Origin of the sequence: Pseudomonas sp. NPDC089918 (assembly GCF_050280605.1) — a bacterium.
In the GTDB taxonomy this organism is placed as follows: domain Bacteria; phylum Pseudomonadota; class Gammaproteobacteria; order Pseudomonadales; family Pseudomonadaceae; genus Aquipseudomonas.
Window position 1 is genome coordinate 1 of record NZ_JBNNVP010000003.1, and the last position, 55,328, is coordinate 55,328.

The 55,328-nt window shown below is 60.1% G+C and carries 58 protein-coding genes (1 of these 58 running past the window's edge); 30 read left to right on the forward strand and 28 right to left on the reverse strand.

From position 1 onward, the window contains the following. Positions 1-140: 140 nt before the first annotated feature. From ACQKPC_RS02740 to ACQKPC_RS02785, 10 genes are all read right to left on the reverse strand, one after another. Positions 141-722: a DUF1842 domain-containing protein gene (locus ACQKPC_RS02740; RefSeq protein ID WP_427623022.1), complete on the reverse strand. Its 582-nt coding sequence runs from the start codon at positions 720-722 to the stop codon at positions 141-143. A 54-nt stretch (positions 723-776) separates the two neighbouring features. Then, the gene (locus ACQKPC_RS02745; protein ID WP_427623023.1) at positions 777-1,421 is read right to left on the reverse strand and encodes a DUF1842 domain-containing protein; all 645 of its coding nucleotides are present in this window, start codon (positions 1,419-1,421) and stop codon (positions 777-779) included. 41 nt (positions 1,422-1,462) lie between these two features. Beyond that, positions 1,463-1,651 (reverse strand): DUF1843 domain-containing protein, encoded by a 189-nt coding sequence (locus tag ACQKPC_RS02750; protein WP_008012203.1) that lies wholly within the window; start codon positions 1,649-1,651, stop codon positions 1,463-1,465. A 237-nt stretch (positions 1,652-1,888) separates the two neighbouring features. Next, positions 1,889-2,776: a YghX family hydrolase gene (gene yghX, locus ACQKPC_RS02755; RefSeq protein ID WP_427623024.1), complete on the reverse strand. Its 888-nt coding sequence runs from the start codon at positions 2,774-2,776 to the stop codon at positions 1,889-1,891. Between the two features lie 226 nt (positions 2,777-3,002). Next, the gene (locus tag ACQKPC_RS02760) at positions 3,003-4,568 is read right to left on the reverse strand and encodes an amino acid permease (RefSeq protein WP_427623025.1); all 1,566 of its coding nucleotides are present in this window, start codon (positions 4,566-4,568) and stop codon (positions 3,003-3,005) included. A 157-nt stretch (positions 4,569-4,725) separates the two neighbouring features. Then, a complete protein-coding gene (locus tag ACQKPC_RS02765; protein ID WP_427623026.1) occupies positions 4,726-5,886 on the reverse strand; it encodes an iron-containing alcohol dehydrogenase in 1,161 nt (386 codons plus the stop codon). A gap of 3 nt (positions 5,887-5,889) precedes the next feature. Beyond that, entirely contained in the window at positions 5,890-7,281 is a 1,392-nt protein-coding gene (locus ACQKPC_RS02770; RefSeq protein WP_427623027.1) for an aldehyde dehydrogenase family protein, read from the reverse strand. A gap of 9 nt (positions 7,282-7,290) precedes the next feature. Continuing rightward, the gene (locus ACQKPC_RS02775) at positions 7,291-8,664 is read right to left on the reverse strand and encodes a glutamine synthetase family protein (RefSeq protein WP_427623028.1); all 1,374 of its coding nucleotides are present in this window, start codon (positions 8,662-8,664) and stop codon (positions 7,291-7,293) included. Positions 8,665-8,891: 227 nt separating this feature from the next. Continuing rightward, positions 8,892-10,649: an L-lactate permease gene (locus tag ACQKPC_RS02780; RefSeq protein ID WP_427623029.1), complete on the reverse strand. Its 1,758-nt coding sequence runs from the start codon at positions 10,647-10,649 to the stop codon at positions 8,892-8,894. A 101-nt stretch (positions 10,650-10,750) separates the two neighbouring features. Next, on the reverse strand, positions 10,751-11,392 hold the full coding sequence (locus tag ACQKPC_RS02785; RefSeq protein WP_427623030.1) for a TetR/AcrR family transcriptional regulator: 642 nt from the start codon (positions 11,390-11,392) through the stop codon (positions 10,751-10,753). Between the two features lie 100 nt (positions 11,393-11,492). Here ACQKPC_RS02785 and ACQKPC_RS02790 point away from each other — a divergent pair, with 100 nt between their 5' ends. Next, the gene (locus ACQKPC_RS02790; protein ID WP_427623031.1) at positions 11,493-12,146 is read left to right on the forward strand and encodes an NAD(P)H-dependent oxidoreductase; all 654 of its coding nucleotides are present in this window, start codon (positions 11,493-11,495) and stop codon (positions 12,144-12,146) included. Positions 12,147-12,332: 186 nt separating this feature from the next. On the opposite strand, the gene ACQKPC_RS02795 is transcribed toward ACQKPC_RS02790, so the two are convergent. Beyond that, positions 12,333-13,454: a P1 family peptidase gene (locus ACQKPC_RS02795; RefSeq protein WP_427623032.1), complete on the reverse strand. Its 1,122-nt coding sequence runs from the start codon at positions 13,452-13,454 to the stop codon at positions 12,333-12,335. Between the two features lie 161 nt (positions 13,455-13,615). Continuing rightward, positions 13,616-14,719, reverse strand: coding sequence for a polyamine ABC transporter substrate-binding protein (locus ACQKPC_RS02800; protein WP_427623033.1), 1,104 nt, complete (start codon positions 14,717-14,719; stop codon positions 13,616-13,618). 111 nt (positions 14,720-14,830) lie between these two features. Between ACQKPC_RS02800 and ACQKPC_RS02805 the strand changes: the two genes are divergently transcribed. After that, complete coding sequence (locus ACQKPC_RS02805) at positions 14,831-15,604, forward strand: helix-turn-helix transcriptional regulator (protein WP_427623034.1); 774 nt, start codon at positions 14,831-14,833, stop codon at positions 15,602-15,604. A 111-nt stretch (positions 15,605-15,715) separates the two neighbouring features. Here ACQKPC_RS02805 and ACQKPC_RS02810 read toward each other — a convergent pair whose 3' ends face one another. Next, positions 15,716-16,657: a class I SAM-dependent methyltransferase gene (locus ACQKPC_RS02810; RefSeq protein WP_427623035.1), complete on the reverse strand. Its 942-nt coding sequence runs from the start codon at positions 16,655-16,657 to the stop codon at positions 15,716-15,718. A gap of 203 nt (positions 16,658-16,860) precedes the next feature. Here ACQKPC_RS02810 and ACQKPC_RS02815 point away from each other — a divergent pair, with 203 nt between their 5' ends. Next, entirely contained in the window at positions 16,861-17,268 is a 408-nt protein-coding gene (locus ACQKPC_RS02815; RefSeq protein ID WP_427623036.1) for a response regulator, read from the forward strand. A 131-nt stretch (positions 17,269-17,399) separates the two neighbouring features. Then, complete coding sequence (locus ACQKPC_RS02820; RefSeq protein ID WP_427623037.1) at positions 17,400-18,068, forward strand: HAD family hydrolase; 669 nt, start codon at positions 17,400-17,402, stop codon at positions 18,066-18,068. 106 nt (positions 18,069-18,174) lie between these two features. On the opposite strand, the gene ACQKPC_RS02825 is transcribed toward ACQKPC_RS02820, so the two are convergent. Next, positions 18,175-18,834: a methyltransferase family protein gene (locus ACQKPC_RS02825; protein WP_427623038.1), complete on the reverse strand. Its 660-nt coding sequence runs from the start codon at positions 18,832-18,834 to the stop codon at positions 18,175-18,177. Between the two features lie 239 nt (positions 18,835-19,073). Between ACQKPC_RS02825 and ACQKPC_RS02830 the strand changes: the two genes are divergently transcribed. After that, a complete protein-coding gene (locus ACQKPC_RS02830) occupies positions 19,074-20,006 on the forward strand; it encodes a pyridoxal-phosphate dependent enzyme (RefSeq protein WP_427623039.1) in 933 nt (310 codons plus the stop codon). A gap of 65 nt (positions 20,007-20,071) precedes the next feature. On the opposite strand, the gene ACQKPC_RS02835 is transcribed toward ACQKPC_RS02830, so the two are convergent. Further along, the gene (locus ACQKPC_RS02835; RefSeq protein WP_008012177.1) at positions 20,072-20,368 is read right to left on the reverse strand and encodes a DUF2388 domain-containing protein; all 297 of its coding nucleotides are present in this window, start codon (positions 20,366-20,368) and stop codon (positions 20,072-20,074) included. A gap of 277 nt (positions 20,369-20,645) precedes the next feature. On the opposite strand from ACQKPC_RS02835, the gene ACQKPC_RS02840 reads away from it, so the two are divergent. Together ACQKPC_RS02840 and ACQKPC_RS02845 are read left to right on the forward strand one after the other, a co-directional pair. Beyond that, complete coding sequence (locus ACQKPC_RS02840; RefSeq protein ID WP_427623040.1) at positions 20,646-21,764, forward strand: NAD(P)/FAD-dependent oxidoreductase; 1,119 nt, start codon at positions 20,646-20,648, stop codon at positions 21,762-21,764. A 224-nt stretch (positions 21,765-21,988) separates the two neighbouring features. Next, entirely contained in the window at positions 21,989-22,495 is a 507-nt protein-coding gene (locus ACQKPC_RS02845) for a DinB family protein (protein ID WP_008070680.1), read from the forward strand. A gap of 196 nt (positions 22,496-22,691) precedes the next feature. Here the strand turns inward: ACQKPC_RS02845 and ACQKPC_RS02850 are convergent, their stop codons facing one another. Both ACQKPC_RS02850 and ACQKPC_RS02855 read right to left on the reverse strand, forming a co-directional pair. Then, on the reverse strand, positions 22,692-24,086 hold the full coding sequence (locus tag ACQKPC_RS02850; protein WP_427623041.1) for a sensor histidine kinase: 1,395 nt from the start codon (positions 24,084-24,086) through the stop codon (positions 22,692-22,694). After that, entirely contained in the window at positions 24,064-24,747 is a 684-nt protein-coding gene (locus ACQKPC_RS02855) for a response regulator transcription factor (RefSeq protein WP_048397077.1), read from the reverse strand. Before ACQKPC_RS02855 ends, ACQKPC_RS02850 begins: the two co-directional genes overlap by 23 nt. A 161-nt stretch (positions 24,748-24,908) precedes the next feature. Between ACQKPC_RS02855 and ACQKPC_RS02860 the strand changes: the two genes are divergently transcribed. The 3 genes from ACQKPC_RS02860 (at position 24,909) to ACQKPC_RS02870 (ending at position 27,134) form a co-directional block, all read left to right on the forward strand. Next, on the forward strand, positions 24,909-25,232 hold the full coding sequence (locus ACQKPC_RS02860) for a hypothetical protein (RefSeq protein ID WP_123360836.1): 324 nt from the start codon (positions 24,909-24,911) through the stop codon (positions 25,230-25,232). Positions 25,233-25,414: 182 nt separating this feature from the next. Then, positions 25,415-26,362 (forward strand): hypothetical protein, encoded by a 948-nt coding sequence (locus ACQKPC_RS02865; protein ID WP_427623042.1) that lies wholly within the window; start codon positions 25,415-25,417, stop codon positions 26,360-26,362. Between the two features lie 232 nt (positions 26,363-26,594). Continuing rightward, entirely contained in the window at positions 26,595-27,134 is a 540-nt protein-coding gene (locus ACQKPC_RS02870; RefSeq protein WP_427623043.1) for a hypothetical protein, read from the forward strand. A gap of 228 nt (positions 27,135-27,362) precedes the next feature. Here the strand turns inward: ACQKPC_RS02870 and ACQKPC_RS02875 are convergent, their stop codons facing one another. After that, on the reverse strand, positions 27,363-27,974 hold the full coding sequence (locus ACQKPC_RS02875; protein ID WP_427623044.1) for a glutathione S-transferase: 612 nt from the start codon (positions 27,972-27,974) through the stop codon (positions 27,363-27,365). 100 nt (positions 27,975-28,074) lie between these two features. Further along, entirely contained in the window at positions 28,075-28,995 is a 921-nt protein-coding gene (locus tag ACQKPC_RS02880) for a MurR/RpiR family transcriptional regulator (protein WP_007907898.1), read from the reverse strand. A gap of 311 nt (positions 28,996-29,306) precedes the next feature. Between ACQKPC_RS02880 and ACQKPC_RS02885 the strand changes: the two genes are divergently transcribed. The 16 genes from ACQKPC_RS02885 (at position 29,307) to ACQKPC_RS02960 (ending at position 47,924) form a co-directional block, all read left to right on the forward strand. After that, positions 29,307-31,244, forward strand: coding sequence for a bifunctional 5-dehydro-2-deoxygluconokinase/5-dehydro-2-deoxyphosphogluconate aldolase (locus ACQKPC_RS02885; protein ID WP_427623045.1), 1,938 nt, complete (start codon positions 29,307-29,309; stop codon positions 31,242-31,244). Positions 31,245-31,446: 202 nt separating this feature from the next. Beyond that, entirely contained in the window at positions 31,447-32,337 is an 891-nt protein-coding gene (iolE, locus tag ACQKPC_RS02890; RefSeq protein WP_427623046.1) for a myo-inosose-2 dehydratase, read from the forward strand. Beyond that, positions 32,337-33,146, forward strand: a complete 810-nt coding sequence (gene iolB / locus ACQKPC_RS02895; RefSeq protein ID WP_427623047.1) for a 5-deoxy-glucuronate isomerase — start codon at positions 32,337-32,339, stop codon at positions 33,144-33,146. Before iolE ends, iolB begins: the two co-directional genes overlap by 1 nt. 44 nt (positions 33,147-33,190) lie before the next feature. After that, complete coding sequence (locus ACQKPC_RS02900; RefSeq protein WP_427623048.1) at positions 33,191-34,693, forward strand: CoA-acylating methylmalonate-semialdehyde dehydrogenase; 1,503 nt, start codon at positions 33,191-33,193, stop codon at positions 34,691-34,693. 26 nt (positions 34,694-34,719) lie between these two features. Continuing rightward, positions 34,720-35,541, forward strand: coding sequence for a TIM barrel protein (locus ACQKPC_RS02905; protein WP_427623049.1), 822 nt, complete (start codon positions 34,720-34,722; stop codon positions 35,539-35,541). A 151-nt stretch (positions 35,542-35,692) separates the two neighbouring features. Continuing rightward, positions 35,693-37,624, forward strand: coding sequence for a 3D-(3,5/4)-trihydroxycyclohexane-1,2-dione acylhydrolase (decyclizing) (iolD, locus tag ACQKPC_RS02910; RefSeq protein WP_427623050.1), 1,932 nt, complete (start codon positions 35,693-35,695; stop codon positions 37,622-37,624). 31 nt (positions 37,625-37,655) lie between these two features. Continuing rightward, positions 37,656-38,681 carry a Gfo/Idh/MocA family protein gene (locus ACQKPC_RS02915; protein WP_427623051.1) on the forward strand — a complete coding sequence of 342 codons (1,026 nt, stop codon included), beginning with the start codon at positions 37,656-37,658 and terminating at the stop codon, positions 38,679-38,681. A gap of 153 nt (positions 38,682-38,834) precedes the next feature. Then, the gene (locus ACQKPC_RS02920; RefSeq protein WP_007939382.1) at positions 38,835-39,695 is read left to right on the forward strand and encodes a sugar phosphate isomerase/epimerase family protein; all 861 of its coding nucleotides are present in this window, start codon (positions 38,835-38,837) and stop codon (positions 39,693-39,695) included. A 133-nt stretch (positions 39,696-39,828) separates the two neighbouring features. After that, entirely contained in the window at positions 39,829-40,881 is a 1,053-nt protein-coding gene (locus ACQKPC_RS02925) for a Gfo/Idh/MocA family protein (protein WP_427623052.1), read from the forward strand. Between the two features lie 144 nt (positions 40,882-41,025). Further along, on the forward strand, positions 41,026-41,196 hold the full coding sequence (locus ACQKPC_RS02930; RefSeq protein ID WP_427623053.1) for a hypothetical protein: 171 nt from the start codon (positions 41,026-41,028) through the stop codon (positions 41,194-41,196). Between the two features lie 52 nt (positions 41,197-41,248). Further along, the gene (locus ACQKPC_RS02935; RefSeq protein WP_007907891.1) at positions 41,249-42,175 is read left to right on the forward strand and encodes a sugar ABC transporter substrate-binding protein; all 927 of its coding nucleotides are present in this window, start codon (positions 41,249-41,251) and stop codon (positions 42,173-42,175) included. Between the two features lie 69 nt (positions 42,176-42,244). After that, on the forward strand, positions 42,245-43,810 hold the full coding sequence (locus ACQKPC_RS02940) for a sugar ABC transporter ATP-binding protein (protein ID WP_427623054.1): 1,566 nt from the start codon (positions 42,245-42,247) through the stop codon (positions 43,808-43,810). A 179-nt stretch (positions 43,811-43,989) separates the two neighbouring features. Then, positions 43,990-45,012 (forward strand): ABC transporter permease, encoded by a 1,023-nt coding sequence (locus tag ACQKPC_RS02945; RefSeq protein ID WP_007907889.1) that lies wholly within the window; start codon positions 43,990-43,992, stop codon positions 45,010-45,012. Between the two features lie 327 nt (positions 45,013-45,339). Beyond that, positions 45,340-45,744 carry a TraR/DksA family transcriptional regulator gene (locus ACQKPC_RS02950; protein WP_007907888.1) on the forward strand — a complete coding sequence of 135 codons (405 nt, stop codon included), beginning with the start codon at positions 45,340-45,342 and terminating at the stop codon, positions 45,742-45,744. 630 nt (positions 45,745-46,374) lie between these two features. Then, complete coding sequence (locus tag ACQKPC_RS02955) at positions 46,375-47,598, forward strand: methyl-accepting chemotaxis protein (protein WP_427623211.1); 1,224 nt, start codon at positions 46,375-46,377, stop codon at positions 47,596-47,598. Between the two features lie 122 nt (positions 47,599-47,720). Then, positions 47,721-47,924: a hypothetical protein gene (locus tag ACQKPC_RS02960; protein ID WP_008067703.1), complete on the forward strand. Its 204-nt coding sequence runs from the start codon at positions 47,721-47,723 to the stop codon at positions 47,922-47,924. Between the two features lie 7 nt (positions 47,925-47,931). On the opposite strand, the gene ACQKPC_RS02965 is transcribed toward ACQKPC_RS02960, so the two are convergent. From ACQKPC_RS02965 to ACQKPC_RS02975, 3 genes are all read right to left on the reverse strand, one after another. After that, a complete protein-coding gene (locus ACQKPC_RS02965) occupies positions 47,932-48,171 on the reverse strand; it encodes a DUF2789 domain-containing protein (RefSeq protein ID WP_063343278.1) in 240 nt (79 codons plus the stop codon). A 139-nt stretch (positions 48,172-48,310) separates the two neighbouring features. Beyond that, on the reverse strand, positions 48,311-48,541 hold the full coding sequence (locus ACQKPC_RS02970) for a hypothetical protein (protein ID WP_008067701.1): 231 nt from the start codon (positions 48,539-48,541) through the stop codon (positions 48,311-48,313). 157 nt (positions 48,542-48,698) lie between these two features. After that, entirely contained in the window at positions 48,699-48,947 is a 249-nt protein-coding gene (locus tag ACQKPC_RS02975) for a hypothetical protein (protein WP_123494172.1), read from the reverse strand. Between the two features lie 410 nt (positions 48,948-49,357). Here ACQKPC_RS02975 and ACQKPC_RS02980 point away from each other — a divergent pair, with 410 nt between their 5' ends. The 4 genes from ACQKPC_RS02980 to ACQKPC_RS02995 all read left to right on the forward strand — a co-directional run bounded on the left by ACQKPC_RS02980 (position 49,358) and on the right by ACQKPC_RS02995 (position 51,833). Further along, complete coding sequence (locus ACQKPC_RS02980) at positions 49,358-49,828, forward strand: hypothetical protein (RefSeq protein WP_008067697.1); 471 nt, start codon at positions 49,358-49,360, stop codon at positions 49,826-49,828. Continuing rightward, positions 49,828-50,031 carry a hypothetical protein gene (locus ACQKPC_RS02985; protein ID WP_008012114.1) on the forward strand — a complete coding sequence of 68 codons (204 nt, stop codon included), beginning with the start codon at positions 49,828-49,830 and terminating at the stop codon, positions 50,029-50,031. Before ACQKPC_RS02980 ends, ACQKPC_RS02985 begins: the two co-directional genes overlap by 1 nt. Positions 50,032-50,150: 119 nt before the next feature. Continuing rightward, positions 50,151-51,167, forward strand: a complete 1,017-nt coding sequence (locus ACQKPC_RS02990) for an ABC transporter substrate-binding protein (protein WP_123494174.1) — start codon at positions 50,151-50,153, stop codon at positions 51,165-51,167. A gap of 228 nt (positions 51,168-51,395) precedes the next feature. Further along, positions 51,396-51,833 carry a DUF3995 domain-containing protein gene (locus tag ACQKPC_RS02995; RefSeq protein ID WP_427623212.1) on the forward strand — a complete coding sequence of 146 codons (438 nt, stop codon included), beginning with the start codon at positions 51,396-51,398 and terminating at the stop codon, positions 51,831-51,833. 149 nt (positions 51,834-51,982) lie between these two features. On the opposite strand, the gene ACQKPC_RS03000 is transcribed toward ACQKPC_RS02995, so the two are convergent. The 6 genes in view from ACQKPC_RS03000 to ACQKPC_RS03025 are tightly spaced (each overlapping or abutting the next) and all read right to left on the reverse strand, a layout consistent with a single transcriptional unit that may run on beyond the window. Continuing rightward, the gene (locus ACQKPC_RS03000) at positions 51,983-52,345 is read right to left on the reverse strand and encodes a Na+/H+ antiporter subunit G (protein WP_123360814.1); all 363 of its coding nucleotides are present in this window, start codon (positions 52,343-52,345) and stop codon (positions 51,983-51,985) included. Continuing rightward, positions 52,342-52,620: a K+/H+ antiporter subunit F gene (locus ACQKPC_RS03005; protein ID WP_123494180.1), complete on the reverse strand. Its 279-nt coding sequence runs from the start codon at positions 52,618-52,620 to the stop codon at positions 52,342-52,344. The genes ACQKPC_RS03000 and ACQKPC_RS03005 overlap by 4 nt, the downstream gene beginning before the upstream one ends. Beyond that, positions 52,617-53,105 carry a Na+/H+ antiporter subunit E gene (locus ACQKPC_RS03010; RefSeq protein ID WP_123722258.1) on the reverse strand — a complete coding sequence of 163 codons (489 nt, stop codon included), beginning with the start codon at positions 53,103-53,105 and terminating at the stop codon, positions 52,617-52,619. Before ACQKPC_RS03010 ends, ACQKPC_RS03005 begins: the two co-directional genes overlap by 4 nt. Continuing rightward, positions 53,102-54,787 (reverse strand): monovalent cation/H+ antiporter subunit D, encoded by a 1,686-nt coding sequence (locus ACQKPC_RS03015; protein ID WP_427623055.1) that lies wholly within the window; start codon positions 54,785-54,787, stop codon positions 53,102-53,104. Before ACQKPC_RS03015 ends, ACQKPC_RS03010 begins: the two co-directional genes overlap by 4 nt. Beyond that, positions 54,784-55,128 carry a Na+/H+ antiporter subunit C gene (locus ACQKPC_RS03020; RefSeq protein WP_008029186.1) on the reverse strand — a complete coding sequence of 115 codons (345 nt, stop codon included), beginning with the start codon at positions 55,126-55,128 and terminating at the stop codon, positions 54,784-54,786. Before ACQKPC_RS03020 ends, ACQKPC_RS03015 begins: the two co-directional genes overlap by 4 nt. Further along, on the reverse strand, positions 55,128-55,328 hold the 3' portion of the coding sequence (locus ACQKPC_RS03025) for a monovalent cation/H+ antiporter subunit A (protein WP_427623056.1). It continues 2,730 nt past the right edge of the window; only the last 201 of its 2,931 coding nucleotides appear in the window; its start codon lies beyond the right edge, outside the window; its stop codon occupies positions 55,128-55,130. Before ACQKPC_RS03025 ends, ACQKPC_RS03020 begins: the two co-directional genes overlap by 1 nt.

Consider the following 55,328-nt stretch of genomic DNA (forward strand, 5'->3'; position numbering starts at 1 on the left):
GCAATTGAATGTGTTGCTGGGCGAACGGCTTGACCCGATGAAGCGGTGTGTCAGGCGACATCAATATTGACTGTGCTGGCGCCTTCGCGAGCAAGCCCGCTCCCACATGGATGCTTGCCTGACGGCATTACCGGTGCGGGTTAGCGAGCCTCCAGCCGGGCGATTTCAACGTTCAACTGGTCCAGCGCGTTGCGCAGCGCACCGCTGTGGGCGAGTTGCTGTTCACCCTGGCTGACCACGGCCTTCAGTTGCGCCAGGTCACCGCTGGTTTGCGCTTGCTGGACCGCGACGGCGTAGAGCGGCACCGCATGGTGCGGATGCTCCGGGTGCACAATAACGGGAGCCTGGCTGACCGCCGCGTGTTTCACGTAATGCCAGTGACCCTGTTCCTGATATTTGTAGTCGACATAACCACTCGCCCAATCGCTGCCTAAAATGCCCTTCAAACCGAAGGTCTGGGCGATCTGGCTGAGAGGGCCGCTCGGGCTGCCCGCCAGGGTGAGGATGATGTGGTTCTCCGCCGTCGGCACCAGTTTGGCCTCGGAATACTCACCCCATACACGGGCACGGAAGTTGAGGGTCGGGTAGGTGCTTTGGAAAATACTCGCAATCCCGCTGACTTTTTTCTTTGTGGTATCCACCAGCAGATCGAGGGTTAAAACCGGTGCGCCCAGCAGGTGATTACTGACGTTCAGGCGGGTATGAAAAAGTCCGATTGACATGGTGCTACTCCCTTAATTGTATTGAAGACAAGTCGGGCATATTTCGTGGTCGAGTCAGCGGCGTTCCTGTCGGCTGATTTCTTCCTTGGCCGTTTCAAGCGCACTCTGCAGTTGGGGTTGCTGATCGAGTTGCTGCTGGGCCAGGCGCGACAGGTTTTTCATCTGGGCCAGGTCACCGCTGGCCATTGCACTTTGAATCGGTGCGGCGTACAGCGGCATGATTGGCGGATACGGTGATTCCGGCGGAATCACCGGGCCGGGTTCCAACGGCAGCGGGGAGACGTGGGACGGTACTGCCTCAATGAGATGGGCGGGAGCATTGTTGACCTCGACCCACTGCTGACCATTCAAGTACGAATAGTTGGCGACGCCTTCTTTCCAGTCGGTGCCCACCACCAGTTGCAACTTGAAATTCACGATGGAGTTCGAGCCTGAGCCGCCGTGATTGCCTTGTGCGGTGATCAGGATTTTGCTGACGCCGGGTGACATGACCGTCAGGTAGGTGTATTCGCCCCAGACATCGGAATGCACATCCAGAGGCGGGTTGGTCGCCTGAGTGATTGCGGCGGTGCCGTTGACAGTCTCGTCAGGGGTAAAGACCAGGAGATTGAGTGCCAGACTTTGTGCACCCGGTGCCGAAGTACCAATTCGGTAACCGAGCGGGAACAAACCGACAAGTTGTTGATTAGAACCAGACATGGTTATTGCCTCCATTGCAATAAGGGGAGCGGAAATAGCTGTTAGTGCTTTTCCAGGCGTGCGACTTCCTTTGCCAATTGCTCGTAAGCGGTAGTTAGCTCTTTGTTTTCTGGTGTGGATGCATCGCGTTGTTTCAATAGCGTCTTCATTTCCGGCAGGCTGCCGGCCTTGATCGCGCTTTGGATGGCCACCCCATAGGGGGGCATGCTATGGCGAGTTGAACTGCTCATAACGATTCCTTCCGTGGTGTTTTGCGGGCACTGCCGTGATCAGCAGTTTTTGCAGTTAAGCAGGCGCGGATAAATATGCAATGGGCAATGGAAGAGTAATTTTTAATATTATTTTATTAATCGCGATGGGTTAGGAGGCGGTATGTTCAATATTAAGTTTGGCGATGAAGGAAGTGCTGTTCAGTTACTTCTTCATAAGCGTCAAGTTCCTTATCGCCATTATTCGTATTTGAAAAATCAAGCCAGGTAGCGCCGAAACCAGGCCAGTGTTCGATCCCAGGCAAGCCTGGCGGCGGCATCATCGTATCGAGGTGTGGAGTCGTTGTGGAAACCGTGGTTAACGCCCGGATAGATATAGGCCTCATACGTTTTGCCGGCTGCTTTCAACGCCTGTTCGTAGGCGGGCCATCCTTCATTGATGCGCGTATCCAGTTCGCCATAGTGGAGCAGCAGCGGGGCTTTGATTCCGGGGACATCTTCAGCCTTTGGCTGACGGCCATAAAAGGGCACGGCGGCCCCTAATTCCGGATAGGCCACGGCTGCGGCATTGGCGACTCCACCGCCATAACAGAAGCCGGTGATGCCGACTTTCCCGCTGGTGGCGTCATGTTTCATCAGCCACTCGATGGCGGCGAAAAAGTCATTCATGAGTTTTTCCGGGTCGACGGTTTGCTGCAATTCCCGGCCTTTGTCATCGTTGCCGGGATAGCCGCCCACCGACGTCAAACCGTCTGGGGCGAGTGCGATGAACCCCGCTTTGGCAAGGCGTCGGGCGACATCCTCGATGTAAGGATTAAGCCCACGATTTTCATGCACGACCACCACCGCCGGCACCTTGCCGGTGGCTTTGGCAGGGCGCACCCAATAAGCACGAACCTGCCCGTGACCCTTGGGCGAGGGGTAAGTGATGTACTCGGCGATGATGTCCGGGTCGGTAAATTGCACCTGTTCGGCCAGTGCATAATTCGGGCTCAGGGCGGCGAGGAGGGCTGTGGCCGTCAAACCGCCCAAGGTGAACAACGCCGCACGATCAAGAAACGCTCGCCGGTTGATTTTGCCGTGGGCGTAGTAGTCGTAGAGTTCGAGCAGTTCAGGGGCAAAGTCTTTCGCCGTGAGACGGTCCATCTGCGTGCTTCCTGTTGGTTGATTCATAAAAAGCGGAGGGGCAGCGCCTAATGCCAGTCAGTTAAGCATGCGAAACCTGTGGGAGCGGGCTTGCTCGCGAAAGCGGTGTGCCAGGCGACATTAATGTCGACTGACACGCCCTCTTCGCGAGCAAGCCCGCTCCCACAGGGATTGCTTAACTGACTGGCATTAGCGCTCAGCCCCTCGCTGTTCATGGCTATGGCAATCAGCTCCCAGCCTGTTTATTCAACGCCTCTTCAGCCGCTGCGATTTCTGCCTGACGCTTGATGATCATGTCGCCTACGGGTGGGCCCTGGAAGCGCCGGGCTTCAAAGGCGAACCAGATGATTGCCGTCAGAATCAGAAAACCGAGCGTGATGTACAACGCCCAATCGTTCGGTGGCTGGATGCCGATGACAAAGATCAGCACCATCGAAAGGATCGAGAGGATGGCGAACAACGAGTAAAACCCGCGCCCCATGTTCCACGGCCCCATGGTCGGCCACTTCGCAGTCCCGTAGGTAAACAGGCCCAGCACGATGGGAATGATGAAAGAGAAGAACAGGAAGATCACCGTGCAGGAGACCACGATCGTGTAAACCGGCGTTTCGCCGATCGATACCAGGGACGATCCCCACACGAACAACACCGCGAGCGTGGCACCGGTCCAGATCGCCGCCACCGGGCTGCGATGGGTCGGTGAGACTGAGGCCAATGCTTTGGAGAAGGGCAGGCCGCCGTCACGGGAAAACGCGAAGATCATGCGTGAGACCGAGGTCACGGTCGCCAGCCCGCAGAGAACCTGCGAGATGAAAATGGCCAGGTAAAGCGCCATCTTGATCGCCGGGTTCACCTGAGTGTCCATCGCCCAAAAGAACACATTCCAACCCTGCTTCGCCGCTTCGTCCATGCTCGGCAGCATCAGTACAAACGAACAGAGCATCACCCAGCCGAACAGCAGCGACCAGGCCACCGAGCTGACCATCCCGACCGGTACCGACACGGATGCCTGATGGGTTTCTTCGGAGGTATGCGCCGAGGCGTCATAGCCGGTAATGGTGTAGATCGGCAAGAGCAGGCCGAGCATGAAAATCCAGCCGTTCGACACCTGTGGCCAGACGTTGCCGCCGGCTTCGCCGGAGTAGTTGCCGAAGGTCACCAACCGGGCGAACTCAAAGCTGGGGGCGGCGATCAGGCAGACGATGGTCAGCGCGAGCGCCGTGGCGAAGATCAGGTAGCCCGAGAAGTCAGTGAGCTTTGCGGTCAGGCCGATGCCAAAGTGGTTACACAAGGCCTGGAGGCCGGTCAGGATCGCCAGAAAAGTGATCCGTGTGGTGATGGTGTCTTCCATTCCCAGGGCCGGTCCGAAGGCGCCGAAAAAGAAGTAATAGGTACCGACGTTGATCGCGCCGAGCACCGTGATCAACCCCAACAGGTTGAACCAGGCCGTCAGCCAGCCGGTGAAGCGGTTTCCGAGAATTGAGCCCCAGTGATAGAGGCCGCCAGCCGTTGGGTAGGCCGAGGAAATCTGTGCCATGGCCATGGCGAAAACCCCGGAGATCAGGCAGCCCAGTGGCCAGCCGATGCCGATGGCTGCACCGCCTGCACCCGAAGTGCCCTGTGCCAGCGAGTTGATGCCACCCGAGAGGATGCAAATGATCGAAAAGGAAATGGCAAAGTTGGAGAAAACGCCCATGCGTCGCGAGAGTTGCTGGGCATAGCCCATGTTGTGCAACACCTTGAGGTCGTCGTCTTGTGGCGCGGTGGCGCCGGGTTGGCTTACTGGACTCATAACGTGTGCTCTTGTTCAGGTTTTGATCCACATCCATCCGCGTGGTGCGTTGCCGAATGGGTTTGTCTTCAACCCCCTGTTGTACTGCTCCTGCCTCTAACGGTTGAAATCCATCCAGGTTGCGTGCTCACACGTTGGCCATGGACAGACGATTGCTCTAGAGACGGCCGTGAAACGCCGCGTCGAAAATTTCTGCCGCGCCAGTTCGTGTCAACGGCAACGGGTTGCCGCCGGCGCAGGGGTCGACAATCGCCATGTCCGCGATCAAATCGGCCTGCTTGTCATCCACCCCCAGTTCAAACAGCGTATGTGGCACGCCGATGTCTTTGCGCAGCTTGAGAACGAAGGCCTGAAAGCTGTCGAACCCCGGGGAGGGCAGACGCAAATAGGCCGCCAGGCGGGTGATGCGTTCTTCGATGGCCGGGCGATTGAACTTGAGTACATAGGGCATGAACGTGGCATTGGTCATGCCGTGGTGGGTGTCGTACAGAGCGCCCACCGGATGGGCGAGTGCGTGCATGCCACCCAGGCCTTTCTGGAAAGCGGTAGCGCCCATCGCCGCAGCCGCCAGCATTTGCGCGCGCGCGTCGAGGTCGGAGGGGGTGTGTACGGCGCGTACCAGGGCATTGGCCACCAGGCGCATGCCTTCGACCGCAATACCTTCGGCCATGGGGTGAAAACCGGGAGCGCAGTACGATTCCAGGCAATGGGCAAACGCATCCATGCCGGTGCCAGCGGTGACTTTTGCCGGCATGCCGACGGTGAGGGCCGGGTCGCTGATGACTACGCGCGGCATCATTTTCGGGTGAAAGATGATGCGTTTGGTGTGTGTACGCTCGTCGATGATCACCGCCGCACGGCCCACCTCGGAACCGGTGCCGGCGGTGGTCGGCACCGCAATGACCGGGGCGATGCTGCTTTCGTCGGCGCGTGTCCAGTAGTCGCCGATGTCTTCGAAATCCCAAACCGGTCGGGTCTGGCCGCTCATGAACGCGATGAGCTTGCCCATGTCCAGGCCGCTGCCACCGCCGAAGGCGACCACGCCATCGTGGTTGCCGGCGCGCCAGGCGTCGAGTCCTCCCGCCAGATTCGCTTCAATCGGATTCGGCTTGAGGTCGCAAAACAGCGCGACGCCAAGGCCGGCGGCGCGCAAGGATTCCACCGCCGCCGTGGTGATCGGGGCACGCGCCAGGCCGCTGTCGGTGACCAGCAACGGTCGCTGGATCCCTTGGCTGCGGCAGACTTCGGCCAATTCGGCGATGCGGCCAACGCCGAAGCGGATGCTCGTGGGGTAGTTCCAGTTCGCGGTCAGGCTCATGGCTCAGATCTCATGGCGCAGATGGAAGGATTTCGCGCGGGTCAGGTGTTCATAGCCAAGGCGCGACAGCGTGACGCCGCGCCCGCTGTTTTTCACCCCGGTCCAGGCCAGTGCCGGGTCCAGATAATCGCAGCGGTTCATGAACACGGTGCCGGTGGCGATCTCGTCGCCGATGCGTTCGGCGGCAGCGAGGTCTTGCGTCCAGATAGAAGCGCTGAGCCCGAACTCACTGTCGTTCATCAAGGCGATGGCTTCGTTGTCGCTGGCCACCGGCATGATGCCGACCACCGGGCCAAAGCTTTCCTCGCGCATCACCGACATTTTATGAGTGACGTCCACCAGTACCTGCGGCGCTAGATAGGCGCTGCCCGGTGCATCGGCGGGAAAGTCCTTTGGATCGATCAATGCCCTGGCCCCTTGTGCCAGCGCATCGACGATCTGCCCGCGAACGAATTCAGCGGCGCTCGGCGTAATCAGCGGGCCGAGGGTGGTGGCTTCGTCCAGCGGGTTGCCCAGCACGTATTGGCGGGTCAAGGCGACGAAGCGCTCGACAAAGGCCGGGTAAATTTTTTCATCGACATAAATACGCTCGACGGCGCAGCAGCTTTGGCCGGAGTTGAAGAAACTGCCGTCCACCAGGTTTTCCACCGCATGCTCAAGGTTGGCGTCTGCCCGAACGTAGGCCGGGTCTTTGCCGCCGAGCTCCAGGCCCACGCCAAGGAAGCATCCAGTGGCGGCGCTTTCCATGGCCTTGCCGGCATCGACTGAACCGGTGAAGTTCACCTGCTGCACGCGTCCTGAAGCGATGATCGCGGCGGTCTGCTGATGATCGAGCAGCACGTTGTGGAACAGGCCTTCGGGCAGATGGGCGCGGCGAAAGGCCTCGGCGAAACGCTCGCCCACCAGCAGCGTTTGTGTGGCGTGCTTGAGGATCACGCTGTTGCCCGCCATCAGCGCCGGGATGATCGTATTCACCGCCGTCAGATAGGGGTAATTCCACGGTGCAACGACCAGCACCGTACCCAACGGTTCACGTTTGATACAGCGCCGAAAACCGGCGACAGGGACAGGTTCAACCGCTGCCAATGCCTCAGGCGCAATGGCGATCATGTACCGCGCACGTTCTTCGAAGCCGCGCAGTTCGCCGGCGCCGAAGCGTACCGGGCGGCCCATCTGCCAGGCCAGCTCCGGCACGATCTCGGCCTTCATCGCCAGCATCGCGTCCACGGCGGCGCTGCAAAACGCGGCGCGTTCGCTCAGTGGTCGGCGCTGCCATTGCAACTGGGCGGCTGCGGCCGCCGTCAGAGCCTGGTCGAGCTGCGCCGCATCGGCACGGCGGCGTTCGGCGTAGACCCGGCCATCGACCGGTGAGATGAGTTGAACGATCTCAGTCATGGTGTGTGCTCAATAGCGCTCGAAGCCGCGCTGCAGTTCCCAGTCGGTGATGCGCCGGTCGTACTCTTTCTGTTCCCACTCAGCGGTATGCACGTAGTGGTCGATCACTTCATCACCGAATGCCTCGCGCAACATGCTCGACGCCTTGAGCGCGGCGCAGGCATCGCGCAAGGTTTTCGACACTTCGGGCAAGTGCTCGTCGACGTAGGCATCGCCCTCGAAGGGCGGCGTCAGGTTGAGTTTCTCGTCGATACCGGCCAGGCCCGCGGCGATCAAGGCGGCGAAGGCCAGATAGGGGTTGAGGTCGGCACCGCCGATGCGGCATTCGATGCGGATGGCCTTGCTGCCTTCCGCGCACAAACGAAAGCCTGCGGTGCGATTGTCCCGACTCCATACGGCCCGCGTAGGCGCGAAAGTGCCGGCCTGGAAGCGCTTGTACGAATTGATGTAGGGCGCCAGAAAACAGGTGATGTCGTTGGCGTATTTGAGCTGCCCGGCCACCCAGGAGCGCATCAGTTTCGACATGCCAAACTCAGCCTTGGGGTCGAAGAACAGCGATTTTTTGCCATTCTTGTCCCACAGCGAGTTGTGCACATGGCTGCTGGAACCGGCGGCGTCATAGCGCCACTTGGCCATGAACGTGATCGCCTTGCCCTGCAGTTGCGCAATCTCCTTGCAGGCGTGCTTGATGATCACGTGATGATCGGCCATGGTCAGGGCGTCGGCATAACGGATGTTGATCTCTTCCTGCCCCGGCCCCCATTCACCCTTGGAGTTTTCCACCGGAATGCCGCAGGCCTGCAGATGCTTGCGAATCGCCCGCAATACCGGCTCTTCGCGGGTGGTCTGCAGGATGTTGTAATCCTCGATGTAATGGCCGGCGGTCTTCGGCTTGTGGTAGTTGCGCTCGTGGATGGCTTCATAGCTCTCGTCGAACAGATAGAACTCTAGCTCCGAGGCGAACATGCCGGTATAGCCGCGTTCGCGCAGGCGCTCGACCTGTTTTTTCAGGATCGCCCGAGGGCTATGGGGCAGGTCGCGCCGATGGTGGTGATCGAGCACGTCGCAGAGCACCAGCGCCGTGCATTCCAGCCAGGGCACGCGACGCAAGGTGGCCATGTCGGGTTTCAGGACAAAGTCGCCATAGCCTTTGCTCCAGCTGGCCGCCGCGTAACCCGGCACCGGTTCCATGTCGATGTCGTCAGCCAGCAGGTAATTGCAGCAGTGGGTTTCTTCATGGCCGCTGTCGATGAAAAACTCGACCTGGAATCGCTTGCCGACCAGTCGTCCTTGCATGTCGACCATGCAGACCAACACGGTATCGATCTCGCCGGAGGCAGCGGCGCGCTTGAGTGCATCAAAGCTGAGGAGGGGCTCGGTCATCACGTCAGTCCTGCGTGAAAGGTTTGGGCCTGTCTGAAGTAGCTGTTGCAGACGCTCTCCAGAAAAAACCAAAACCTGCAGAATCGAGCATCGTGAGCAATGAGCTGCTGAAAGCTTAGCCTACTGTTGCCATGCGCAAGTTTCGGCCTGATGTGAACGGCGGTTATCTGGCGTGAGGCATGGCCCGGGTTGCGATGCCGGGCCATGGTTAACAGCGGTCGCCTCGGTTAATTCCCACTCACCACCATATGACTGAACGGCGCCACATAGGCCTGCAACGTCACCAGCCCGCCGACCAGAATCGCCAGCACCACGGAGTGGAAAAACACGTAGCGCAGGATTTCCCCTTCATGGCCGTACCAGCGGGTGGCGGTGGACGCGACCACGATCGACTGGGCGTCGACCATCTTGCCCATGACCCCGCCGGAGCTGTTGGCCGCCGCCATCAAGACCGGGCTCAGGCCCAACTGCTCGGCCGTTACCCGTTGCAAGCCGCCGAACAGCACGTTGGAGGCTGTGTCCGAGCCGGTCAGGGCAACGCCGAGCCAGCCGAGCAACGTGCCGAACATGGGGTAGAAAATGCCCGTTGCGGCGAAGGCCAGGCCCATCGTGGCGTCGAGGCCCGAGTAGCGGGTCAGGAAGCCCAGGGCAAGCATGGCCACAATGGTGATGAGCGAGTAGCGCACCACCCACAGTGTTCGCAGGTAATGGTGCAGCAGCTGCGGGATGGAATAACCCATCAGCAGCCCGCCGAGGATCGCCGCCAGCAAGATGCCGCTGCCGGTGCTGGTGAGCCAGGTGAACTTGTAGACCGCGTCCTCTTTTTTAGGTGTAGGCACCACGGGCGGCACCTTCTCGATCTGTTGGTGAATGGTGGTGAAGGTCAAGGTCGGGGCAAAGATCGGGTTGGCCTCGCGCATCGGCTTGCCTTGGGGATCGAGCTTGGCCGAGTGGGTTTGCGGATCCATGACCGGGCGGGTGTCGAACAGGTTTTTGAAGCTCTGGGTACCCCAGGCAAACACGAAGACTGTGAGGATGATCCATGGCATCCACGCCCGCATTACGGCAGGTTTGGCGTCGCTGGCAAAGGTCGCGCTGGGTTTCTCGTCCGGGTCCACATCCACACTGGAGTTGTCGGCGCGCCCCGACAAGGCGGCGGAGGTGTGCACAGTGGCTGGCTTCCAGACCTTGAGGAAACCGGTCAGGCAGGCCATGGAAATCAGCGCGGCGATTACATCCACCAGCATCGGCCCGTGGTAGTTGGACACAAGAAACTGCGGTATGGCGAAGCTGACCCCGGCGACCAGGATCGCCGGCCAGATTTCCAGCATCTTGCGCCAGCCGGCGAAGGCCCAGATCAGCCAGAACGGCACGATCACCGAGAAAAATGGCAGTTGCCGGCCGACCATCATCGACAGCTCCATTTCATCCAGCCCGGTCACTTTGGCCAGGGTGATGATGGGCGTGCCCAGGGCGCCGAATGCCACGGGTGCAGTATTGGCAATCAACGCCAGGCCAGACGCGGCCAAGGGCGAGAAGCCCAGCCCGATCAGAATGGCCCCGGTCACCGCCACGGGGGTGCCGAAACCGGCGGCTCCTTCGAAGAAAGCGCCGAAGCAGAAGGCAATCAGCAGCAGTTGCAGACGTCGATCGTCAGTGATGCGCGCCAGGGAGTCTTGCAGCACTTTGAACGAGCCGTTCTCGGTGGTCAGCCGATGCAGGAAGATGATGTTAAGCACGATCCAGCCAATCGGCAGCAGCCCGTTGGCGGCGCCATATAGCGCGGCTGAGCCCGCCATGTCCGCCGGCATGCCGAAGGCGAAAATCGCAATCAGCAAAGCCGAGCCCAGGGCCAACAATGCCGCCAGGTGCGCCTTGATGTGGAAAAACGCCAGGGAGGCCAGCATCACCACCACCGGCACCGCCGCCATGATGGTTGATAGCATCGGGTTATCGAAAGGGTCGTAGATTTGCTGCCAGACCATGTTCCACCTCTGCTTTTTATTGTTGGTAGCGCAGCCCCCCGTGGGGGAAGGTGGTTTGGAGTATAGGTGGCATTACGCTGCTGTCCTGGCGGGCCAGCCGTTCAGGTTTCGAGGCCGACCCCGAGGCGTGCGCTCCTTTCGACCATCGCCATGATCGTTGCGAAAAGTTCGTCCTGTGCCTGCACTGGCGTGATCTCGCCAGTCGCGGCGGCGTGAGACAGCGCCTCGGCTGCACCGAGCATCGCCCGAAGACTCGCTGGCGCGATTTCACCCGCTCCGGCGAAGGGGAGAAGGGCGTTGCGGCACTTGTCCATGAAGATCGCTTCGTACTCGCGCTTGATCTTTTCCAGCTCGGGCGAGCTGGTCAACGCCGCGATCACGCCGGGTATCTCGCGGCCCTGGAGAAGAACGCAATCAACATATGAAGACGCGATGACCATTGCCTTGCTCGCCAGCGTCGGTTCACTGGTTTGAAGCGCAGCGTCCATGAGCGCGGTCTGACGCGCGTCGAACTCCTGATAAAGCGCCGCCAGCAACCCGGGGCGGGTGGTGAAATGATCGTAAACCACCGGTTTGGTCACCCCCGCCTGTTCGGCGAGCCGGCCCAGGGTCAAGGCTTCCGTGCCTTCCTCTCGAACCAGCTGCCAGGCGACATCCAGCAATTGGCGCTGGCGCTCTTCGCGCGACATCCGGCGACGTGGTTGCGGGCTGGAATCCTGCTCAGGTGTTTCGGTGCTTGACATGCTTATGTACCAAAAGTAGCTTACTGATCGTAACTTACCAAGAGTATATAAGGCTCGTCTCTAGCCCTCAATCACTCATTCCGTAGCAGGAGTTTTCGACATGCACGCACTCATTGTTGTCGCTCACCATGATCTACAGTCGCTCACCCATAGCCTCGCCAGGCAGATCGGCGAAGGCGTATCCGTAGCTGATTCCGACAACTCTTTCGAGATCGCGGACCTTTGGGCGCAAGGATTCGATCCGAGGTTCGGCGCGGCCGATCTCGCCGTCCATCATCGCGAAGCACCGCCCCCCGCCGATGTGGCCGCCGAGCAGGCGAGAATCGATGGCGCCGATGCGCTGGTGCTGGTGTATCCGGTTTATTGGTGGTCGATGCCGGCGCTGCTCAAAGGCTGGATCGATCGGGTGTTCGCCAATGGCTGGGCATTCGATTTCAGTGCGGATGCCAAGTTGGAGAAGAAGCTTCGCCACCTGCGGGTTCACCTTGTGGGTGTCGGCGGCGCAGATGCGGGAACCTATGCGCGCCACGGTTATGCCGACGCCATGAAGACGCAGATCGACCATGGAATCTTCGATTATTGCGGTGCCAGCGTTGTGACGTCCGAGCTGTTGCTCGACTCGGAAATCCAGGAGCCGACGGTTCATCTGGAGGTTGCGCGGGTGATTGGTCGTGATCTTTTCGGTGCATCCAGGCGCAGCGACGCGGCTCAGGATATTCACCTTTGCCGACCGGTCAGCGCCGACGCTTTTTGACAGACAAAAAAAGAGCCTCAAAGCTCTTTGATGGGGAGGAAGTAGAGCCCAGAGGCTCAAGATGCGCATGAAACAAGTGGTGAGCTTATTGGGGTTCAGTTCACTCACCACCTACGCAACGGCTTTAAACCTCCAACCGCTACGTACCAATATCGTAAGAAGCCGGTGGCTGGCACTCAAGTACCATTAGTCTAATCCCCCCGGCCAACCGGCCTGGCGCAGCGCTTTGAGCAAGGTGTTGGCATCCAGGCCCGGCACCGTATGGCCGTTGCCTTCGGTGGTGTTCGCGGCCAGCAGGGCGTTGATGATGGCTTCTTCCACGGCTTCGGTGGCGGCCAGGAACAGTTCGCTGATGTGGTCGTTGTTGACCATCCTCAGGTGATCGCAAGTAGGCGCGCCTTTGCCTTCATAAGCGGCTGGCGGCACGTGCTGATTGCCGGTGGCGAAGGCCACGAAAATGTCGCCGCTGTGGTCTTCATTGCCGCCACCGGTGCGGGCCAGGCCGAGGCTGGCACGTTGCGCGAGGCGCGTGCATTGGTGGGGTAAAAGAGGCGCGTCGGTGGCCAGGCAGACGACGATGGAGCCCATGCCCGGATGGGGCAGGGAGGCCTTGAGGAAGGGCGAGTCGACCTGCTCCATATAACGCCCCACGGGGTAACCGTCGACGCGTAATTCGTGACGAATGCCGTGGTTGGCCTGGACGATTGCGCCGACGGTCCAGCCTCCTTGAGCACTATTCAGCCGGCGCGATGCGGTGCCAATCCCGCCCTTGAATTCATGACAGATCATCCCGCTGCCACCGCCCACCGCGCCTTCGATGACCGGGCCGCCGACGGCTGTGCGCAGAGCTTCGGCCACATGTTCCGGACGTACATGAAAACCGTTGATGTCGTTGAGCAAGCCGTCGAACGTTTCCAGCACCACGGGCATGTTCCAGTAAAGGCGCCCATCGTCGGGTTGCTCCTGACGATCCAAAACGATCAGCGCGTCGCGCACTACGCCCAGGCTATGGGTGTTGGTGAAGGCAATCGGACTGGTCAGCAGGCCGGCCTCGCGAATCCACTCAAGCCCCGTGGCATCGCCGTTACCGTTGAGCACATGGACGCCGGCGAAGCATGGCTGTTGATTGGCGGAACCGGCACGGGGCTCGATCAGCGTGACTCCGGTGTAGATGTCGCGGCCGCTGGCGGTTTGTCCTCGCACATTGCTGTGGCCGACCCGTACACCGGGCACATCGGTGATGGCGTTGAGGGGGCCGGGTTGCAGTTGGCCGAACTGAATGTTCAGGTCGCGGGCACGTGGTTTCATCGTTTCTCTCATCTTCAATTTAAAAAGGGGGGCTTATTAGCCCGAAGGTAAGAAACCTGTGGGAGCGGGCTTGCCCGCGAAAGCGGTGTCTCTGACGACATCAATGTTGACTGTGCCGCCGCCTTCGCGAGCAAGCCCGCTCCCACATGGATTGCGTAGGATCACTGACCGTTCTTCACGGTGCTCCAGACGCGCGTGCGGACGCGCTCGGTCGCCTTCGGCAGAGGTTCAAGAGTGAACAGCTTGGCCATGGCCTCGGTCGGCGGGTAAATGGCAGGGTTGTTGCGAGTCGCCTCGGCCACCAGGCTGGTCGCGCTGCGATTGCCGTTGGGGTAGGACAGATGATCCGTGACCGGAGCGATGACTTCGGGGCGCATCAAGTAGTCGATGAACGCCAGGCCTTGCTGCGGATGCGGCGCGTCCTTGAGCAGCACCAAGGTGTCGAACCACACCGGCGCCCCTTCCTTCGGCAGGCTGTAGGCGATCTTCACACCATTGGCTGCTTGTTCGGCGTTGGTCTTGGCTTCCAGCATCGCGCCGGACCAACCCACCGCCACGCAGATGTTGCCGTTGGCCAGGTCGCTGATGAATTTTGAGGAATTGAAGTAGGCAATGTGCGGGCGCAGCTTGAGCAGCAGCGCCTGGACTTTCTTGTAGTCCTCGGGGTTGGTGCTGTTGGGTGGCAGGCCCAGGTAATGCAGCGCGACCGGCAGCATCTCCGAAGGCGAGTCGAGCATTGCCACGCCGCACTCGCCGAGCTTGGCCAGGTTCGCTTCGTTGAACACCAGCTCCCAGGAGTCCACCGGCGCCTTGTCGCCCAACGCGGCGCGGACCTTGTCGACGTTGTAGCCGATGCCGTTGGTGCCCCACAGATACGGCACAGCGTACTGGTTACCCGGATCGTTGTTGGCCAGTTTCGCCAGCAGCCCGGTGTCCATGTTTTTGTAGTCAGGCATTTGCGCGCGGGGCAGTGGTGCAAGCGCCCCGGCCTTGATCAGCGTCGGCAGGCTGAAGTTGCTGGCCACCACCACGTCGTAGCCGCTGCGGCTGGTCAGCAGTTTGCCTTCCAGGACTTCGGCGCTGTCGAAGGTGTCGTAAACCGGCTGGATCCCCGTGTCGCGCTTGAAATCCTGCAAGGTGTTGGGGCCGATGTAGTCATACCAGTTGTAGACGTTCACGGTGGGGGCGTCGGCGGCGACCGCCGAAAGCGAAGCGCACAAACAGGCGCCCAGTCCCAGGTTGATATGCGAGCGATGACCACTCATGATGCGGCACTCCTGGCCTGCTGCAGGCCGGTGATGATCAGGTGCTTGCAGCGTATCGGCAGGCGGGGGACTCACCCATTCCCATCATGGGTTACTCGAAAGGGGTAGGGCGTGGACGCGTTGCTCAAGGAATTGCCGATGCACCAAGGGTTGGCGCGGGTTTTTGCGGCGTTGGGGCAGGACGGGTTCTGGCGTGCGCTGGTGGACACGCTACGGCTATTGGTGCCGCTGGATAACGCGTTGGTCGCGGTGATGCGGTCGGGGCGGGTGCCACGGCTGCTGATTGATTTCGACTCCAGGGACGGCGCCGACGAACACGAAGAACTGGCGGACTACAGCGCCGGCATGTACCTGCTCGATCCGTTCTACCAGGCCGCTTGTGCCGGTATTGCCGATGGCTTGCACAGCCTGGCCGCCGTGGCTCCCGACCAGTTTCAGCAGAGCGAGTATTACCTGAGCTACTTCCGCTCGGTGGTGGGTCGCGACGAGTTGCAGTTCATGGTCAATGTCGACGGCGCGGTGCTCGGTTTATCGTTGGGCCGCTCGACGACGTTCACCCTTGAGGAGCAGGGCCGTCTGCTGTGCGTGCGCGACTGGGTGCTGGCGGCCATGCGCCGTCACCTGCAACTGATGCCCCCGGAAGGGCCGACCGCCGAGGCCGTGGCCGGCGATCTGGCGACTCTGCTGGATCGCTTCGATGCGCGTTTATCGGTGCGCGAAGTCGAGACGGCGCGGCTGATTCTCCAGGGCTTCTCCAGCAAAGCCATCGCCCAGCAACTGGGTATTTCCCCGGAAACGGTGAAGGTGCATCGGCGCAATCTCTATCACAAGCTTAATGTGAATGGGCATGGGGAGCTGTTTGCGCTGGTGTTGCAGCCGCGTTGATACCTTGTGGGAGCGAGCCTGCTCGCGATAGCGGTTTATCATTCAACACGGTTATCGACTGACCCACCGTCATCGCGAGCAGGCTCGCTCCCACAGGGGGCGGGCGGTGACTCAGTTTTTCAGCGTGAACACCAACGCCTTCAACCCGCACTCGACATCGGCATCCGGAAACTCTGGCGGATTTTCCAGTCGCTGCTCAAACCGCAAGCTTGGCGCTTCGCGGGTGACGCCATCGATGAGAAAGTCCGCACCGAACGCCGGATCGTTCATGCAAGCCAGCACCGTGCCCTGTGGGCTGAGCAATTCCGGCAGGCGGCGCAGCACGCGCTGGTAATCCTTGGTCAGCAGAAAACTGCCTTTCTGAAAGGACGGCGGGTCGATGATCACCAGATCGTAAGGACCATTGCTGATGACCTTGCCCCAGGACTTGAACAGGTCATGGCCGAGAAAACTCACCTTGCTCAAGTCATGCCCATTGAGCCGATGATTGTCGCGGCCACGGCTCAGGGCCGAGCGAGCCATGTCCAGATTGACCACATGCGTAGCGCCACCCGCAATGGCGGCCACCGAAAACCCGCAGGTATAGGCGAACAGGTTCAACACCCGCTTGCCATCAGCATTGGTCCGCACCCAATCGCGGCCGTAGCGCATGTCGAGGAACAGGCCGGTGTTCTGTTTGCGGCCCAGGTCCACGCGATAATGCAGGCCGCCTTCGGTGATTGTCATCTCGTCGATCGGCTCCCCGAGCAGCCATTCGGTGGTGCTTTCCTGCAGGTATCGATGTTGCAACAGCAAGGTATGCGCGCCGGATGTCGTCCATGCAGGCGACTGCGTGATCGCCATCAGCCGCTGCTTCAAATCGTCCAGTTGCGACGCTTGCGGTTCCTTGAACACACAGACCAGCACCACGCCCTGCAGCCAGTCGACAGTCAATTGCTCCAGCCCCGGCCAGCAGCGGCCACGGCCGTGGAACAGCCGACGGGTTTCGGCGGGTGCTGCCGCAAGCGCTGTCAGCAAGTGGTCGTGGAGGACGGAGAGGGCATCTGGGTTCATCGGGCAAAGTCGGCCATGCATGGGGGGGCGGCATTTTAACCACAATTATGCGCTGACAAACGGTCGTATTTGTCAGCCTGGACGGAGAATGTCCACGTCAGGTGTATCAAAAATGAATTTTCCACGAAGTCCGCTGCTCATACCTGTAGGTGGCGGATTTGAGCCCGCGCAAATCATTTACGTAATCAGGGAGTGACACAGTCATGGGTCCAGTATCGACGGCGGGCGCGCACTTGTCTGACGGATTGATTCTTGTGGTGGAGGACGACCCGTTGATTCTGGAGTTTCTTTGCGAAATTCTTCAGGAGGAGGGCTTTGCGGTTGAACCACAGATCAGCGCGGACGCCGCGTCGCAGTTTCTTGAGCAGCACGCGCCGGAGGTAGGACTGCTGCTGACGGACATCACCATGCCTGGCAAACTCAATGGCGCGGACCTGGCCAATCAGTTCGGCGACCGTTGGCCAGACAAACCGATCATGATCATGTCCGGCTTTGAAACCCCGAAAAGTTCGGGGGTCAAGCATCGGGTTGCGTTCATCAAGAAACCTTGGGCTGTGGGGCAGTTGCTCGATTGCGTGCAAAGCGCCTTGCATTCGAACCGGACCGTGTAGGCGCTGCCGCAGGCTGCGATCTTTTGATTTTGCTTTTAAAAACGAAGATCAAAAGATCGCAGCCTGCGGCAGCTCCTACGTGGGTGATGTACATTGCTTGAAAATACTCGCCTGGTTCTGGAAATCGCCCTTTGTCCGTTCAAGCATCCGTGTTCAACATCTCGTACCGCGCCTTTCTGTTCGATATGGACGGAACTGTCCTCAACTCCATCGCCGCCGCCGAGCGGATCTGGACCACCTGGGCCCTGCGCCATGGTGTTGATGTCGATACCTTCCTGCCGACCATCCACGGCGTACGCGCCATCGACACTATCACTCGTCTGGCCTTGCCCGGGGTGGACGCTGAAGCTGAAGCCGCGTGGATCACCGAAGCGGAAATCGAGGATGTGGAAGGGATTGTCGAGGTGGCCGGCGCGGCGAATTTCCTCAAGTCGCTGCCTGCCAATCAATGGGCCATCGTCACCTCCGCGCCACGGGCGCTGGCCTTGCGCCGAATGTCGGCGGCAGGCATTCCCGAGCCTTTGGTGATGGTCACCGCCGAAGACGTCAGCGCCGGCAAACCCGACCCTGCGGGGTATCGGCTGGCCGCCAGTCGGTTAGGGGTCGAGCCCACCGAGTGCCTGATCTTCGAAGATGCCGCCGTGGGGATTCGTGCAGGTGAAGCGGCGGGCGGCCACGTCATGGTCATCACCGCGACCCATGTTCATCCGCTCCAGACCCCGCACGCCACCTTGGCCAGTTATGACTCGGTCGAGGCGCGAGTGGATCTCCACAGCCAGATCAACCTGTACACCATTTAATGTGGGAGCGGGCTTGCTCGCGAAAGCGGTTCATCATTCAACATTGATGTCGACTGATACACCGCCTTCGCGAGCAAGCCCGCTCCCACAGTAGATTGTGGTGGGTTCAGTAAATCCCCGGAATCAATCGCCAGCTACGGGCGCAGTAAGCCTCGTATTCACTGCCAAACTGCGCGCGTAACAGCGCTTCTTCGGAGCGAATGCGGGCAATCAGCGGGATCAACATCAGCGCCACCAGCAGCAACCCGACCCCGGAGCGAAAGGCCAGCGCCCAGCCCACGCCATTGATCAGCAGCCCCAAATAACTGGGGTTGCGCAAGGTCCGATAAATCCCGTCGGTGACCAGCCGGTGCCCCGGCTGAATCGCCACCAGACCGCTGAAGCGTTTGCCCAATACAAACACCGGCCACATCCGCAGTGCGCCGCCGCCGATGAACAACAGCGCGCCCAGCCAGCGCACGCCCTCGCCACCGAAGGTCCAGAAGTCGATCCGGTCGGTATAGGCTGGCAGGTACCCACTCAACAGCCCAAGTACCCCGAAAACCGGCAATACCCAGCGATTGGCCCGGTCTTCACGTTCGCCGGAGCTCAGGTTGCCCTCGCTGAACAAAGACACGATCGCCATCACCAGGGTTGCAAGCGCAATGACCACCAGCGGCGGGTGCGAGAAAAAAGCTGCCAACCCGCCCAGCCCGACTACCGCCAGAGCGAGGTAGGCAAGGGTGCTGACGAGGGCGAAAAACGCGAGTTTGGCCGAGATTTTCATGACTGACTTCGCAAAGGACATGTAGGAGCTGCAGAAGGCTGCGATCTTTTGACCCTATCAATATCGCTCAAAAATCAAAAGATCGCAGCCTGCGGCAGCTCCTGCGCGGGGCAGCGCGTTATCGCCAGGACGATAGCCGCGGGGCTGGGTGAACTAAGCTTGGATAAGGATGATTCTATCTATTCACTCCCGGCGCATTGGACATCTCGTTGAGTCGGGAGCGTCACAAGGAGCACACGATGCTTCACATCAGAACGCCCCTGATTCTGCACCCAGGCCTGTCAACCCCGACCCGGCGAATCTGGCTCAAGCTGGAAAACCTGCAACCCAGCGGCTCGTTCAAACTGCGCGGCATGGGCCTGCTGTGCAGTCAGGCAGCGGAGCAGGGCAAGCACAAAGTGGTCTGTCCTTCCGGGGGGAATGCCGGGTTGGCCACCGCTGTGGCCGCTGCCAGCCTGGGGCTGAAAGCCTGCATCGTGGTGCCGAATACCACCCCGGAAACCACCCGCGCCAGGATCAGGAAAACCGGTGCCGAGGTGATCGTTCATGGCAAGGTCTGGGACGAAGCCAATCAACGGGCGAAAGAACTCGCAAAGGGCGCGGACACCGAATACGTGCCAGCCTTCGATCATCCAGTGTTGTGGGAAGGGCACAGCACGATGATCGATGAAATTCTCGAGGACTGTCCTCAGGTCGATGTGTTGGTGACGTCGGTGGGCGGCGGAGGGTTGCTGGCGGGCCTGCTCACTGGACTGATCCGTCATCAGCGTATGGATTGTCGAATCGTTGCTTGCGAAACCCAGGGCGCGGCGTCTTTCGCGGCCGCCATCAGTGCCGGCCACCCGGTCAGATTGCCGCGCATCGATACCGTCGCCACCTCACTTGGCGCGGCGCAGGTGGCGGCCTGGCCGGTGCAACACATCCTCGATTTTGCGCATGAGTGCGTGGTGCTCAGCGATGATGAGGCGATCATGGGCGTGGTTCGTTACGCCAACGACCTGCGTCAGTTGGTCGAGCCAGCGTGCGGCGTTTCATTGGCGGTGGCGTACCTCGACCATCCGGCGATCGCCGAGGCCCATGATGTGGTGATTGTGGTGTGCGGCGGCGTCAGCATCAGCGCGCAATTGGTCGCCGGCTGGGCACGCCTGTCCGCTGGGGCGCAAGCAACCTAGGGCCCGAACACTATCCAGTGTTGCGAGCCCCACGGCTGATTTTTGCAGGTTTCAGCGACTGGATCTTATTGAGCGAGGATTGCTTTGGCCAAGTCCTCGTCGCTTGCCTTGAGGTCGGGATGATTCTGTCGAATTTCCTTCAGCACCGACTCCAGATAAACGCCGCGAATCGTACCGCCACTCGCCACGAAGCTAGAGGCATCATCCCGTGCGGGAATCACGATTTTGTCATCCTTGAACGTCGAGTACAGCGATGCGGAGACCCCGGCCGAAGTGGCGACATCTTTTGCATCTACATCGGCCATGGCCGAACCAACGGGCAAACAAAGCACTAGTGAAGATATGAGCAACAGACGGCGCATGACGGCGTCCTCCGAAAGCGGAAAGGAAGTAACACATAATTTAGGATGCCTGACGGTGCTCAGGAGTTCCCTGCCGATTCGATATAGGCACAGGTGAGCGCTCAGAACCGCACGGTTGCGCCATCGTCAGCCACTGATCACGCAGCCGGATCGTGGTATCTGACGAACACCCGACCCTGTATGTAACCCGTGACGGGATCTTCATGGGCATGCTGGCGATAATCTCCAGCGTGGTCGATTATCGAGGCGAGGGCTGGCTTGAATGAATGGAGGGCAGGTGAGCGTCGATATCGAATGCGTGGTGGTCGGGGCCGGTGTGGTCGGGCTGGCGGTGGCCAGGGCTTTGGCGCGGATCGGGCGAGAAGTGATTCTGGTCGAGGCTGGCGAGGGGATTGGCGTGGGCATCAGCTCGCGCAATTCGGAAGTGATCCACGCCGGTATCTATTACCCGAGCGGCAGTCTCAAGGCGCAATTGTGCGTGGAGGGCAGGCAACGGCTGTACGCCTTCTGCGATGAACGCGGCGTCGATTACCGGCGTATCGGCAAGCTGATCGTGGCCACCGATGAACGTCAGCGCCATGCCTTGCAGGCGTTGCTGGAGCAGGGCCGGCGCAACGGTGTCGATGACCTGCAATGGCTGGATACCGGGCAGGCGCGGGCGCTTGAACCGGCGTTGTCCTGCGTTGCCGCGCTCTGGTCGCCGTCCACCGGCATCGTCGATTCCCATGCCCTGATGCTGGCGCTTCAGGCAGATGCTGAAGCGTGCGGTACTTCGATAGCCTTTCACACGCCATTGGAATCGGCCCGTTGCACCGGGCACGGTTTCGAGTTGCACATGGGTGGAGCTCAGCCGATGACGTTGAGCTGTCGTCAGTTGATCAACTGCGCGGGATTGTCCGCGCCTGACGTGGCGAGCCGGATCGAAGGCTTGCCAGCGCAGCACGTTCCCAAGGCCTGGCTGTGCAAGGGCAGTTACTTCAGTTTCAGCGGCCGGGCGCCGTTCCGGCATCTGGTTTACCCGGCACCGGAAAGCGCCGGGCTGGGCGTGCACATGACCCTGGACCTGGGCGGTCAGGCGCGTTTCGGGCCGGATGTTGAATGGGTCGAGCAAGTCGATTACCGCGTCGATCCCCGCCGTAGCGAAGGTTTCTATCAGGCGATCCGGCGTTACTGGCCGGCATTGCCCGATAACAGCCTGCAACCGGCCTACAGCGGGATTCGCCCGAAGATCAGCGGGCCGAGCGAACCGGCCGCAGACTTCATCATCAGCGGCCCGGATGTGCATGGCGTGCCGGGGTTGGTCAACCTGTTCGGCATCGAATCACCGGGGCTGACCAGTTGCCTGGCGCTGGCCGACCGGGTGGTAAAAATACTAGCCGCTCCGCATTCCTCGTAGCAGCTGGCGCAGCCTGCGTTCGGCTGCGAAGCAGTCGTGAATTCAGGCACTGCGGTCTATCAGGTAAACCGCATGGGCAGGTTTTACGACTGCTGCGCAGCCGAACGCAGGCTTCGCCAGCTGCTACACAGGTCGTCGTGAAGGTGCCGGTTATCAGTGTCTGCGATGCCATTCACCGCGAGGGCTATTCTTGGCAATGCGCCCATCCTCATGGGAGACCTCTGATGATCAACGTACGCACTGCCCGCATGCTCGCCGATTACAGGCACTGGGCCGATCAGCGACTCTTTGACAGCCTCATGGCGCTGCCACCGGAAGAGCTCAACCGCAAACGGGTGTCGGTGTTCAACAACATCATCGGCACCTTGAACCATATCTACGTGGTGGACTGCATCTGGCAAGCCCACCTGGAGGGCCGAGGGCACGACTTCAAAACCTCACATGACCTGCTCCATACCGAACTCCCCGAGCTGCGAATGGCGCAACAGGAGATCGATCAATGGTTCTGTGGATGGAGTGCGGCCCAGACCGACGATTCGCTGGATCAACCCATCGAATTCACCTCCGTCGCGGGGGAAAGCGGGGTCATGAGCGCCGGCGCGATGCTGTTGCATGTGGTCAACCACGCCAGTTATCACCGAGGCTGGGTGGTCCAGATGTACGTCGAGATTCCGGCCCTGCCGCCGATCACTGATCTGCCGGTGTTTCTGCGCGAGGTTCCGGGGTATTGAATCGAGTTTCCCGGCCCAAGCAAATCCCCTGTGGGAGCGACCTGTGGCGAGGGGGCTTGCCCCCGTTGGGCTGCGAAGCAGCCCCAAAATCTCTGATGTACCAAAGATCTTGTGAGTGCTGCGCACTCAAACGGGGGCAAGCCCCCTCGCCACAAGCCCGCTCCCACAGGTTATGTGTCAGTTCAGGAGATTTGGGTCAGGCCTGAGGAATCAGACTCTGCCGGCAATCAAGCACCAACAACGCACCACCCAGTTCGCTGCTGCCCACTTCCAGCGTAAACCCATGCAGGCTGACGATGGCCGCGACGATCGACAGGCCCAGCCCGAATCCGCTTTGCGGGTTACCGCCCTCGGCGCGATAGAAGCGCTGAAACACCGCCTCACGTTCGGCCAGCGCAATGCCGGGGCCGGAGTCGAGTACTTCGATTCGTGTATGCCCGGCGTCATTCACCCCACGCAAAATCACCTTGCCACCCGGCGGCGTGAACTTGATCGAGTTGCTCAGCAAATTCGCCGCGGCTTCGAACAGCAGCGCCCGGTCGCCGTTGAGCTTGGGCAGGGACTCAGGCAGTTGCAGTTCAAAGGTCAGTTCGCCTTCTTCGGCCAGCGGCAGATAAAAGTCATGCAACTCTTGCAGCAACGGCACCGGGTCCAGTTGCACGAAACCCGAACGGCGCTGGCGATCCTCCAGCTCGGAAATCCGCAACAGCCCACGAAAACGCGCCATCAAGGTATCGGCTTCGCCGAGCACCGAATCCAGTTGCACGGCCAGCGTCGAACCGTCATCGGCCTGCTGCTGAATCCGGTACAGCTGCGCCCGCAGGCGCGTCAGCGGTGTGCGCAGGTCATGGGCGATGTTGTCGCACACGCCCTTGACCTCGTTCATCAAGCGCTCGATGCGTTCAAGCATGGCGTTGACGATGGCGGCGAGCATGTCCAGTTCGTCACGGCGGTTGGACAGCGGCAGGCGCCGGGTCAAGTCACCGGCGACGATGGCTTCGGCGCTGGCCTGGATCGCCCGGATCCGCCGCAGCGGGCGTCGTCTCAATAAGTGCCAGCCGGCGATGCCGGGCAGAATGGTCAGCGACACGCCCCACAGCAGCGCATGCAGGATGATCCGGGTCACGGCAAACAACGAACCGTTGTCCCGCACCAGTACCAGCCAGCGTCCGTCCAGGGTTCGGGTTGCCGTGGCATCGCAACTGTCGGCGGGCAGGGTCGGGTCGTCGGCGTCGACGCAATCGCTGAGGATGTGAATTTTGCCGTCCAGCGGCAGGCCTTGGGGGATCTGGCGCAAGGGCCCGCTGAGGTGGCGCCGCTGGTCATCGAACAGGCCATAGGCATCGATGCCACGAACATCGAAGGTCACGCTGGCGGCGAGGGCGTCCTCCAGTTGCGCGCCCTGGAATCGGGAAAACAGATGCTGACGTTGCATCAACGAATGCTTGGCCAGGGTGTCCAGGTAGCTGGACACCTCGTAGTACATGACCCCCATGAGAATCCCGCTCCAGGCCACGAACAGCGAACTGTAGAGCGCCAGCAAGCGGCTGCTGGAGGAACGCCAGCCTTTAGAGGGGTTCAGCAATGACATAACCCGAGCCTCGCACGGTCCGAATCAGTGGGACTTTGCCGGGCGGGTCGATCTTTTTGCGCAGACGGCCGATGTGCACGTCGATCAGGTTGGTGCCGGGGTCGAAGTGATAACCCCAGACCTCTTCGAAAATCATCATCCGCGACAGAATCTGCCCGGTGTTGCGCATCAGAAATTCCAGCAACTTGTATTCGGTGGGCAGCAGCGTCAGCAACTGGCTGTCGCGGCTGGCCTCGTGGCTGATCAGGTTCAGCTCCAGATCCGCCACGCGCAATGTGGTGGCCTGGGCGGTCACGGTGTTCTGCCGGCGCAGCAAGACTTCGACCCGGGCGGCCATTTCATCGGTGGCGAACGGTTTGGTCAGGTAATCGTCGCCCCCGGCGCGCAAGCCGCGAACCCGTTCATCGACATCGGAGAGGGCGCTGATCATCAGGATCGGCGTGGCCACGCCCATGGTGCGCAGGGTGGTGACAATCGCCAGCCCATCGAGCTCCGGCAGCATGCGGTCGAGGGTGATCAGGTCGTAGTCGCCGCTGACCGCGCGCGCAAGCCCCTCGCGGCCATTGTCGACCCAATCCACGTCGAGGCCGTGGCTACTCAGTTCGGCGACGATTTCCCGGGCGGTCACAGCGTCGTCTTCGATGGTCAAGATGCGGGTCATAGGGCTTGCCTGATAATCGGTTCAATACGAAGTGGGGCTCATTTTGCCAAGAATTACGCGCGGCTTTTTAAATTAACTTTCATGTTGCTTCGTGAGCCGGGCTGGAACATTGATATCATCCGGCCATAACTCTAAAGGGAAGCTGCACTGTGCGCACTTTAATGGTTCGTGGCTGGATGCCGATGTTTTTGCTGTTGTTGTGCATGTTCGGCTCATCTGCCTGGGCTGCCAACACGCCATGTTCGGGGAAGAAGGGCGGCATCGATCGTTGCGACGGCGATCTGTTCCTGTGCAATGACGGCTCCATCAGTGGTTCGAAGAAAAGTTGCTCGGCGATGTTTGGCAGTAAAGACCAAGCACGTCCGCAGACGCTGTTGCAGGATTCCGATGGCTGCGCCTGCGGCACCGGTACCTTCTGCACCGGGCCAAGAGGCGGGGTGTATTGCCTGACACCCAGCGGCAACAAGAGCTACAAGCGCAAGTAATTCGTTTAGCGCAATGCATAAAACCCGCCGATATGGCCGGCTCCTTGCAAACTGCATGACCCTGAGAAGTTCATTGTTTTCAACTCATTGAAATAGAAAGATTTATCTAAGTAGTGCGACTGGCACGTTGACTGCAATTGCTCGTTTGACGAGTTGTAACACCTGCCTGGAGCACTACAACAATGAACAGATCCTCTGATGGTTTTTATCCTGTCGCAGATGAGTTCAGCACGCTCTCGGGCGTGTCCTGGGCCGCTATCTTCGCCGGGGCCGCGGCGGCTGCGGCGTTGTCGCTGATTCTCGTACTGCTTGGTTTTGGCCTGGGTTTTTCGGCGGTTTCGCCGTGGGCCCATGAAGGCGTCAGCGCCAAGGGCCTGGGTATCTCGACGATTATCTGGCTGGCCTTTACTCAGATCGTGGCGTCTGGGCTCGGCGGCTACATCGCCGGTCGCCTGCGGGTGAGGTGGGCCTACCTGCACGGCGATGAGGTCTACTTCCGTGACACCGCCCATGGCTTCCTGGCCTGGTGTATCGCGACGCTGGTGACCGCGACCCTGGTGGTCGGTTCGGTCAGCAACATCGTCAGCGGCGGCGTGCAGGCCGGGGCAACGGTCGCCGGCGGTGCCGCCAGCGCCATGACCCAGGCTGCCGGTAGCGCGGTCGGTAATACCGACAATGATCCGTACGGTTACTTCATCGACAGCCTGTTTCGTGATGATCGACCCGTCGCTGTCAGCGAGGACGCCGTCAATGGCACCGTCACCCGGATCTTCGCGCGCAGCCTGCGTAACGACGGTCAACTGGCGCCCGAGGATCGGACCTACCTGGCACAACTGGTCGCCCAGCGGACCAACCTCACTCAAGCGGACGCCGAACGTCGTGTCGATGAAGTCTATGCCCGCACCCAAAAAGCCGTCGCCGACGCCAAACTGGCCGCGCAACAAGCGGCTGATACCGCGGCCAAAGCCGCAGCGTTGACGGCGTTGTGGATGTTCGTCGCGCTACTGGCCGGTGCATTTTTTGCCAGCCTCGCCGCGATCTTCGGCGGTCGTCGTCGGGATGCCGTGGAGTACCTGGAAACCGATGCCTACGTGACCACCACAACCACGACGCTGCCACCTGTTCGCTAACCCGGGAGAACCCTCATGCGCTCTATATTGCTGTTCCTTCTTGGTGTACCGATCCCGATCATCATTCTGATTGCGTTGCTGACGTGAGCCCTTTGAGACGCTTGCCTGCGCCGCTTCTATCTCCGGTAGAAGCGGCGTTTTGCTTTTCGGATGCCCAAGCAGCGAGAATCGCCCCAGCAGGAGCTCATCCGCTCCCACTTTTAATGTTGTGTTGCCTGACAGGAGAAATACCTTGGACAAAAAGGAAAGCAAACGGCAACTGGTGACGATGCTCGAAAGCGGGCGTTCGAGGACCGAAATTTTCAAGACGCTGTCCGGCGGGGAGGTCAAGGATCGGGTGCTGGCGTACTGGATCGGTGCCTATGCGGACCCTGCGCTGTGTCAGCGGCACTCCGGCAAGATCAAGACATTACTGTTTCTGACGATTGCTCAAGCGTTGCTCGGTGCAGTCTTCGGGTTCTTCCTCGGCTCGATGATCGGGCCAGGTGCCGCTGTGTTTTTCACCCTGTTTGCCGCAGGGGTGCCGCTGCTGTTCGCCTGGGGTTTTTACAGGAACGTTGCGCAGGCCTACACCATTTACGTGATCCTGTCCCTGAGCCAGTTTCCACGCATGTTTCAAGGGTTTGAGGAAGATCCGTTGCTGACGCTCGTCGGTGCCGGGATCACCCTGGGCATGGTGTTTTTTGTCGCTTACCTCAAAACGCTGTTGTTCCCGGACTTGGGATTCCTCGGCTCGAAGAAGGTCAAAGGACGCTACGTGTTTTCCAGCTGAAGATCGGTGCCGAGCGCGGCAGAAATGGAATGCTTGAGGACGCCTTCGCGGGCAAGTCGGATCGCCGCACCGCTCGCTCCTACAGGTAGCCCGCATGATCGGCGATGACCTGTGATGATCGTTCCCACGCTCCGCGTGGGAATGCCGCCCCGGACGCTCCGCGTCCGATATGACGCAGAGCGTCATTGGATGCATTCCCACGCAGAGCATGGGAACGATCGTTGTGGCTCAGTTAATCGGCGTACCGACAAACACCTCAAGCCCCTCGGCATAAGCCGTGAACGCGCTGATCCGCGCAAACCGCGCGGCTTCCACCTGATCCGGCACCACCAGGTTGGTAAAACTCCAGGCCACCGCCAGGCTAATCCCGTCCTGCGCAATCGAACCGTCGGTCTTCAGTGGCTGTTTTTCCAGCTCCCGCTCCAGCGCCGAATACGCCGCGGCCAATTGCCCTTCGACTCGTTCCACCCAAGGCGCGTACTGAATTTCCGCTGGCCGCAGGTTACGTTCGTAATAAAGCTGCACCGACTTCTCACATGCTGCCAACGCCAGGCCGATCAGCCGTAGCGAGCGCAAGCGTTGCTCCGGATCGTTGGGTATCAGGCTTTTACCCGGCGCGGCCAGAGCTTCCAGGTAGTCGATGATCAGCGTCGAATCCATCAACACCTCGCCGTCATCCAGCACCAGGGTCGGCGCTTTCACCACCGGGTTGATTTGCTGGAACTGCGCGAAGTTTCTGAACACCGAAACCGACTCGTGCTCCAGCGGTATGCCCAGGCATTTGGCGGAAATGGCGACGCGCCGCACGTAGGGCGAATCCAGCATGCCGATCAGTTTCATTAAGCCTCTCCTCGACGGTCCTTGGGGTGGACAACCTTAGCTGAGGTTCAGCAACCTGCAAACGGCCTCGCGCTTATCCTCGGAGGCTAATCCTCAAAGGCTAATCCTCAAACCCCACCTGCTCATGAATCTCATCGACCTTCAATTCCAGTCGATAAGCCACGGCGATAAACAGCGCCTGGCACAGGCACAAGGTCGCGCTCAACGAACGGAAGGCAAACGAACTGCCTTCGTTGACCAACAGCACCGTGTTGGCGCGCTTGGCCAAAGGTGAAAGGTTGCTGTCGGTGATGATCAGGGTTTTCGCCTGATGGTGCTGGGCAATACGCAGGCAGTGCTGGGTTTCCTTGCCGTAGGGCGTAAAGCTGATGGCGATCACCAGGTCATTGGCGCGCACGCTGCGCATCTGCTCGCGGTAACTGCCGCCCAGACCCGACACCAAGTGGATGCGCTTGTTGGTGTGTTGCAGGTTGTAGACCAGGTAGTCGGCCACCGCGAACGAGCGGCGCACCCCGACCACGTAGATGTTGTCGGCATTCACCACCAGGTCCACGGCCTTGTCGAAGGCCTGGTCATCGAGTTCCAGCCCCAGCCGTTCGATGCCCGACAGGGTGGCGTTGATGCATTCGCGCGCCAGGTCGCCGCCGCTGGCCTTCTGCGACTTGTTGGCGATCATGCTGCGAATACGCTGCTGGTAATTCTGCACCGGCGTGGTCTTGTGGGTGTAGGCCTCGCGAAACAGCGCCTGCATTTCACTGAAACCGCTGAACCCGAAACGCTGGGAAAACCGCACGATGGCCGACGGGTGCACTTCGCATTCGCGGGCGATGTCGCTGATGCGGTCGACCATGATCCGGTCGCTCTGCTGGCTCATGTAGCTGGCGATGCGTTTGAGCTGGCGAGGCAGGCTTTCGTATTCATCGGTGATCAGCTGCAACAAACGCTCGGCATTGATCGGAGGGCTGGCGAGATCGCTGTCGGGCGTGCTCTCGGTCGTAGCCGGCTGATCGGTGCGGGACATAAGGAATCCTTCTGGCTTGTGCTTATAGAGACGACGGGGCGCGTCATCCCCTGACAATAGGTTGGCTGTGCGCAGTCTACAGGGTAGGCCGGAATAAAATCTTGAGCTTGCGCCCGCCTTGGGGTCTGCTGAAACGATGCACTGTGTCTGGAACGCTTGTGTAGAAGTTTATTGGAAAAAATATTCCACGTAAAAAATATTTAGAATAATTATTGATTGTTCGGTCCCGGTCGTTTTAGTCTGCATCCACCAAGAGTGTTCGGCGCCTTCATCGCCCCGAACGCAGGCTGATAAAAATAACAGGAGCCAGCATGGGCCAGACTCGTTTTGCCAGTGGGCGTCAATTGGATCTGATTTGCCTGGGGCGCCTAGGCGTCGACCTCTATGCGCAGCAAGTCGGAGCGCGGCTGGAGGATGTGAGCAGCTTCGCCAAATACCTCGGCGGTTCGTCCGCCAACATCGCCTTCGGCACCGCTCGGCTAGGTCTGAAGTCGGCGATGCTGAGCCGGGTAGGGGACGACCACATGGGTCGCTTCCTCGTTGAATCGCTGGCCCGCGAAGGCTGCGACGTCAACGGCATCAAGGTCGATCCGGAACGCCTGACCGCCATGGTCCTGCTGGGCCTCAAGGACCGCGAAACCTTTCCGCTGGTGTTCTACCGCGAAAACTGCGCCGACATGGCGTTGCGCGCCGAAGACATCAACGAAGCCTTCATTGCTTCCAGCAAAGCCCTGCTGATTACCGGCACCCATTTCTCCACCGACGGCGTCTACAAGGCGAGCATTCAGGCGCTGGACTATGCCGAGAAGCACAACGTCAAACGGGTGCTGGACATCGACTATCGCCCGGTGCTCTGGGGCCTGGCTGGCAAGGCGGACGGCGAAACCCGGTTCGTCGCCGACCAGAATGTCAGCCAGCACGTGCAGAAAATCCTCCCGCGCTTCGACCTGATCGTCGGCACTGAAGAAGAATTCCTGATTGCCGGGGGCTCCGAGGATTTGCTCACTGCATTGCAAAACGTCCGGCGCCTGAGCGCGGCGACGTTGGTGGTCAAGCTCGGCCCGCAAGGCTGCACGGTGATTCACGGAGTGATTCCGGCGCGTCTCGAAGACGGCGCGATCTATCCCGGCGTGCGCGTCGAAGTGCTGAATGTGCTGGGGGCCGGCGATGCCTTCATGTCGGGTTTCCTCAGCGGCTGGCTGGAGGACGCCAGCGACGAGCGCTGCTGCCAGTTGGCCAATGCCTGCGGTGGTCTGGTGGTGTCGCGCCACGCCTGCGCCCCGGCGATGCCGACCCGTGCCGAACTCGACTATCTATTCAACAGCCCGGTGCCAATCACCCGGCCGGATCAGGACGCCGTGTTGCAGCGCCTGCATCAGGTCAGCGTGCCGCGCAAACAGTGGAAGCAACTGTTCATCTTCGCTTTCGATCATCGCGGGCAATTGGTGGAGCTGGCCCACAAGGGCGGACGCGACCTGAGCAGCATTGGCGAACTCAAACAACTCTTTATCAAAGCCGTGGAACGGGTCGAAGCGGATTTGCGTGAGCAGGGCGTCGACGCCGACGTCGGCTTGCTGGCCGATCAACGTTTCGGTCAGGACTCGCTGAATGCTGCCACCGGTCGCGGCTGGTGGGTGGCACGGCCGGTGGAGGTGCAGGGCTCGCGGCCATTGGCGTTTGAGCACGGTCGCTCGATCGGCAGCAACCTGATCGCTTGGCCACAAGAGCAGATCATCAAATGCCTGGTGCAATTCCACCCCGACGACGAGCCACTGCTGCGTCTGGAGCAGGAAGCGCAGATCAAGGGTTTGTATCAGGCCTCGCAGGTCAGCGGTCATGAACTGCTGCTGGAGATTATTCCGCCCAAGGATCACCCATCACAGCATCCGGACGTGTTGTATCGCGCGCTGAAACGCCTCTACAACCTGGGTATCTACCCGGCGTGGTGGAAGATCGAAGCGCAAAGCGCCGAGGAATGGAAACAACTCGACGAGCTGATTCAGGAACGCGATCCGTATTGCCGTGGCGTGGTGCTGCTGGGCTTGAATGCACCGGCGGCAGCGTTGGCCGAAGGGTTTCAGCAGGCCAGCCAGAGCCAGACCTGTCGTGGTTTCGCCGTAGGCCGGACGATTTTCCAGGAGCCGAGCCGCGCGTGGATGGCCGGTGAAATCGACGACGAAACGCTGATCCGCCAGGTGCAGGGCACGTTCGTCGAATTGATCGAGGCCTGGCGCACGGCCCGGGCCTGAACAAATTAGCTGATTGATGGGGCTTTTGTGGCGAGGGAGCTTGCTCCCGCTGGACTGCGAAGCAGTCCCAAATCAACCAGCCCGGTCCATCAGGTAAACCGCATTCACAGGTTTGCGACTGCTTCGCAGCCGAGCGGGAGCAAGCTCCCTCGCCACATGTGATCGGTTGAACATTTTAGTAAAAACAATAAAAGGTGCAGCCATGCCCGCTATCCGAATTGGCATCAACCCGATCTCCTGGAGCAACGACGACTTGCCATCCCTGGGTGGTGAGACGCCGTTGAGCACCGCCCTCAGCGAAGGCAAGGACATCGGCTACGAAGGCTTCGAACTCAACGGTAAATTCCCCAAGGACGCCAAAGGCGTCGGCGACGTGCTGCGGCCCTACGATCTGGCGCTGGTGTCCGGCTGGTATTCCAGCCGTCTGGCCCGCCGCTCCGTGGCCGAGGAAATCGACGCCATCGCCAGCCATGTCGAGCTACTGGCGAAGAATGGCGCCAAGGTGCTGGTCTATGGCGAAGTCGCCGACTCCATCCAAGGCCAGCGCATTCCACTGGTCGAGCGCCCGCGTTTTCACACCGAGCAGGCCTGGCAGGAATACGCCGACAAACTCACCGAACTGGCACGCTTCACCCTGTCCCAGGGCGTGCGCCTGGCGTATCACCACCACATGGGCGCCTACGTCGAATCCCCGGCCGACATCGACAAACTAATGGCATTGACCGGCAGCGAAGTCGGCCTGCTGTTCGATTCGGGCCACTGCTACATGGGCGGCGGTGAGCCCTTGCAGGTGCTGCGCAAACACATCGAACGCATCTGCCACGTGCATTTCAAGGACGTGCGCAAACCGGTGGTGCAACTGGCGCGCAACAACCTGTGGAGCTTCCCGGACTGCATCATCAATGGCACGTTCACCGTGCCCGGCGATGGCGATATCGATTTTGGCGCCTTGCTCGACGTCCTGCTGGGCGCCGATTACCACGGCTGGCTGGTGGTCGAGGCCGAGCAGGATCCGGCGGTGGCACCGAGTTACGTCTATGCCAAAAAAGGCTACGACACGCTGCGTGCGCTGCTCGACGAGAGGATTAAGTGATGAGCCTGTTGGTCAAGAGTAATGCACGCGGGCGGACCATGGTCGAGTTGGGGCAGGGTGAACTGGAATACGTCGGCTTCGCCGCGTACCGCCTGAGCCTCGGCGAAACCCTGCCGGTCAGCGCCGGTGACAAGGAACTGTGTCTGGTGCTGCTCAGCGGTCGGGTCAGCATCAAAGGTGAAGCTCCGGGGCAGGGCGCGTTTGACTGGGACAACATCGGCGATCGCCAATCGGTCTTCGAAGACAAATCGCCATTCGCCGCGTACTTGCCACCGGGCAGTCAGGCGCAAGTGGTCGCGCTCAGCGACGTGCAGATCGCCGTCTGCGCCGCGCCCGGTTCGACCGCCGAAAATCACAGCCCACGGCTGATCAAACCCGACAGCATGAAACGCAGCGTGCGCGGCAAGGGCGCCAACACCCGCTACGTCTGCGACGTCCTGCCGGACACCGAACCGGCCCATTCGCTGCTGGTGGTGGAAGTGCGTACGCCGTCCGGGCACTCCTCGAGCTACCCGCCGCACAAGCACGACACCGACGATCTACCGCACCAGAGCTTTCTCGAAGAAACCTATTACCACCAGATCAACCCGCCCCAGGGCTTCGTATTCCAGCGGGTCTACACCGACGATCGCAGCATCGACCAGGCCATGGCCGTGGAAAACAGCGACCTGGTCGTCGTGCCCAAGGGCTATCACCCGGTCAGCGTGCCCTACGGCTACGAGTCGTATTACCTGAACGTGATGGCCGGGCCGAAACGCGTCTGGCAGTTCCATAACGATCCGCAGCACAGTTGGCTGCTTGAGCTCTGAACTAAAAAGCCTGAATTTCAACATTCAAAGGGAGAACAAGAACAATGAGTGACGCCCCGGTAATAGGCCATTACATCGACGGTCAGGTGCAAGACAGCGGCAACGAGCGTTTCAGCAATGTCTTCAACCCGGCCACCGGCGCGGTACAGGCGCGGGTCGGGCTGGCTAGCCAGAAGACCGTGGACGATGCCGTCGCCTCAGCCCTGAAGGCGTTCCCGGCGTGGTCCGAGCAATCGTCCCTGCGCCGTTCGCGGGTGATGTTCAAGTTCAAGGAACTGCTCGACCGCCATCACAATGAACTGGCGCAAATCATCAGCCGCGAACACGGCAAGGTGTTCTCCGACGCCAAGGGCGAAGTGACGCGCGGCATCGAAATCGTCGAGTACGCCTGTGGCGCACCGAACCTGCTGAAAACCGATTTCAGCGACAACATCGGCGGCGGCATCGACAACTGGAACTTGCGCCAGCCGCTGGGCGTGTGTGCCGGCGTTACTCCCTTCAACTTCCCGGTGATGGTGCCGTTGTGGATGATCCCGCTGGCGCTGGTCACCGGTAACTGCTTCATCCTCAAACCCTCCGAGCGCGACCCGTCGGCCAGTTTGCTGATGGCCCGTTTGCTCACCGAAGCCGGGTTGCCGGACGGTGTGTTCAACGTGGTCCAGGGCGACAAGGCCGCGGTCGACGCCTTGCTGCAACACCCGGACATCGAGGCGATTTCCTTTGTCGGTTCGACGCCGATTGCCGAGTACATCCACCAGCAAGCGACCTCGCGGGGCAAACGCGTGCAGGCGCTGGGCGGGGCGAAGAATCATATGATTGTCATGCCCGACGCCGATCTGGACCAAGCGGCAGATGCATTGATCGGCGCCGCTTACGGCTCGGCCGGTGAGCGCTGCATGGCGATTTCGATTGCCGTGGCCGTCGGTGAAGTCGGCGACCAGTTGATTGCCAAACTGCTGCCGCGCATCGATCAACTGAAGGTCGGCAACGGCATGCAGGGCGACAGCGACATGGGGCCGTTGGTGACTGCCGAGCACAAGACCAAGGTCGAGGGCTTTATTGGCGAGGGCGTGGCCCAGGGCGCGCAGCTGATTGTCGACGGGCGCAACTTCAAGGTGCCGGGGGCCGAGAATGGTTTCTTCGTCGGCGCGACGCTGTTCGACAACGTCACGACCGAGATGAGCATCTATCAGCAAGAGATCTTCGGCCCGGTGCTGGGCATCGTGCGCGTACCGGATTTCGCCAGCGCCGTGGCGCTGATCAACGCCCATGAATTCGGCAACGGCGTGTCCTGCTTCACCAGCGATGGCGGCATTGCTCGCTCGTTTGCCCGCAACATCAAGGTCGGCATGGTCGGCATCAACGTGCCGATTCCGGTGCCCATGGCCTGGCATTCGTTTGGCGGCTGGAAGCGCTCGTTGTTCGGTGATCACCACGCTTACGGTGAAGAAGGCATTCGCTTCTACAGCCGTTACAAAAGCGTGATGCAGCGCTGGCCCGACAGTATTGCCAAGGGCCCTGAATTCAGCATGCCGACAGCCAAATAATTCACTTGTGCGGAGAACAACAAAAAATGAGCAAACCCCTGCGTTTCGCCCTGAATCGTATGGTCGCCCCACGTTTGTCCCTGCCCGCGTTCATCGAGTTGGCGGTGACCCTCAAGGCTGACGCCATCGAGATCCGCAACGACCTCAAGGGTGTCGAGATCGAGGACGGCACCGCGCCCGAACACGTGCGTGAGCTGTGCGCGGCCAAAGGCATCACCGTGTTGTCGATCAACGCGCTGTATCCGTTCGATGTCTGGAATGACGAGCGCCGCGCACACGCTCTGAAGCTCGCCGCTTATGCCCGTGATTGTGGCGCGCAGGGTTTGGTGATGTGCCCATTGAACGACCGTGCCGATCCACGAACCGAGGCGCAGCGTGCTTCCGGGCTGCGCACGGCGTTGAGCGAACTGGCGCCGATCCTGCGTGATCACGGCATCCTCGGTTTCATCGAGCCGCTGGGTTTCGAAGAGTGCTCGCTGCGGCGCAAACGCACGGCGGTCGACGCGATCAAGGCCATCGGTGGGCTGGATGTGTTCCGTCTGGTGCATGACACCTTTCACCATCACTTGGCCAGCGAACATGAATTCTTCCCCGAGCTGACCGGGCTGGTGCACATCTCCGGCGTCGAAGATGCCGAGGCGCCACTGGCGACCATCCGCGACGGCCACCGGGTGCTGGTGGGCGAGGGCGACATCCTCGGCAACGCGGCGCAGATCGACACCTTGCTCAGTAGCGGCTACAGCGGCTACCTGTCGTTCGAACCGTTCGCCGACAGCGTCCATGGCCTGGCGGATATCCAGACGGCGATTGGCGCCAGCATGGATCACCTGCAGAAATCCCTGAGCTGACACCGTTATCGAACTGATGGAGACCAACTGTGGGAGCGGGCTTGCTCGCGAAGACGGCGGCACATTCAACATTGAAGTCGCCTGACACACCGCCTTCGCGAGCAAGCCCGCTCCCACATTGATCGGATTTGCATACAGAAAAGGTGCAAGCATGACCACAACAAGACTGACCATGGCCCAGGCCCTGGTGAAATTCCTCGATAACCAGTACATCGAGGTCGATGGGGTTCAGAGCAAATTCGTCGCCGGGATCTTTACCATTTTCGGCCACGGCAATGTGCTGGGTCTGGGGCAAGCCCTGGAACAGGATAGCGGCGACCTGATCGTCCATCAGGGTCGCAACGAGCAAGGCATGGCCCATGCCGCCATCGGTTTTGCCAAGCAACACCTGCGGCGCAAGATCTACGCCTGCTCTTCATCGGTAGGGCCGGGGGCGGCGAACATGCTGACCGCTGCCGCGACGGCCACTGCCAACCGTATTCCCTTGCTGCTGTTGCCCGGCGACGTCTACGCCTGCCGCCAACCGGACCCGGTGTTGCAACAGATCGAGCAGTTCCACGACCTGAGCATCAGCACCAACGATGCGTTCAAGGCCGTGAGCAAATACTGGGACCGGATCAACCGCCCCGAGCAACTGATGACCGCGGCGATCCACGCCATGCGCGTGCTCACCGACCCCGCCGAAACCGGCGCGGTGACCCTGGCCTTGCCGCAAGACGTGCAGGCCGAGGCGTACGACTATCCCGATTACTTCCTGCAAAAACGCGTACACCGCATCGAACGCCGGCCGGCCACCGAAGCGATGCTCGGTGATGCGTTGGCCCTGTTCAAAGGCAAGCGCAAGCCGCTGATCATCTGCGGCGGTGGGGTCAAATATTCCGGCGCCAATGCAGCGTTGCAGGCGTTCGCCGAGCGCTTCGATATTCCCTTCGCCGAAACCCAGGCCGGCAAGAGCGCGGTGGTGTCCAGCCATCTGCTGAACGTTGGCGGGGTTGGCGAAACCGGTTGCCTGGCGGCGAACCTGTTGGCCAAGGATGCTGATTTGATCATCGGTGTCGGCACTCGCTACAGCGATTTCACCACCGCGTCGAAATCCTTGTTCAAGCACCCGGACGTGCAATTTCTCAACCTCAATATCAGCCCCTGCGATGCGCTGAAGCTCGACGGCGTGCAACTGCTGGCAGACGCCAAAACCGGTCTGCAGGCGCTGGCCGAAGCACTGGGCGATTACCACTCGAGCTGGGGCGATCAACCCCGTCAAGTCAAGGCGCAACTGGATGAGGAAGTCGATCGAATTTATCAGGTCGAATACCAGGCCAAAGATTTCGTTCCGGAAATCAACGACCACATGGACCCGGCAGTGCTGCGCGAATTCATCGAGCTGACCGGCTCCTGCCTGACCCAGAGCCGGGTGCTCGGCGTGCTCAATGAAACCCTGGCCGATGACGCCGTGATCGTCGCCGCCGCTGGCAGTTTGCCCGGTGACTTGCAGCGCAGCTGGCGCAGCAAGGGCGTGAACACTTACCACGTCGAGTACGGTTATTCGTGCATGGGTTACGAGGTGAACGCCGCACTGGGCGTGAAGCTCGCCGAGCCTGAGCGCGAGGTCTACGCACTGGTGGGCGACGGCTCCTACATGATGCTGCACTCGGAGCTGGCGACCTCGATCCAGGAGCGGCGCAAGATCAACGTGGTGCTGCTGGACAACATGACCTTCGGCTGCATCAACAACCTGCAAATGGAACACGGCATGGACAGCTTCGGCACCGAGTTCCGGTTCCGTAATCCGGAAACCGGCAAGCTTGATGGCGGTTTCGTGCCGGTGGATTTCGCCATGAGCGCGGCGGCTTACGGCTGCAAGACTTACAAAGTGAACACCGTTGAACAGTTGCACGCTGCGTTGGCGGATGCGCGGTTGCAGACGGTGTCGACGCTGATCGATATCAAGGTTTTGCCCAAGACGATGATCCACAAATACCTGTCGTGGTGGCGGGTCGGCGTGGCGCAAGTCTCCACCAGCGCCCGCACCGATGCGGTGGCCAAGACCCTGAACGAACGACTGGCCAAGGCCCGTCAATACTGATTGCCCTGAACGAACCCACAGGAGTGTTTATATGTCTTTGCTTTCCAATTCGTTGCGGATCGGCGTTATCGGCACCGGGGCCATCGGCCAGGATCACATCCGTCGTTGCAGCCAGACCTTGCTCAACAGCCAGGTGGTGGCGGTCACCGACATCAATTTGCAGCAAGCGGCCAAGGTTGTTTCCGATTTGAAGCTGACGGCCGAGGTCTATCCCGACGGTCATGCGCTGATCAAGGCACCGGAAGTCGAAGCGATCCTCGTGACCTCCTGGGGCCCGAGCCACGAAGAATTTGTACTGGCAGCGATTGCCGCCGGCAAACCGGTGTTCTGCGAGAAACCACTGGCGGTCACTGCCGAAGGCTGCCGCAAGATCGTCGAGGCCGAAGTGGCCCACGGCAAGCGGCTGGTGCAGGTCGGTTTCATGCGCCCGTACGATGAGGGTTATCGGGCGTTGAAAGCAGTGATCGACAGCGGCCAGATCGGCGAGCCGTTGATGCTGCACTGCGCCCACCGCAACCCGACCGTGGGTGAAAACTACAAGACCGACATGGCGATCACCGACACGCTGATCCATGAGCTGGACGTGTTGCGTTGGTTACTCGACGACGATTATGTGTCGGTGCAAGTGGTGTTCCCGCGCAAGACCAGCAAGGCCCACGCCCATTTGAAAGACCCGCAAATCGTGCTGCTGGAAACCGCCAAGGGCACGCGCATTGATGTGGAAGTGTTCGTCAACTGCCAGTACGGCTACGACATCCAGTGCGAAGTGGTGGGGGAGACCGGCATCGCCAAACTGCCGGAGCCGTCGCAGGTTCAATTGCGCAGCGGGGCGAAGCTGTCCAATGCAATTTTGATGGACTGGAAGGACCGGTTCATCGCCGCGTATGACGTCGAATTGCAGGCGTTCATTGATGGCGTGCGGGCCGGGCAGGTCGGCGGGCCGTCGGCATGGGATGGTTTCGCGGCAGCGGTGGCGGCGGATGCCTGCATCGAAGCGCAGAACAGCGGCCAGATCGTCAAAGTCGGCCTGCCAGACCGCCCCCGTTTCTACGGCTAACCACTGATCCTCTGTAACTGATCGTTCCCACGCTCTGCGTGGGAATGCATCCCGTGACGCTCCGCGTCACAAAACGGACGCAGAGCGTCCATGGCGGCGTTCCCACGCAGAGCGTGGGAACGATCAGCTTAAGGTGATGGAGAACAAAAAAAAATGCGCATCGCACTTGATCCCTACATGTACCGCAACCTGTCCCTGGGCAAGATGGTCGACAAGGTTGCCGAGCTCGGTTACGAACACATCGAACTGTCGCCCCGGGAAGATTTCTTGCCGTTCTATAAAGCCCCACGGGTTGATAAGGCGCGGATCAAGGAATTTCGCAAAGCCTTGAGCGACACCGGGGTCAAACTCTCTTCCTTATTACCGATGTACCACTGGGCTGCCGCCGATGAAGGTTTGCGTGTGGCCGCCGTGCGTAACTGGAAGCGCGCGATCCAGATTGCCGTGGAGATGGACTGCGAGCTGGTCAACACCGAGTTCACCGGCCAGTCGGACAACCCGCTGGTGTGCGAAAACCAGTTCATGCGCTCCATGGACGAGCTGATCCCCGAGTTCGAACGCGAAGGCATCAAGCTCGATATCCAGGCCCATCCTTATGACTTCTGCGAGCGCAACAATGAGTCGGTAGACATCATTCGCGGTCTGGACCGTGACTGGATCAACTACCTCTACGCCGCGCCGCACACTTTTTTCTATGACGACGGTGTCGGTGACATCGCCTCGATGCTCAAGTACGCCGGCTCGAAACTGAGCCACTTGATCATCGCCGACACCTACAACCACAAGGCTTCCTCGGGCTTGCGCTACATCGTCAACCCGCCGGGCGTCACCGCCACCGTGCACCAGCATCTGGACATCGGCCAGGGTGAGGTCGACTGGGAAGCGTTCTTCGGCACTTTGCGCGAGATCAAGTTCGATGGCATCGCGACCGTCTCGGTATTCGCCTGGGAAGACCGGCCGGACGAGTCCAACCGCATGATGCTCGAACGCGTGACCCGCGAACTCTGCCAATAACCCCGTAACCGATCGTTCCCACGCTCCGCGTGGGAATGCATCCCGTGACGCTCTGCGTCACAAAGCGGACGCAGAGCGTCCATGGCGGCATTCCCACGCAGAGCGTGGGAACGATCATAAGAGGAGTTGATTCATGCGTATCGGACTTGTCGGTTACGGCCATGGCGGCCGGTTTTTTCATGCTCCGCTGATCAGCAGTTTGCCGGCGGCGACCTTTGTAGGCGTGGTCACCCGTTCTGCCGAGCGCCGACAACTGCTGGCGGCGGAACATCCCGGTGTGCCGGCCTTCGACAGCATCGGTCAACTGGTCGAAGCCGGGGTCGATGTGCTGGTGATCTCCACGCCACTCAAAGGTCGCCCGGCGCTGGTGCTCGACGCCATCGAACACGAAGTGGCGGTGGTCAGCGACAAGCCGTTCGCTGCTGATGCGCAACAAGCGCAAACCCTGATCACCATGGCTGAGCGCCAAGGCGTGCAACTGAGCGTCTACCAGAACCGGCGCTGGGACTCGGACTTTCTCACCGTGCGCAAACTCATCGAGTCCGGTGCGCTGGGTCAGGTCACCCGTTTCGAATCGCGGATCGAGCGCTATTCGCCACAGTCGGTGAACAACGGCAGCGGCGGCGGTTTTTTGCGCGATCTAGGCAGTCATCTGGTGGATCAGGCGCTCTTGTTGTTCGGCCCCGTCACCCGGGTTTACGCCGAACTGGATTACCTCGAAAAAGACCAGACCTTCGACAACGGCTTCTTTATGTCCCTGACCCATGCCAACGGAGTGATCTCGCACCTGGGCGGCAGTTGCCTGCAAAACACCCCCGGCCCGCGTTTTCGCGTGACCGGCACCCAGGGCTGTTACAGCGTCGATGGTCTGGACGGGCAGGAGGCGTCAACCCTCGCCGGGCTCTCGCCGAAATCCGAAGGCGAGCGCTGGGGCGTCGAAGAGCACCGGCGCTGGGGCTGGTTCGAGCAGGGCGAGGTGCGTGAGCGGGTGCCGTCCGAGCGTGGCTGTTGGAATCAGTTCTATTTGCAGCTACAAACCGCGTTACAGAGCGGTGGCCCACTGCCGGTCGAGGCACGTGATGCACTGGCGACCACCCGCGTGCTAGACGCTGCGCGGCTCAGCTTCGAGCGACATCAAGTGGTGGCACTGAGCCCGTTTGAGAGCCATGGAATAAAATCAGAATAAAATTCTAAAATGAGTTGATATAGAAATTATTTTCCAATAAAGTCATTTCCAGGTTGCCGACTATCAACGTCCGATCACGCTCAAGCAGGCCTTGAACGAGTGAAGGACGCACCAAAAACAAGAAACAAAAGCCAGGTACCGTCGATGAAAACCTTCAACCCTGCTTTGCATGCTTTACGTTCCGCGCTGCACCTCTCTCGCGACCTGCCTCGCGTCTCGCTTCATTCCTTCTTTCGCTTGCTTTGCGTCGAACGCAACGGCGCCCTGGTCTGCTGTATTCCGGGTGCACCGATTGTCCGCTTGCCCGCTCACTGAAATCGTCACGCCTTATCCATAAAACCAACAAGAATGTGGAGAAAGACTTTTCATGAAGACCAAGATCCGTTTCGCCTCGCTGGCCTTGTCCCTGATGTTCGCCAGCGGCGCCGCACTCGCCGACATGAAGATCGGCGTCAGCATGTCGCAGTTTGATGACACCTGGCTGACCTACCTGCGCGAATCCATGGACACCAAAGCCAAGTCCTATCCCGATGGCGTCAAGCTGCAGTTCGAAGACGCCCGCAGCGACGTGGTCAGGCAGTTGAGCCAGGTAGAAAGCTTCATCAGTCAGAAGGTCGACGCCATTGTGGTCAACCCGGTGGATACCGCCGCCACCAAAAAAATCACTGAAGCAGCGGTCAAGGCCGGTATTCCGCTGGTGTACGTCAATCGTCGTCCCGATGACCTGAACCTGCCCAAAGGTGTGGTCACTGTCGCCTCCAACGATCTGGAGGCCGGCCAGATGCAGATGCAGTACCTGGCTGAAAAAATGGGTGGCAAGGGCGACATCGTGATTCTGCTCGGTGATTTGGCCAACAACTCCACCACCAACCGCACCAAGGGCGTAAAAGAGGTGCTGACCAAGTACCCGAACATCAAGATCGAGCAAGAGCAGTCCGGCATCTGGTCGCGGGACAAGGGCATGACCCTGGTCAACGACTGGCTGACCCAGGGCCGCAAATTCGACGCGGTGGTCTCCAACAACGACGAGATGGCGATTGGCGCAGCAATGGCCCTGCAACAGGCTGGCGTCGCCAAAGGCAGTGTGCTGATCGCCGGTGTCGACGGTACGCCCGACGGTTTGAACGCGGTGAAGAAGGGCTCTCTGCTGGTCTCGGTGTTCCAGGACGCCAAGGGTCAGGCGGACGGTTCGATCGACACGGCGGTGAAAATGGCCAAAAACGAACCGGTCGAGCCGGCCGTGTGGGTGCCATATCGCCTGATCACGCTGCAAAACGTCGACACCTTCAAATAGTCTGTCCGTTCGATAACAACAATAAGCACGCAAGGTTGCAACGCGACCTTGCTGATGGAGTACCTGATCATGTTCGCTTCAGCGACTGCTTCGAGCACCCCGTTAATGGGTGTCCAGCCAACTGCAACACCTGTCGATGAGCCGTACCTGCTGGAGATCATCAACGTCAGCAAGGGGTTTCCCGGTGTGGTGGCCTTGTCCGACGTACAGCTGCGGGTACGTCCCGGTTCCGTGCTGGCGCTGATGGGCGAGAACGGCGCCGGCAAATCCACCCTGATGAAAATCATTGCCGGCATCTACCAGCCGGACGCCGGCGAGTTGCGCCTGCGGGGCAAGCCGGTGGTCTTTGAAACACCACTGGCTGCGCTCCAGGCCGGGATCGCGATGATCCACCAGGAACTCAACCTGATGCCGCACATGAGCATCGCCGAGAACATCTGGATCGGTCGCGAACAGCTCAACGGTCTGCACATGATCGACCATCGCGAGATGCACCGTTGCACCGCCAAACTGCTGGAACGTCTGCGGATCAACCTCGACCCGCAAGAGCAGGTGGGCAACCTGAGCATCGCCGAACGGCAGATGGTCGAGATCGCCAAGGCTGTGTCCTATGACTCCGACGTCCTGATCATGGACGAGCCGACCTCGGCCATCACCGATAAGGAAGTCGCCCATCTGTTCTCGATCATTGCCGACCTCAAGAGCCAGGGCAAAGGCATCATCTACATCACCCACAAAATGAACGAAGTGTTCAGCATCGCCGATGAAGTGGCGGTGTTCCGTGACGGCGCCTACATCGGCTTGCAGCGGGCCGACAGCATGGACGGCGACAGCCTGATTTCGATGATGGTTGGTCGCGAGCTGAGCCAGTTGTTCCCGGTGCGCGAGAAGCCGATCGGCGATCTGCTGCTGTCGGTACGCGACCTCAAGCTGGACGGCATTTTCAAGGATGTCTCCTTCGACCTGCATGCCGGGGAGATCCTGGGCATCGCCGGGTTGATGGGCTCGGGGCGGACCAACGTCGCCGAAGCGATTTTCGGTATCACCCCAAGCGACGGTGGCGAAATCCGCCTCGACGGTGAGGTGGTGCGCATCAGCGATCCGCACATGGCGATCGAGAAGGGCTTCGCGCTGTTAACCGAAGATCGCAAGCTCAGCGGCCTGTTCCCGTGTCTGTCGGTGCTGGAAAACATGGAAATGGCAGTCTTGCCCCATTACGTCGGCAACGGCTTCATCCAGCAGAAAGCCTTGCGCGCGTTATGTGAAGACATGTGCAAGAAGCTGCGGGTGAAAACCCCGTCCCTGGAGCAATGCATCGACACGCTGTCCGGCGGTAATCAGCAGAAGGCCTTGCTGGCGCGCTGGCTGATGACCAATCCACGCATCCTGATTCTTGACGAGCCGACCCGGGGTATCGATGTCGGTGCCAAGGCCGAGATCTACCGGCTTATCTCCTACCTCGCCAGCGAAGGCATGGCGGTGATCATGATTTCCTCGGAACTGCCGGAAGTGCTGGGCATGAGCGACCGGGTCATGGTCATGCACGAGGGCGACCTGATGGGCACTCTCGACCGCAGCGAAGCGACCCAGGAACGGGTGATGCAACTGGCCTCGGGCATGTCCCAGTGTCATTGAATCAAGGGTGAGCACAGTTCAAGGGTGAAAGGGGATTGTGTGGCGAGGGAGCTTGCTCCCGCTGGGCTGCGAAGCGGCCCTAAAAGAATGGGACTGCTGCGCAGTCCAACGGGAGCAAGCTCCCTCGCCACAAGCAAGCTCCCTCGCCACACGGATTTCATTTTGAAGGGTGAGTGGTTATGAACGCGATACTGGAAAACAAGCCTGCAGCGGTACCGGTCAAGAGTCGCCGACGCTTTCCGACCGAGTTGAGTATCTTCCTGGTGCTGATCGGTATCGGCCTGGTCTTCGAAATGTTCGGCTGGATCGTGCGGGACCAGAGCTTCCTGATGAACTCTCAGCGTCTGGTGCTGATGATCCTGCAAGTGTCGATCATCGGCCTGCTGGCGATCGGGGTGACCCAGGTCATCATCACCACCGGTATCGACCTGTCCTCCGGTTCGGTGCTGGCGCTGTCGGCGATGATTGCCGCCAGCCTGGCCCAGACCTCGGACTTTGCCCGGGCGGTGTTTCCGTCCCTGACTGACTTGCCGGTGTGGATTCCAGTGATCGTCGGGCTCGGGGTGGGATTGCTGGCAGGCGCGATCAACGGCAGCATCATTGCGATCACCGGGATTCCGCCGTTCATTGCCACCCTCGGCATGATGGTCTCGGCCCGGGGCCTGGCGCGCTACTACACCGAAGGTCAGCCGGTGAGCATGCTCTCGGATTCCTACACGGCCATCGGACACGGCGCGATGCCGGTGATCATCTTTCTGGTGGTGGCGGTGATCTTTCACATCGCCCTGCGCTACACCAAGTACGGCAAGTACACCTACGCCATCGGCGGCAACATGCAGGCGGCGCGCACCTCCGGGATCAACGTCAAGCGGCATCTGGTGATCGTCTACAGCATCGCCGGGTTGCTTGCAGGCCTGGCCGGGGTGGTGGCGTCGGCGCGGGCCGCGACCGGGCAGGCCGGGATGGGCATGTCTTATGAACTGGACGCGATTGCCGCGGCGGTCATTGGCGGCACCAGCCTGGCCGGTGGTGTAGGGCGGATCACCGGCACCGTGATTGGCGCGTTGATCCTCGGGGTCATGGCCAGCGGCTTTACCTTTGTCGGGGTTGATGCTTATATTCAAGACATCATCAAGGGGCTGATTATTGTGGTGGCGGTGGTCATCGACCAGTACCGCAACAAGCGCAAACTCAAGCGCTAAGCCGGACTAAACGCGAAAATGCGCCACGCCTGACCCGCGTGGCGCAGCCGTTTGTCTTCTATATACAGCCGCTTGAGTGAATTTCTTGCTATAAACGCACTCCGATTAAGCGCCTCAAAGCCAGCTGTAGCGCACTTTCAGGGCTTTGTCGGACAGATTTGCTGTCTTTTCAGTTGCTGAGGCCTCAAGTCGGCCTTAGACTGCCGCCCCTCGTAAATTGAGTGCCGGGTGGCGCTTGGAATAAACGGCGCCTTTCCAATGAACGCTCCAGGTTCAACGGATCGCTCCCTAATTCGCCTTAATGCACGTTTTTTTATAGAGATATCAATGACAAAGGACAAGTTGCTGGCCATGCCGGCGGATGACTACATGAATGCCGAGCAACATGCTTTTTTCTCTGAGCTGTTGCAGAACATGAAAGTCGAAACCCATGAGCGCATCGAGCAGAATCGCATCGCCATCGAGAGCCTGGACACCCCGGCCGATCCGGCTGACGCGGCTTCCGTCGAAGAAGAGCGCACCTGGCTGGTGAACGCGATCGATCGCGACCAGCGCATGCTGCCTCAGTTGGAACAAGCCCTGGAACGCATCAAGGAAGACAGCTTTGGCTGGTGCGACGACAGCGGCGAGGCCATCGGCCTGAAACGCCTGCTGATCAGCCCGACCACCAAGTACTGCATCGAAGCTCAAGAGCGTCACGAGCAGATCGACAAGCACCAGCGTCAGGCTTGATTCAATGAGGCAACCCATTGAAGGTGGGTTGCCTTGAAAAGATCGCAGCCTTCGGCAGCCCCTACAGGTTTATGCGAACCTCTGTAGGAGCTGCCGAAGGCTGCGATCTTTGCTTTTCGACGTCTGCGAAAAATCTCACTCACTTCTGTTGATCTGCTGCAACCCCCACTACTAACGGACCATAGATAATGGCTTTGTAGTGGCGTTTAATGCGATTACAACAACTAGAAGACGTGTGGGGTGACGAAGATGACGAGGGACGGATCTCTGGTTGGGGCAATGCCTGCACCAGCACTTTTGCCGAAAAACCTTTGGCTGACGCCGACCCTGCAAAGCATCGCCCTGATGCTATTGCTGTGCGGCATGGCATTGGCTGGCTGGTCGCTTTACCTTGGCCTGCCATTGGCCGTGCTGATTATCTGGCTGCCGCGCCTGCGCTCGCGCACTCTCCCTGAGGCGACTGCTGCGGACAGCTCCAGCGCCATCGCCGGGTTGACTCGCGATCTCTCCTACACCACCAGTCATAACGCCTTGTCGGCTGCCGGCGTGGCCTATTCGGTCAAGCAGCTGGCAGACAAGCTGCAATCGCAGCTCAACGCCGCGGCGCAGATTGTCAGCAGCGCTGAAGTGATGATCGCCACCGAGCACGCTACGTCGAAACTCAGTCGGGAAGCCTTGGGCGCGGCCAGCGAAGCTCATCAGAGCAGCGCGGCAGGGCGCACGGAACTGGTCGAGTCCATTGCGCGCATGCATCAACTCAGTGAGCGTGCCAGCAGCAGTCGCGAGCTGATCGAAGCGCTGAGCCTGCGCAGCGACGATATCCAGCGGGTCACGCTGGTGATTCAGTCCATCGCCAGCCAGACCAATTTGTTGGCGCTGAACGCGGCCATCGAAGCGGCGCGGGCCGGCGAGCACGGTCGCGGCTTTGCGGTGGTCGCCGATGAGGTGCGGGGGCTGGCCGCGCGCACGGCGACGGCGACCGGTGAAGTCGGGGAAATGGTCGCCGACATTCAGCAGCGCACCGCGCAAGTGGTGGAACAGATTCGTCAACTGGCGAGCGATCTGAATACCGGTGTTGCGCAAGTCGAGCACACCGGGCAGCACCTGGAAAACATCGCGCGCCTGGCCGCCGGGGTCGAAAGGCAGGTCGGGGAAATCGCTCAGGGCGCAGACACCAACCGCGAACAACTCGACAGTCTGTTCCACGCCATCGAACAGATGCGCAGTGATCTGGCGATCAGCGACCAGCAGACCCAGCGGCTTGCCCTGGCAGCGGTGCAAATGGAAGGGCAGGCCGAAACCATCAGCGAACGCCTGGCCGAAGTCGGGCTGGATGACTATCACCAGCGGATTTACGACCTGGCCCGCGAAGGGGCGAGTCAGATTGCTGCACGCTTTGAAGCGGATATCGATCAGGGCCGGATCAGCCTCGATGACCTGTTTGATCGCAGTTACCAGACGATCCCCAACACCAGCCCGGCCAAATACCAGACCCGTTTCGACCGCTACACCGATCAGGTATTGCCGGCGATTCAGGAACCGTTGCTGCCGCGCCATGAAGGCCTGGTGTTCGCCATCGCCTGCACGCAGCAGGGTTATGTGCCGACCCATAACACCGTGTTCAGCCAGCCGCTGACCGGTGACGTACAGGTCGATACCCTGCACAACCGCACCAAGCGCAAATTCGCCGACCGCACCGGGATCCGCTGTGGCAGCCATCAACAGGCCGTGTTGTTGCAGACTTACACACGCGATACCGGTGAACTGATGCACGACCTGTCGGTGCCGATCATGCTCAAGGGCCGGCATTGGGGTGGTTTGCGCCTGGGTTACAAGCCGCAAAGTCCTCGCTGAGAGTCCCGGCCATTGTTACCGGTTCTGCAACGAAGCTGTGCAGGGCCGTTGCTGTTTCCTCGCGGATGAACTCATTAACATGCCTACATAGTTAGGTCGCTAATGAAATTCGAGAGGGCAGCATGCACAGTAAAGTCGATGTCGCGGTCATGATTGGCAGCGGTGTGCCCGCCAGTTTGCGTGCGATGGGGCAGAGCGTCTGTTGGGTCGTGCTGCTCAACGGTGAGCGCCGGGGGACGGCGTTCTCCAGTCGCAATGAGGCTGAAGAGTGCAGGGCTGCCTGGTTGGCGCAATTGAGTGCCGAAATGCCCGACAGCCTGCATTGAACCCAGGCTAGTGGATCTGGTGCATGCGCAGGTTCAGATCGTCGACCACATGCGCCCAATCGGCGTCTTCACGCAGTTGTTCTTTGAGGAAGCCGGCTTGCTGCGGGGTCCAGAACTCGGCGTCGATGAGTTTCTTGTCATCGGCCAAGGGGGAATGACTGGCAATGAAATCGTCGATGGCCTTTTCGCTGGAGTCCAGACCGAGCTGGTCGAACAGGCCTTTCAAATCATGTGTGGGTGAGTCCATCTTCATCTCCTTGCAGATAATTCGTCGCGTCGAGTGCGAGATCCGAGGTGCGGCTTCATTGCAGCTGAGAGAACCGCGCTTCAGGAGTTCGATAGCGATATTCAAAAGCAGGGATGAGCATAGACTGCAAATCCGGTGATCAGGCTTTCAATGCACCTTCATCGACGGCAAGCTTCAGCGCCTTGGCGGCATCCTGGGCGGCAACGGCCGCGACATCCGCGGTCTTGAACCAGCGATCCTTTTCGACCTGATGAGACGTCACAGTGGTCAACGGCGGTTTGGCGCGCATGATAATGACTGCCTGGAATTCGCCTTCGACCTCTCTGGCTTCGCCCCGGATAAAAAATTCACCGATATCAAATTCCGTCACGTAGCAGTCTTCCCTTGGAAATAGTTGTTGTGTTGAACGCCGTCCGCCCTGGGGGCGGGTTTCATTGGTCGGGCAGTATGGCAGTAGTTGCCTGCCGGCGGCTGAGTTAAGTCACCGGTGTGACGAAACGTCTATAGAAGTGAGCGCTGCAGGTGCCTCAACTGCGTGCCTCGAGTAAACGGGCAAGGGCGCAGGCATCGTTATGATTGCCGCGGAAACCTCTTACACGTCCGGTGGATATTTCCCTGATGTGGAAAAAGGCGTTGCCGGCCAATACCACCTGAAAACGTGGGAGCAGACGCTCTTCAGGCAGGAAATCCTGCTCGTGGAACACCATCGAATGCAGAGATGACGAGCCATTTGTGTGTCGGATGTGAGGCTGGGCAAAGTGAGTCAGTGTGCACATATGAAGTCCTTTTCGTGGTTTTACCGACGTGTGTACGGTGTTATGGGTAGTCTCGGTGAGCATGGCTGCTCTAGAATCGCCATCGATGGTTGGCGATTGATGCCCATCTAAAGCAATTTTTTACTGGCGATATGTCGGAAAAGTGCTTTTTTTAAAGAGAATTTTCCCTAAAGTTGGTAATCCGGTTTTTTCTGGCCGTCAGAAGGACGTTTTCCTTCAACATCTGACGACCGCCAGGCAGGACGACGTGAGGGATGTTCCAGTAATCTTCTCAAACCTCGCGATGAATGGGCCCTCTGCTCATTCCAGGATTCGACCCGGGTCATTTGGCTACACCTCGGCATTGCCGCTTTTTTCTGCTGTGCGCGTTTCCGGCGTATGGCGTCATTTTCAGATGTGGGGATGTTTCCTTGGCAGTAAGTAATCTCGATATGCATGCTTTGTTCGTACTGGGTGATTTGCGCGCAAAGCTGGTTAAACAGTTCCAGTCACGTTTCGTCTACATCACCGAACAGAACGCTGAAGGCATTTACATTGCCGAGCTCGACACCGAAGCAGCGCTGGTGGTGGATGACAAGCCAGGGCTTAAACTCAAGGTCGGCGATCATTTCAGCGCCTCCGTATTGCCCAGTCGCGAAGGCGGCAAGCTGGACATCAAGTTCCGCGAAATCAAACTGACGGTGTACGGGCTGGGGGATTACGCGTTCGTGACCACTGCAGACGGCCACGGCATTGTGTTCAAGGAAGGTCATAGCGTGGTGATGGTGTTTGCGGCCCATCAACAATTGCAGGAAGGCCTGACCAAAACCCTGAAAGCGGTGACCGCCAAGGCCGCCAAGTGGCGCAAGGGCGAACTGGTGACCTTCAAGGCCAGCGAGTAATGACCCTGACCCGCGCCGATTTCCACGAGCAGAACCAGGCCAGTGCCCACGCCGAGGCGCAGCGCCTGTTGGCTCAAAAGGCCGTTCTGCAGGGGGGCTGGCTGAATTGGGTGGCGTCACAGATCTACCTGTTGCGTCCGGCGGCGTACGCCAGCATGGTCAGAAGAGAGCTTGCGCGCTTGCAGGAACCTTGTGAAAAGTAATCCAGTCCCCTCGAAAGCAGGAACCTCTACTACAGTCAATTGACTGAGTATCCAGAGGCTTGCGGTCTTCTTTGTCAGGCCATCCTGCTATTGCTGTGAACAGCGCGAGGTGCAAAAGCATGAGGGGATTTCGACGGTTGCTGGCCGCTACCCTGGCCACGTTCGGTTTATTGGCTTCACCCGTTCCGGTGTTCGCTGCCCAGGCGCCGATTCATTTCGCCGACCTGAACTGGGAAAGCGGCAGCCTGATCACCGATATCCTGCGGATCATCGTCGAGAAGGGCTATGGCTTGCCGACCGACACCTTGCCGGGGACGACCATTACCCTGGAGACCGCGCTGGCCAACAATGACATTCAGGTTATTGGCGAGGAATGGGCCGGTCGCAGTCCGGTCTGGGTCAAGGCTGAGGCCGAGGGCAAAGTCGCGGCCCTGGGCGATACGGTCAAAGGTGCTACCGAGGGCTGGTGGGTGCCGGAGTATGTGATCAAGGGCGACCCGGCCAAGGGCATCAAGCCGATGGCGCCGGATCTGCGCAGTATCAGTGATCTGCCACGCTACAAAGACGTGTTCAAAGACCCGGAAACCCCGGGCAAGGGGCGTTTTCTCAACAGCCCGATCGGCTGGACGTCGGAAGTGGTCAACAAGCAGAAGCTCAAGGCGTATGGGCTGGACGACAGTTACGTGAATTTTCGCAGTGGTTCCGGGGCGGCACTGGATGCAGAGATCAGCTCGTCGATTCGTCGCGGCAAGCCAGTCCTGTTCTATTACTGGTCGCCGACACCGTTGCTCGGTCGCTTCAAGCTGATTCAGTTGCAAGAGCCACCGTTCGACGCCGACGCCTGGAAAACCCTGACCGACGCGGACAACCCCAATCCGAAACCGACGCGCTCGCTGCCCTCCAAGCTGTCCATCGGCGTGTCCACGCCATTTCAAAAACAATACCCGCAGATTACCGAGTTCTTCACCAAGGTCGATTTACCGATCGAAGCGTTGAACAAGGCCCTGGCTGACATGAGCGAAAAACACACCCCGCCACGTCAAGCGGCAGAGGCTTTCATGAAGGCGCACCCGGACGTATGGCAGGCCTGGGTGCCGAAGGATGTGGCGGATAAAGTTTCTGCCGCCCTGAAATAGAGGGGGCAGAGGACTGGATTGATCCCGGTATTCCTGGTCGACGAGAATCCAGTGTGGGAGCGGGCTTGCTCGCGAAAGCGGTTCGTCAGTCACCTCCAGGTTGGATGTGCCGCCGTCTTCGCGAGCAAGTCCGCTCCCACAAGGGGAACTCCGTCAATGACGAATACCCTTACAAAAACGCGTAAGGAAGTTCATCCTGCTGCAACATTTCACACCGGATGCCTGAATATGAGTCTTTTGGTCGCGCAATGGATTGCTGCAATCTTTTTATTGATCAGCCTGGTCCACCTGTATTGGGCGGCGGGTGGCAAGTGGGGCAGCGAGGCGGCGGTGCCGCGCGTGCCCGGGGAGGGCGGTGAGGCATCAAGGCCGGCGTTCAAGCCGTCGGGCTTTGCCACGTTGCTGGTGGCGGTGGGCTTACTGCTGATCGCGATGCTGGTGTGCCTGCGGGTCGGATTGTATCTGCCCACGGTGCATCACTGGTCGCTGCAATGGGTGATCAGCGCGATCGCGATGCTGATGTTCGCCCGGGCGATCGGCGATTCGAATTTGGTGGGGTTCTTCAAGCAGGTCAAGGATTCGAAGTTTGCCCGGCTCGACACATGGGCGTATTCGCCGTTGTGTGTGGTGTTGGGGGCTGGATTGCTGGCAGTGGCCTGGATCTGACTCGGTACAAGCAAGATCAAAAGATCGCAGCCTTCGGCAGCTCCTACATTGGATGTTCAGTGAACACAAATGATGTGCACGACACAGATCCAAATGTGGGAGCGGGCTTGCTCGCGAAGAGGCCCTGCCAATCAACACAAATCCTTGAACTAGCTTCCGGTTTCCGTGCGCCGACTACTCACCTCAGCCGGCACATCATCCCCCGCCATGCGCTTGCGAAACAACGCCGCCCGGGCCAGCAGCAGCGTGGTCACCGGCACGGTGATCGACAGCAGAACCGGAATCAGCCAGGCATGCAGCACCGGCGCCGACTTGAGCGCCGAAAAGTAAATGATCGAAGCCAGCGCCACGCACCATGCGCCTAAAGTCGAGGCCAGCGCCGGTGGGTGCATGCGCTGGAAATAGTCCTTCATCCGCAGCAGCCCGACCGCACCGATCAGCGTAAACAGGCTGCTCAGCACCAGCAGAATCGCCACCGCAATTTCCACCCACAGAGACAATTCGGGCCTCATTCGATCACCTCGCCACGCAGCAGGAATTTGGCCAGGGCGAACGAGCCGACGAAGCCGAACAGGGCGATCAGTAGCGCCGCCTCGAAATAAGTGTCACTGGCATAACGAATACCCAACGCAAGCATCATCAGCATGGCGATGATGTACAGGTAATCCAGGGCCAGAACCCGATCCTGGGCCGACGGGCCCTGGAACAGCCGGATCAGGGTCAGAATCATCGCCATCGAGAAGATGAACAGGCTCAGCAGGATCGCGTTCGACAGCAATGCGCTCATTCGAAGATCTCCATCAAGGGGCGCTCGTAGGTCGTCTTGAAGTGCTGGATGAATTGGTTTTCGTCATCCAGATCGAAGACGTGCAGCAACAGAATGCTGCGATCCAGCGCCAGTTCCGACCAGACCGTGCCGGGCACCACCGTGCAGATCATCGATAGCGCCGCGAGGCCGTTGGCATCGCGCAAATCCAGCGGCACCTTGATGAACCGCGAGCGGGGCGCACGACGGCCCGCGTTGAGCACGCCCCAGGCCACGGCGAGGTTGGACACGATCACGTCGCGCCCGACCAGCAAGAACAAACGCAGGATCACCCCTGGCCGACGAATGCGGATCGGCAGCGGCCGCAGTTTGCGCATCATCAACGGCGCGCAGAACCCCAGCATGGCGCCCAGCAGTAGATTGCCGGGGCTCATCGACAGGTTCAAAACCAGCCACAGCAGCCACAGCGCCAACGACAACCAAGGTGCAGGAAACAGGCGCTTCATGGTTGCACCTCCAGCAGCGCTGTCTTGGCTTGCGGGCTTGGAATTACACGGGTTTCGAGCACCGCCATCACGTATTGCTGAGGGTTGTTCAATGCAACGGCCGCCGCTTGGGTGTAGCGCAGCAGCGGTTCGGCCTTGAACGTCAGCGCAATGCTCAGCCCCAGCAGAACGACGATTGGCACGCATTCCAGGCGCCGCAGCAAGGGCGACGGCCGCTCTTGCGGGGTCCAGAAACGCTGGATGCCCAAACGCGAGAAAGCGATCAGCGAGGCCAGACCGGACAAGATCAACAGGGCGAGCAGCCCCCACGCGCGGTTCGACACCGGTTCGTCGCTGCCATTACCCAGACCCAGCGGATTGAGCAGGGCGCTGAGCAGACTGAGTTTGCCGATAAACCCGGAAAGCGGAGGCATGCCGATGATCAGCAGGGCGCAGGCGATGAAGCTCAAACCGAGGAAAGCCATGGTCCAGGGAATCACTTGTCCGACCACTGCTTTCTGTTCGTCATCAAGGTTGAAGCCTTTGGGCGGCTGCAAGGATTCGAGGGGCCGTGGCAGCAGCTCGCCATCATCGAACAGTGGCATTTCATTGGCCGAACGCGAGCGCTCGATCAATTCGGCCAGCAGGAACAGCGCGCTCAAGGCCAGGGTCGAGCTGACCAGATAGAACAGCGCCGCGCCGATCAGGTTCGGCTGGGCGAAACCGATGGCCGACAACAGAATGCCTGCTGACACCAGAATGCTCAGGCTGGCCATGCGCTCCAGGCGTTGCGCGGCGAGGATCGCCACGGCGGCGCAAACGATGGTCGCCATGCCGCCGTAGATCAGCCAGTCGCCACCGAAGTAAGCGGATGCACCGGCCTGCCCGGAGAACAGCAGCGTCCACAGGCGCAGCAAAGTGTAGACGCCGACCTTGGTCATGATCGCGAACATCGCCGCCACGGGTGCGCTGGCCGCGGAGTAGGCCGGCACCAGCCAGAAGTTCAGCGGCCACATCCCGGCCTTGGCCAGGAACGCCACCGCCAGAATCGCCGCGCCGGCGTGCAGCAAGCCGCGATCGGCTTCCGGCACCAGCGGGATTTTCAGCGCGAGGTCGGCCATGTTCAGCGTGCCAGTAACGCCGTAGATCAGCGCCGCGCCAATCAGGAACAGTGACGAGGCCAGCAGGTTGATAGAAATGTAATGCAGCCCCGACGACACCCGCGCCCGGCCCGAACCGTGCAGCATCAGCCCGTAAGAGGCGGCCAGCAGCACTTCGAAAAACACGAACAGGTTGAACAGGTCTGCCGTCAGGAAGGCGCCATACAGGCCCATCAACTGAATCTGGAACAGCGCGTGGAAACTCGAGCCGGCGCCGTCCCAGCGGGCCATGGCGAACAGCAGGGCACTGACGCCGATGATCCCGGTCAGCACCAGCATCAGCGCCGACAGACGATCGACCACCAGCACAATACCGAACGGCACCTGCCAGTTGCCCGGCAGGTACACACCGATGGAGCCCGGCACGCCGGTGGTTTGCGTCCATTGCAGCAGCATCACGGCAATGCCCAGCCCCAGCAGGCTGGAGAACAGATTGATTTTGGCCTTTAACGGGCGGTGTTTCTCGCCCAGCATCAGCATCACCGCGGCGGTCAGCAGCGGTAGCAGAATGGGGGCTGCGATCAGGTGCGCCATTGGATTCATTCTTTAGGCTCCCGGCCATCCACATGGTCGGTGCCGGTCAGGCCCCGGGAGGCGAGCAGCACCACCAGGAACAGCGCGGTCATGGCGAAGCTGATGACGATCGCGGTCAGCACCAACGCTTGCGGCAGCGGATCGGTGTAGTGCAGCAAATCCTGAGGCACGCCATCCTTGATGTTCGGCTCCTTGCCGATGAACAGGCTGCCCATGCTGAAGATGAACAGGTTGACGCCGTAGGACAGCAGGCACAGGCCCATGACCACCTGGAACGTCCGTGGTCGCAGCACCAGCCACACGCCGGACGCGGCCAGCACACCGATGGCGATTGCGATGACTTCTTCCATCAGATGGCTCCTTGCGTGGCAGCCGCTTTGGCCATGGGCTTGGGTTGCGCGCTGGTTTTATGACCGCGTACCGATTGGTGGGCGAGGGCGGTCAGGATCAACAGGGTCGAACCGACCACCACGGCGTACACACCGATGTCGAAGAACAGTGCGCTGGCGATGTGAATCTCGCCGAGCAGCGGCAATGCGAAATGCCAGGT

Bases quoted from the DNA above. Each gene is read 5' to 3' on its own strand.
- ACQKPC_RS02800 (WP_427623033.1), bottom strand. From the start codon at position 14,719: ATGAGTGGTCATCGCTCGCATATCAACCTGGGACTGGGCGCCTGTTTG.
- ACQKPC_RS02900 (WP_427623048.1), top strand. From the start codon at position 33,191: ATGAGTGACGCCCCGGTAATAGGCCATTACATCGACGGTCAGGTGCAA.
- ACQKPC_RS02875 (WP_427623044.1), bottom strand. From the start codon at position 27,974: ATGAAACTGATCGGCATGCTGGATTCGCCCTACGTGCGGCGCGTCGCC.
- ACQKPC_RS02930 (WP_427623053.1), top strand. From the start codon at position 41,026: ATGAAAACCTTCAACCCTGCTTTGCATGCTTTACGTTCCGCGCTGCAC.
- ACQKPC_RS02845 (WP_008070680.1), top strand. From the start codon at position 21,989: ATGATCAACGTACGCACTGCCCGCATGCTCGCCGATTACAGGCACTGG.
- ACQKPC_RS02920 (WP_007939382.1), top strand. From the start codon at position 38,835: ATGCGCATCGCACTTGATCCCTACATGTACCGCAACCTGTCCCTGGGC.
- ACQKPC_RS02785 (WP_427623030.1), bottom strand. From the start codon at position 11,392: ATGTCAAGCACCGAAACACCTGAGCAGGATTCCAGCCCGCAACCACGT.
- ACQKPC_RS02995 (WP_427623212.1), top strand. From the start codon at position 51,396: ATGAGTCTTTTGGTCGCGCAATGGATTGCTGCAATCTTTTTATTGATC.
- ACQKPC_RS02835 (WP_008012177.1), bottom strand. From the start codon at position 20,368: ATGCGCCGTCTGTTGCTCATATCTTCACTAGTGCTTTGTTTGCCCGTT.
- ACQKPC_RS02855 (WP_048397077.1), bottom strand. From the start codon at position 24,747: ATGACCCGCATCTTGACCATCGAAGACGACGCTGTGACCGCCCGGGAA.
- ACQKPC_RS02985 (WP_008012114.1), top strand. From the start codon at position 49,828: ATGACCCTGACCCGCGCCGATTTCCACGAGCAGAACCAGGCCAGTGCC.
- ACQKPC_RS02780 (WP_427623029.1), bottom strand. From the start codon at position 10,649: ATGGTCTGGCAGCAAATCTACGACCCTTTCGATAACCCGATGCTATCA.
- ACQKPC_RS02975 (WP_123494172.1), bottom strand. From the start codon at position 48,947: ATGTGCACACTGACTCACTTTGCCCAGCCTCACATCCGACACACAAAT.
- iolD (WP_427623050.1), top strand. From the start codon at position 35,693: ATGACCACAACAAGACTGACCATGGCCCAGGCCCTGGTGAAATTCCTC.
- ACQKPC_RS03005 (WP_123494180.1), bottom strand. From the start codon at position 52,620: ATGAGCGCATTGCTGTCGAACGCGATCCTGCTGAGCCTGTTCATCTTC.
- ACQKPC_RS03000 (WP_123360814.1), bottom strand. From the start codon at position 52,345: ATGAGGCCCGAATTGTCTCTGTGGGTGGAAATTGCGGTGGCGATTCTG.
- ACQKPC_RS02815 (WP_427623036.1), top strand. From the start codon at position 16,861: ATGGGTCCAGTATCGACGGCGGGCGCGCACTTGTCTGACGGATTGATT.
- ACQKPC_RS03020 (WP_008029186.1), bottom strand. From the start codon at position 55,128: ATGGAAGAAGTCATCGCAATCGCCATCGGTGTGCTGGCCGCGTCCGGC.
- ACQKPC_RS02770 (WP_427623027.1), bottom strand. From the start codon at position 7,281: ATGACTGAGATCGTTCAACTCATCTCACCGGTCGATGGCCGGGTCTAC.
- ACQKPC_RS02885 (WP_427623045.1), top strand. From the start codon at position 29,307: ATGGGCCAGACTCGTTTTGCCAGTGGGCGTCAATTGGATCTGATTTGC.
- ACQKPC_RS02935 (WP_007907891.1), top strand. From the start codon at position 41,249: ATGAAGACCAAGATCCGTTTCGCCTCGCTGGCCTTGTCCCTGATGTTC.
- ACQKPC_RS02880 (WP_007907898.1), bottom strand. From the start codon at position 28,995: ATGTCCCGCACCGATCAGCCGGCTACGACCGAGAGCACGCCCGACAGC.
- ACQKPC_RS02795 (WP_427623032.1), bottom strand. From the start codon at position 13,454: ATGAAACCACGTGCCCGCGACCTGAACATTCAGTTCGGCCAACTGCAA.
- ACQKPC_RS02965 (WP_063343278.1), bottom strand. From the start codon at position 48,171: ATGGACTCACCCACACATGATTTGAAAGGCCTGTTCGACCAGCTCGGT.
- ACQKPC_RS02950 (WP_007907888.1), top strand. From the start codon at position 45,340: ATGACAAAGGACAAGTTGCTGGCCATGCCGGCGGATGACTACATGAAT.
- ACQKPC_RS02915 (WP_427623051.1), top strand. From the start codon at position 37,656: ATGTCTTTGCTTTCCAATTCGTTGCGGATCGGCGTTATCGGCACCGGG.
- yghX (WP_427623024.1), bottom strand. From the start codon at position 2,776: ATGGACCGTCTCACGGCGAAAGACTTTGCCCCTGAACTGCTCGAACTC.
- ACQKPC_RS02940 (WP_427623054.1), top strand. From the start codon at position 42,245: ATGTTCGCTTCAGCGACTGCTTCGAGCACCCCGTTAATGGGTGTCCAG.
- ACQKPC_RS02850 (WP_427623041.1), bottom strand. From the start codon at position 24,086: ATGTCATTGCTGAACCCCTCTAAAGGCTGGCGTTCCTCCAGCAGCCGC.
- ACQKPC_RS02810 (WP_427623035.1), bottom strand. From the start codon at position 16,657: ATGAACCCAGATGCCCTCTCCGTCCTCCACGACCACTTGCTGACAGCG.
- ACQKPC_RS02945 (WP_007907889.1), top strand. From the start codon at position 43,990: ATGAACGCGATACTGGAAAACAAGCCTGCAGCGGTACCGGTCAAGAGT.
- iolE (WP_427623046.1), top strand. From the start codon at position 31,447: ATGCCCGCTATCCGAATTGGCATCAACCCGATCTCCTGGAGCAACGAC.
- ACQKPC_RS02825 (WP_427623038.1), bottom strand. From the start codon at position 18,834: ATGAAAATCTCGGCCAAACTCGCGTTTTTCGCCCTCGTCAGCACCCTT.
- ACQKPC_RS02955 (WP_427623211.1), top strand. From the start codon at position 46,375: ATGATCGCCACCGAGCACGCTACGTCGAAACTCAGTCGGGAAGCCTTG.
- ACQKPC_RS02860 (WP_123360836.1), top strand. From the start codon at position 24,909: ATGGTTCGTGGCTGGATGCCGATGTTTTTGCTGTTGTTGTGCATGTTC.
- ACQKPC_RS03010 (WP_123722258.1), bottom strand. From the start codon at position 53,105: ATGAAGCGCCTGTTTCCTGCACCTTGGTTGTCGTTGGCGCTGTGGCTG.
- ACQKPC_RS02990 (WP_123494174.1), top strand. From the start codon at position 50,151: ATGAGGGGATTTCGACGGTTGCTGGCCGCTACCCTGGCCACGTTCGGT.
- ACQKPC_RS02750 (WP_008012203.1), bottom strand. From the start codon at position 1,651: ATGAGCAGTTCAACTCGCCATAGCATGCCCCCCTATGGGGTGGCCATC.
- ACQKPC_RS02925 (WP_427623052.1), top strand. From the start codon at position 39,829: ATGCGTATCGGACTTGTCGGTTACGGCCATGGCGGCCGGTTTTTTCAT.
- ACQKPC_RS02765 (WP_427623026.1), bottom strand. From the start codon at position 5,886: ATGAGCCTGACCGCGAACTGGAACTACCCCACGAGCATCCGCTTCGGC.
- ACQKPC_RS02745 (WP_427623023.1), bottom strand. From the start codon at position 1,421: ATGTCTGGTTCTAATCAACAACTTGTCGGTTTGTTCCCGCTCGGTTAC.
- ACQKPC_RS03015 (WP_427623055.1), bottom strand. From the start codon at position 54,787: ATGAATCCAATGGCGCACCTGATCGCAGCCCCCATTCTGCTACCGCTG.
- ACQKPC_RS02865 (WP_427623042.1), top strand. From the start codon at position 25,415: ATGAACAGATCCTCTGATGGTTTTTATCCTGTCGCAGATGAGTTCAGC.
- ACQKPC_RS02775 (WP_427623028.1), bottom strand. From the start codon at position 8,664: ATGACCGAGCCCCTCCTCAGCTTTGATGCACTCAAGCGCGCCGCTGCC.
- ACQKPC_RS02830 (WP_427623039.1), top strand. From the start codon at position 19,074: ATGCTTCACATCAGAACGCCCCTGATTCTGCACCCAGGCCTGTCAACC.
- ACQKPC_RS02790 (WP_427623031.1), top strand. From the start codon at position 11,493: ATGCACGCACTCATTGTTGTCGCTCACCATGATCTACAGTCGCTCACC.
- ACQKPC_RS02960 (WP_008067703.1), top strand. From the start codon at position 47,721: ATGCACAGTAAAGTCGATGTCGCGGTCATGATTGGCAGCGGTGTGCCC.
- ACQKPC_RS02905 (WP_427623049.1), top strand. From the start codon at position 34,720: ATGAGCAAACCCCTGCGTTTCGCCCTGAATCGTATGGTCGCCCCACGT.
- ACQKPC_RS02760 (WP_427623025.1), bottom strand. From the start codon at position 4,568: ATGAGTCCAGTAAGCCAACCCGGCGCCACCGCGCCACAAGACGACGAC.
- ACQKPC_RS02740 (WP_427623022.1), bottom strand. From the start codon at position 722: ATGTCAATCGGACTTTTTCATACCCGCCTGAACGTCAGTAATCACCTG.
- iolB (WP_427623047.1), top strand. From the start codon at position 32,337: ATGAGCCTGTTGGTCAAGAGTAATGCACGCGGGCGGACCATGGTCGAG.